The organism is Microbulbifer variabilis, assembly GCF_020524905.1.
In the GTDB taxonomy this organism is placed as follows: domain Bacteria; phylum Pseudomonadota; class Gammaproteobacteria; order Pseudomonadales; family Cellvibrionaceae; genus Microbulbifer; species Microbulbifer variabilis_A.
Genome location: NZ_JAIVKI010000004.1, coordinates 173,015 through 230,685 on the forward strand (window position 1 = coordinate 173,015; position 57,671 = coordinate 230,685).

57 protein-coding genes and 1 tRNA gene (2 of these 58 running past the window's edge) are annotated in these 57,671 nt (G+C 53.8%); 33 read left to right on the forward strand and 25 right to left on the reverse strand.

The features are described from left to right. The 3 genes from rpsI to zapE form a co-directional block, all read right to left on the reverse strand. Nucleotides 1-187, reverse strand: partial view of a 30S ribosomal protein S9 gene (gene rpsI, locus LC073_RS07460; protein ID WP_226645647.1) — the 5' portion only. 206 nt of this gene lie to the left of the window's left edge; the window shows 187 of its 393 coding nt (coding positions 1-187); the start codon lies at nt 185-187; the stop codon falls past the left edge of the window. A gap of 15 nt (nt 188-202) precedes the next feature. Beyond that, complete coding sequence (rplM, locus tag LC073_RS07465; RefSeq protein ID WP_152454552.1) at nt 203-631, reverse strand: 50S ribosomal protein L13; 429 nt, start codon at nt 629-631, stop codon at nt 203-205. A gap of 107 nt (nt 632-738) precedes the next feature. After that, on the reverse strand, nt 739-1,839 hold the full coding sequence (zapE, locus tag LC073_RS07470; RefSeq protein ID WP_319004712.1) for a cell division protein ZapE: 1,101 nt from the start codon (nt 1,837-1,839) through the stop codon (nt 739-741). Between the two features lie 402 nt (nt 1,840-2,241). Here zapE and LC073_RS07475 point away from each other — a divergent pair, with 402 nt between their 5' ends. Continuing rightward, the gene (locus tag LC073_RS07475; RefSeq protein ID WP_226645653.1) at nt 2,242-2,682 is read left to right on the forward strand and encodes a YhcB family protein; all 441 of its coding nucleotides are present in this window, start codon (nt 2,242-2,244) and stop codon (nt 2,680-2,682) included. A gap of 103 nt (nt 2,683-2,785) precedes the next feature. On the opposite strand, the gene sat is transcribed toward LC073_RS07475, so the two are convergent. After that, on the reverse strand, nt 2,786-3,976 hold the full coding sequence (gene sat, locus LC073_RS07480; protein ID WP_226645656.1) for a sulfate adenylyltransferase: 1,191 nt from the start codon (nt 3,974-3,976) through the stop codon (nt 2,786-2,788). A gap of 698 nt (nt 3,977-4,674) precedes the next feature. Here sat and LC073_RS07485 point away from each other — a divergent pair. Further along, entirely contained in the window at nt 4,675-5,817 is a 1,143-nt protein-coding gene (locus tag LC073_RS07485; protein WP_226645659.1) for a S1C family serine protease, read from the forward strand. A gap of 27 nt (nt 5,818-5,844) precedes the next feature. Beyond that, nucleotides 5,845-6,288 (forward strand): nuclear transport factor 2 family protein, encoded by a 444-nt coding sequence (locus LC073_RS07490; protein WP_226645662.1) that lies wholly within the window; start codon nt 5,845-5,847, stop codon nt 6,286-6,288. Nucleotides 6,289-6,306: 18 nt separating this feature from the next. Here the strand turns inward: LC073_RS07490 and LC073_RS07495 are convergent, their stop codons facing one another. The 6 genes from LC073_RS07495 to LC073_RS07520 form a co-directional block, all read right to left on the reverse strand. Beyond that, nucleotides 6,307-7,470, reverse strand: coding sequence for a hypothetical protein (locus LC073_RS07495; protein ID WP_226645664.1), 1,164 nt, complete (start codon nt 7,468-7,470; stop codon nt 6,307-6,309). Nucleotides 7,471-7,512: 42 nt separating this feature from the next. Further along, nucleotides 7,513-8,820 carry a histidinol dehydrogenase gene (gene hisD, locus LC073_RS07500; protein WP_226645667.1) on the reverse strand — a complete coding sequence of 436 codons (1,308 nt, stop codon included), beginning with the start codon at nt 8,818-8,820 and terminating at the stop codon, nt 7,513-7,515. A gap of 14 nt (nt 8,821-8,834) precedes the next feature. After that, entirely contained in the window at nt 8,835-9,470 is a 636-nt protein-coding gene (gene hisG / locus LC073_RS07505; protein ID WP_226645670.1) for an ATP phosphoribosyltransferase, read from the reverse strand. A 59-nt stretch (nt 9,471-9,529) separates the two neighbouring features. Next, nucleotides 9,530-10,792, reverse strand: coding sequence for a UDP-N-acetylglucosamine 1-carboxyvinyltransferase (gene murA / locus LC073_RS07510; RefSeq protein ID WP_226645673.1), 1,263 nt, complete (start codon nt 10,790-10,792; stop codon nt 9,530-9,532). Nucleotides 10,793-10,834: 42 nt separating this feature from the next. Further along, the gene (locus LC073_RS07515) at nt 10,835-11,068 is read right to left on the reverse strand and encodes a BolA family protein (protein WP_226645676.1); all 234 of its coding nucleotides are present in this window, start codon (nt 11,066-11,068) and stop codon (nt 10,835-10,837) included. A gap of 87 nt (nt 11,069-11,155) precedes the next feature. Continuing rightward, nucleotides 11,156-11,809, reverse strand: coding sequence for a phospholipid-binding protein MlaC (locus LC073_RS07520; protein ID WP_226645679.1), 654 nt, complete (start codon nt 11,807-11,809; stop codon nt 11,156-11,158). A gap of 404 nt (nt 11,810-12,213) precedes the next feature. Here LC073_RS07520 and LC073_RS07525 point away from each other — a divergent pair, with 404 nt between their 5' ends. The 12 genes from LC073_RS07525 to yjgA all read left to right on the forward strand — a co-directional run bounded on the left by LC073_RS07525 (nt 12,214) and on the right by yjgA (nt 21,629). Next, nucleotides 12,214-13,185, forward strand: coding sequence for a KpsF/GutQ family sugar-phosphate isomerase (locus LC073_RS07525; RefSeq protein ID WP_226645681.1), 972 nt, complete (start codon nt 12,214-12,216; stop codon nt 13,183-13,185). Between the two features lie 62 nt (nt 13,186-13,247). After that, complete coding sequence (locus LC073_RS07530; RefSeq protein WP_226645684.1) at nt 13,248-13,787, forward strand: KdsC family phosphatase; 540 nt, start codon at nt 13,248-13,250, stop codon at nt 13,785-13,787. Beyond that, nucleotides 13,787-14,353 (forward strand): LPS export ABC transporter periplasmic protein LptC, encoded by a 567-nt coding sequence (lptC, locus tag LC073_RS07535; RefSeq protein ID WP_226645687.1) that lies wholly within the window; start codon nt 13,787-13,789, stop codon nt 14,351-14,353. Before LC073_RS07530 ends, lptC begins: the two co-directional genes overlap by 1 nt. Next, complete coding sequence (gene lptA / locus LC073_RS07540; RefSeq protein ID WP_226645691.1) at nt 14,340-14,897, forward strand: lipopolysaccharide transport periplasmic protein LptA; 558 nt, start codon at nt 14,340-14,342, stop codon at nt 14,895-14,897. The genes lptC and lptA overlap by 14 nt, the downstream gene beginning before the upstream one ends. An 86-nt stretch (nt 14,898-14,983) precedes the next feature. Continuing rightward, nucleotides 14,984-15,709, forward strand: coding sequence for an LPS export ABC transporter ATP-binding protein (gene lptB / locus LC073_RS07545; RefSeq protein WP_226645694.1), 726 nt, complete (start codon nt 14,984-14,986; stop codon nt 15,707-15,709). A gap of 193 nt (nt 15,710-15,902) precedes the next feature. Next, on the forward strand, nt 15,903-17,360 hold the full coding sequence (locus tag LC073_RS07550; RefSeq protein WP_226645697.1) for an RNA polymerase factor sigma-54: 1,458 nt from the start codon (nt 15,903-15,905) through the stop codon (nt 17,358-17,360). 181 nt (nt 17,361-17,541) lie between these two features. Beyond that, a complete protein-coding gene (hpf, locus tag LC073_RS07555; protein WP_226645699.1) occupies nt 17,542-17,832 on the forward strand; it encodes a ribosome hibernation-promoting factor, HPF/YfiA family in 291 nt (96 codons plus the stop codon). A 3-nt stretch (nt 17,833-17,835) separates the two neighbouring features. Further along, complete coding sequence (gene ptsN / locus LC073_RS07560; protein WP_226645701.1) at nt 17,836-18,297, forward strand: PTS IIA-like nitrogen regulatory protein PtsN; 462 nt, start codon at nt 17,836-17,838, stop codon at nt 18,295-18,297. A 133-nt stretch (nt 18,298-18,430) separates the two neighbouring features. Next, on the forward strand, nt 18,431-19,291 hold the full coding sequence (rapZ, locus tag LC073_RS07565; protein ID WP_226645703.1) for an RNase adapter RapZ: 861 nt from the start codon (nt 18,431-18,433) through the stop codon (nt 19,289-19,291). A gap of 20 nt (nt 19,292-19,311) precedes the next feature. Continuing rightward, a complete protein-coding gene (locus LC073_RS07570) occupies nt 19,312-19,581 on the forward strand; it encodes an HPr family phosphocarrier protein (RefSeq protein WP_226645705.1) in 270 nt (89 codons plus the stop codon). Nucleotides 19,582-19,687: 106 nt separating this feature from the next. Further along, complete coding sequence (gene mgtE / locus LC073_RS07575; RefSeq protein WP_413231438.1) at nt 19,688-21,055, forward strand: magnesium transporter; 1,368 nt, start codon at nt 19,688-19,690, stop codon at nt 21,053-21,055. 64 nt (nt 21,056-21,119) lie between these two features. Beyond that, nucleotides 21,120-21,629 (forward strand): ribosome biogenesis factor YjgA, encoded by a 510-nt coding sequence (gene yjgA, locus LC073_RS07580; RefSeq protein ID WP_226645708.1) that lies wholly within the window; start codon nt 21,120-21,122, stop codon nt 21,627-21,629. Between the two features lie 150 nt (nt 21,630-21,779). Here yjgA and msrB read toward each other — a convergent pair whose 3' ends face one another. From msrB to LC073_RS07615, 7 genes are all read right to left on the reverse strand, one after another. Continuing rightward, the gene (msrB, locus tag LC073_RS07585) at nt 21,780-22,313 is read right to left on the reverse strand and encodes a peptide-methionine (R)-S-oxide reductase MsrB (RefSeq protein WP_226645711.1); all 534 of its coding nucleotides are present in this window, start codon (nt 22,311-22,313) and stop codon (nt 21,780-21,782) included. Nucleotides 22,314-22,420: 107 nt separating this feature from the next. Next, nucleotides 22,421-26,680: a YhdP family protein gene (locus LC073_RS07590; RefSeq protein WP_226645713.1), complete on the reverse strand. Its 4,260-nt coding sequence runs from the start codon at nt 26,678-26,680 to the stop codon at nt 22,421-22,423. An 81-nt stretch (nt 26,681-26,761) separates the two neighbouring features. Next, entirely contained in the window at nt 26,762-28,249 is a 1,488-nt protein-coding gene (gene rng / locus LC073_RS07595) for a ribonuclease G (protein ID WP_226645715.1), read from the reverse strand. Then, nucleotides 28,246-28,857 carry a Maf family protein gene (locus LC073_RS07600; protein ID WP_226645717.1) on the reverse strand — a complete coding sequence of 204 codons (612 nt, stop codon included), beginning with the start codon at nt 28,855-28,857 and terminating at the stop codon, nt 28,246-28,248. Before LC073_RS07600 ends, rng begins: the two co-directional genes overlap by 4 nt. 96 nt (nt 28,858-28,953) lie before the next feature. After that, on the reverse strand, nt 28,954-29,433 hold the full coding sequence (gene mreD, locus LC073_RS07605) for a rod shape-determining protein MreD (protein WP_226645719.1): 480 nt from the start codon (nt 29,431-29,433) through the stop codon (nt 28,954-28,956). Continuing rightward, the gene (gene mreC / locus LC073_RS07610; RefSeq protein ID WP_226645721.1) at nt 29,420-30,262 is read right to left on the reverse strand and encodes a rod shape-determining protein MreC; all 843 of its coding nucleotides are present in this window, start codon (nt 30,260-30,262) and stop codon (nt 29,420-29,422) included. Before mreC ends, mreD begins: the two co-directional genes overlap by 14 nt. A 128-nt stretch (nt 30,263-30,390) precedes the next feature. After that, nucleotides 30,391-31,425 (reverse strand): rod shape-determining protein, encoded by a 1,035-nt coding sequence (locus LC073_RS07615; protein ID WP_226645722.1) that lies wholly within the window; start codon nt 31,423-31,425, stop codon nt 30,391-30,393. Between the two features lie 356 nt (nt 31,426-31,781). Here LC073_RS07615 and gatC point away from each other — a divergent pair, with 356 nt between their 5' ends. The 5 genes from gatC to cysZ all read left to right on the forward strand — a co-directional run bounded on the left by gatC (nt 31,782) and on the right by cysZ (nt 36,282). Continuing rightward, nucleotides 31,782-32,069 (forward strand): Asp-tRNA(Asn)/Glu-tRNA(Gln) amidotransferase subunit GatC, encoded by a 288-nt coding sequence (gene gatC / locus LC073_RS07620; RefSeq protein WP_226645724.1) that lies wholly within the window; start codon nt 31,782-31,784, stop codon nt 32,067-32,069. 71 nt (nt 32,070-32,140) lie between these two features. Continuing rightward, nucleotides 32,141-33,586, forward strand: coding sequence for an Asp-tRNA(Asn)/Glu-tRNA(Gln) amidotransferase subunit GatA (gatA, locus tag LC073_RS07625; protein WP_226645726.1), 1,446 nt, complete (start codon nt 32,141-32,143; stop codon nt 33,584-33,586). 11 nt (nt 33,587-33,597) lie between these two features. Then, nucleotides 33,598-35,049, forward strand: a complete 1,452-nt coding sequence (gene gatB / locus LC073_RS07630; protein ID WP_319004711.1) for an Asp-tRNA(Asn)/Glu-tRNA(Gln) amidotransferase subunit GatB — start codon at nt 33,598-33,600, stop codon at nt 35,047-35,049. Between the two features lie 61 nt (nt 35,050-35,110). Next, nucleotides 35,111-35,410 carry a PA4642 family protein gene (locus LC073_RS07635; protein ID WP_226645728.1) on the forward strand — a complete coding sequence of 100 codons (300 nt, stop codon included), beginning with the start codon at nt 35,111-35,113 and terminating at the stop codon, nt 35,408-35,410. Nucleotides 35,411-35,442: 32 nt separating this feature from the next. Next, nucleotides 35,443-36,282: a sulfate transporter CysZ gene (gene cysZ / locus LC073_RS07640; RefSeq protein WP_226645730.1), complete on the forward strand. Its 840-nt coding sequence runs from the start codon at nt 35,443-35,445 to the stop codon at nt 36,280-36,282. Nucleotides 36,283-36,404: 122 nt separating this feature from the next. Here cysZ and LC073_RS07645 read toward each other — a convergent pair whose 3' ends face one another. The 4 genes from LC073_RS07645 to LC073_RS07660 form a co-directional block, all read right to left on the reverse strand. Next, nucleotides 36,405-37,031: a hypothetical protein gene (locus LC073_RS07645; RefSeq protein ID WP_226645732.1), complete on the reverse strand. Its 627-nt coding sequence runs from the start codon at nt 37,029-37,031 to the stop codon at nt 36,405-36,407. A 780-nt stretch (nt 37,032-37,811) separates the two neighbouring features. Next, nucleotides 37,812-38,942: a hypothetical protein gene (locus tag LC073_RS07650; protein WP_226645734.1), complete on the reverse strand. Its 1,131-nt coding sequence runs from the start codon at nt 38,940-38,942 to the stop codon at nt 37,812-37,814. Between the two features lie 258 nt (nt 38,943-39,200). Further along, entirely contained in the window at nt 39,201-40,730 is a 1,530-nt protein-coding gene (rhlB, locus tag LC073_RS07655) for an ATP-dependent RNA helicase RhlB (RefSeq protein WP_226645736.1), read from the reverse strand. A gap of 49 nt (nt 40,731-40,779) precedes the next feature. Continuing rightward, entirely contained in the window at nt 40,780-41,397 is a 618-nt protein-coding gene (locus LC073_RS07660; RefSeq protein ID WP_226645738.1) for a DoxX family protein, read from the reverse strand. 126 nt (nt 41,398-41,523) lie between these two features. Here LC073_RS07660 and LC073_RS07665 point away from each other — a divergent pair, with 126 nt between their 5' ends. The 3 genes from LC073_RS07665 (at nt 41,524) to LC073_RS07675 (ending at nt 45,454) form a co-directional block, all read left to right on the forward strand. Further along, nucleotides 41,524-42,237, forward strand: coding sequence for an alpha/beta hydrolase (locus LC073_RS07665; protein WP_226645741.1), 714 nt, complete (start codon nt 41,524-41,526; stop codon nt 42,235-42,237). A gap of 215 nt (nt 42,238-42,452) precedes the next feature. After that, a complete protein-coding gene (locus LC073_RS07670) occupies nt 42,453-43,844 on the forward strand; it encodes an MATE family efflux transporter (RefSeq protein WP_226645743.1) in 1,392 nt (463 codons plus the stop codon). An 86-nt stretch (nt 43,845-43,930) separates the two neighbouring features. After that, a complete protein-coding gene (locus LC073_RS07675; protein WP_226645746.1) occupies nt 43,931-45,454 on the forward strand; it encodes a succinylglutamate desuccinylase/aspartoacylase family protein in 1,524 nt (507 codons plus the stop codon). Between the two features lie 4 nt (nt 45,455-45,458). Here the strand turns inward: LC073_RS07675 and LC073_RS07680 are convergent, their stop codons facing one another. The 4 genes from LC073_RS07680 to hemA all read right to left on the reverse strand — a co-directional run bounded on the left by LC073_RS07680 (nt 45,459) and on the right by hemA (nt 49,658). After that, nucleotides 45,459-46,364: a cation diffusion facilitator family transporter gene (locus LC073_RS07680; protein WP_226645749.1), complete on the reverse strand. Its 906-nt coding sequence runs from the start codon at nt 46,362-46,364 to the stop codon at nt 45,459-45,461. A 68-nt stretch (nt 46,365-46,432) separates the two neighbouring features. Next, on the reverse strand, nt 46,433-47,263 hold the full coding sequence (gene prmC, locus LC073_RS07685; protein WP_226645752.1) for a peptide chain release factor N(5)-glutamine methyltransferase: 831 nt from the start codon (nt 47,261-47,263) through the stop codon (nt 46,433-46,435). Nucleotides 47,264-47,301: 38 nt separating this feature from the next. After that, nucleotides 47,302-48,384 (reverse strand): peptide chain release factor 1, encoded by a 1,083-nt coding sequence (gene prfA, locus LC073_RS07690; RefSeq protein WP_226645755.1) that lies wholly within the window; start codon nt 48,382-48,384, stop codon nt 47,302-47,304. Further along, nucleotides 48,381-49,658 (reverse strand): glutamyl-tRNA reductase, encoded by a 1,278-nt coding sequence (hemA, locus tag LC073_RS07695; protein WP_226645758.1) that lies wholly within the window; start codon nt 49,656-49,658, stop codon nt 48,381-48,383. The genes prfA and hemA overlap by 4 nt, the downstream gene beginning before the upstream one ends. Nucleotides 49,659-49,892: 234 nt before the next feature. Here hemA and LC073_RS07700 point away from each other — a divergent pair, with 234 nt between their 5' ends. The 10 genes from LC073_RS07700 to LC073_RS07745 form a co-directional block, all read left to right on the forward strand. Next, on the forward strand, nt 49,893-51,704 hold the full coding sequence (locus LC073_RS07700; protein ID WP_226645761.1) for a tetratricopeptide repeat protein: 1,812 nt from the start codon (nt 49,893-49,895) through the stop codon (nt 51,702-51,704). Next, nucleotides 51,688-52,326, forward strand: a complete 639-nt coding sequence (lolB, locus tag LC073_RS07705) for a lipoprotein insertase outer membrane protein LolB (RefSeq protein WP_226645764.1) — start codon at nt 51,688-51,690, stop codon at nt 52,324-52,326. Before LC073_RS07700 ends, lolB begins: the two co-directional genes overlap by 17 nt. Nucleotides 52,327-52,390: 64 nt before the next feature. Beyond that, nucleotides 52,391-53,293 carry a 4-(cytidine 5'-diphospho)-2-C-methyl-D-erythritol kinase gene (gene ispE, locus LC073_RS07710; RefSeq protein WP_226645767.1) on the forward strand — a complete coding sequence of 301 codons (903 nt, stop codon included), beginning with the start codon at nt 52,391-52,393 and terminating at the stop codon, nt 53,291-53,293. Between the two features lie 10 nt (nt 53,294-53,303). Further along, nucleotides 53,304-53,378: transfer RNA gene (locus LC073_RS07715), tRNA-Gln, on the forward strand. Then, nucleotides 53,347-53,580 (forward strand): hypothetical protein, encoded by a 234-nt coding sequence (locus LC073_RS07720; protein WP_226645770.1) that lies wholly within the window; start codon nt 53,347-53,349, stop codon nt 53,578-53,580. Before LC073_RS07715 ends, LC073_RS07720 begins: the two co-directional genes overlap by 32 nt. A gap of 100 nt (nt 53,581-53,680) precedes the next feature. After that, nucleotides 53,681-54,610, forward strand: coding sequence for a ribose-phosphate pyrophosphokinase (locus tag LC073_RS07725; RefSeq protein ID WP_264190462.1), 930 nt, complete (start codon nt 53,681-53,683; stop codon nt 54,608-54,610). A 204-nt stretch (nt 54,611-54,814) separates the two neighbouring features. Next, entirely contained in the window at nt 54,815-55,435 is a 621-nt protein-coding gene (locus LC073_RS07730; RefSeq protein ID WP_226645777.1) for a 50S ribosomal protein L25/general stress protein Ctc, read from the forward strand. A 29-nt stretch (nt 55,436-55,464) separates the two neighbouring features. Next, nucleotides 55,465-56,037 (forward strand): aminoacyl-tRNA hydrolase, encoded by a 573-nt coding sequence (gene pth, locus LC073_RS07735; RefSeq protein ID WP_413231439.1) that lies wholly within the window; start codon nt 55,465-55,467, stop codon nt 56,035-56,037. Between the two features lie 205 nt (nt 56,038-56,242). Continuing rightward, on the forward strand, nt 56,243-57,334 hold the full coding sequence (gene ychF, locus LC073_RS07740) for a redox-regulated ATPase YchF (protein ID WP_226645783.1): 1,092 nt from the start codon (nt 56,243-56,245) through the stop codon (nt 57,332-57,334). A gap of 62 nt (nt 57,335-57,396) precedes the next feature. Next, a protein-coding gene (locus tag LC073_RS07745) for a DMT family transporter (RefSeq protein ID WP_226645785.1) crosses the window boundary here: on the forward strand, nt 57,397-57,671 show its 5' portion. The gene runs 682 nt beyond the window's last position; the window shows 275 of its 957 coding nt (coding positions 1-275); its start codon is at nt 57,397-57,399; the stop codon falls past the right edge of the window.

A 57,671-nucleotide genomic window follows, 5' to 3' on the forward strand; every position in this document is an offset into this window, starting at 1 on the left:
TGTCGAATTTTTCGACCATGTCGACCTTTTCCAGCGGCTGACGCACGATCATGCGAGCCACCTGGCGGCCAAAGTATTCGTCCAGGGTGCGACCATTTACGCTGATTTTGCCTTCACCCGGTACGATAAATACACGAGCGGTGGAGGTCTTGCGGCGGCCGGTACCGTAGTATTGAGTAGTTGCCATCAGATTTCTTCCCGTTTAGATCGCCAGTTCAATCGGCTGTTGCGCCGCGTGAGGATGTTCACTACCGCCGTATACTTTCAGCTTCTTGAACATGGCGCGACCCAGAGGACCCTTCGGCAGCATGCCTTTAACGGCGCTTTGAATGGTGCGCTCGGGCGCTTTCTCGATCAGCTTTTCAAAGCTGATGGACTTGAGACCACCGGGATAGCCGGAGTGGCTGTGGTAGATCTTGTCTTTGGCCTTGTTGCCGGTCACGCGAACCTTCTCGGCATTGATTACGATGATGTAATCGCCAGTGTCCACGTGGGGCGTGTATTCAGGCTTGTGCTTGCCACGCAGGCGGTGGGCGATCTCGGCAGAAATACGGCCGAGGGTCTTGTCCGCAGCGTCAACAATGTACCAGTCGCGTTTTACCGCTTCCGGCTTTGCACTGTATGTCTTCATGTTATAAACACCTGTAATATGACCCCCTGGTATTAGGGGCCGTCCCACAAAAGAGCGCGGATAGTACAAAAGGAGTGCTCGCTTTTCAAGCGGTTTATACGGTGGGGCTATTCCGGGCGGTGCGCCCTTTCCAGGTACTCCCTGGACTGCATTTCCAGTAGCCGACTGACTGTGCGCTCGAACTCAAAACGCAGATGCTGCCCGCCATATAGCGCCTCTGCCGGCACCTCCGCAGAGATCACCAGTTTTACACAGCGGTCGTAAAATTCATCTACCAGATTGATAAAACGGCGTGCCTGGGCATCCATACGCTCGTCAAACTGCGGTACCGCCGCCAGAAGAACTGTCTGAAATTCCCGCGCCAGTTCTATGTAGTCATTTTGTGAACGGGGACCATCGCATAGATCCGTAAAGTTAAACCAGGCTACATCATCCCCTACTTTTAATGCGCGAATGGGGCGCCCCTCAACCTGCAGGTCCACATTACTGCGCACTTCGCAACCATCCACGATCAGGCGATTAAAGCTGCGATACAGATTTTCATCTGCCGCCTTGTCGAGCGGCGCATGATAAAGCTCTAACAACTCCAGAGTACGCAACCGGTAATCTGTACCGCCATCGACATTCACCACCTTGGTGTGGCGCTGCAGAAGATCGATTGCGGGCAGAAAGCGGGCCCGCTGCAAACCATCCTTATAGAGCCCCTCCGGCACAATATTGGATGTGACTACCAGAGTTACCCCGCGACGAAACAAGGCCTCCAAAAGACCCGCCAGTATCATGGCATCGGCGATATCAGAGACAAAGAACTCATCAAAACAGAGCACCCTAGTCCGTCGTGCAATCTTGTCGGCCACCTTTTCCAGTGGGTTTTTCTCCCCCGCATACTCTTTCAGATCCTGATGAACCTGGCGCATAAAGCGATGGAAGTGGGTACGCTGTTTTTGCTCAAACGGCAGGGACTCATAGAAGGCATCCATCAAATAGGTCTTACCCCGCCCTACCCCGCCCCAGAAATAGAGGCCCCGCTCAGGACCCACATCGGCGCCGCGCAAGCGTGAAACCAGACTTGCGAGAAAACCCCGCTTAGCCCTGGCCACCAGGCGCCAATGCAGATTTTGCAGCTCCTGAACCGCCGCCCGTTGGGACAGATCCTCGATAAAATCAGGGCGCTGAAGGTCGTTCTCGTAGCGCTCAAGGGGGGACAGTAAGAGGGGTTTGGCGGGCAACATAGATGAAATTTTCTTCAACAACCGAGTAACAGGCGCGCACTCTATCAAATTCATTACGGAGCCGCCTAGGTGGCAAAGTTGCAATATAGAGGTAGTACCCTTAGACCTTCACCAGTATCCGAAGCCTCCGATCCCTGTCCGATTCGCCAGCTAGTACCGGCAATTCGGAACTGGCGGTACATTGGCTTGTCGCATATAAGCAACAATCTTAATTGTCGGATTAATAATCGCGTATACTGGGCCCGCTAACATGGGGCAACAGCCACTCGCAGATGACTACACAGGGCCCTGTGAATAACATTACCCAGATGACCGCCATCCATCACCATGCACCAGGAATCGCCAGTGCCATATAAGAGCAAGTTCGGGAGGTAGAAAGTGCACTCTACATCGGTATTAATTTTAGTTGGCATCCTCGGCATGACGCTAGGTGCTTTCTTGACCTACCTGGCGATTCGCGGACGTTCCAGTGTTGACCGCACCCAGGAGTTGGAGCAGCGTCTGCGCGAGGCGAATAGCAAGCTCGAGGACTTCCAACTGCAGGTCAATGAACACTTCGACCAAACCTCTCAGTTGGTTCACAATCTGACCGAAAGCTACAAAGAAGTTCACGAATACCTATCCAACAGCGCTTTGAGACTATCCAGTCAGGATATAGGCCGACAAATGCTGGAAGCTGGTAGTGGCAAGCTAAAGGATGATGACAAGCAACTCCAAGAAATGGGGCCACCGAAAGATTGGGCGCCCAAAGAACCCGGAGCCAAAGGTACCCTAGACGAAGACTACGGCCTTGAAAAAGAGGCGCATGTAGGCAACTAACAGTTGCACCTCCAAGATTTTTGATCTCATCCTTTCGATCAGGGAAAGAATAGTGGCAAAGAAAAAGGCGGGGTGGCCCGCCTTTTCCCGTAGACCCTGAAAATTACAGGCTCTGATAATAATCCATCAGGATCTGCGCCACTTCTGGGCGGGAGAATTCCGGCGGCGGGGCAATGCCATCCCCAAGCATCTCACGCACCTTGGTGCCAGATAGCAGAATAAAGTCATCTTTGGTGTGATCCGGCACATCACGCATCATTACCACCTTATTGAGCTTCTTTGAGTAAGCGGTGTGGTCGGCACGGAAGATTTCTATTTCCAAAGCACCCTCAGGAACCTTCTCATCGAAAATAGCCTGCGCATCAAAAGCGCCGTAGTAATCTCCAACACCAGCGTGATCGCGACCTACGATCAGGTGGCTACAACCACAATTCTGGCGGAATACCGCATGCAGCACGGCTTCACGAGGGCCTGCATAGAGCATGTCGAAGCCATAACCAGTCACCATCACGGTATTGGCCGGGAAGTAGAGCTCTACCATCTTACGAATCGAGGCATCGCGCACCGGCGCCGGGATATCACCAGGCTTCAACTGCCCCAGTAACATGTGAATCAGAACACCATCCGCCTCGACAGCCTCTAGGGCCATCTTGCACAGCTCTTCATGGGCGCGGTGCATGGGATTACGGGTTTGGAAGGCTACTACCTTGCTCCAGCCACGCTCGGCAAATTCGTTGCGAATTTCCACTGCTGTGCGAAAGGTATCCGGGAAGTCACTAATAAAGTAACTAAAGTTCAACACCTCAATCGGGCCTGAAATTAGCTTACGACCAGCGGACTTAAAGGTGGCCACACCAGGGTGCTTATCATCCAGGGTACCGAAGACCTGCTCAGCCATGATATCCATCTGCTCATCGGAAACGGTTTCAATCGCCTCCACGTCCATAACTGCCAGTACTGGATTACCCTCAACATTCGGGTCTCGCAAGGCGATTCTAGAGGCGCCCTCAATTGCGCTAGTGTCTTCAACAACATTCAGTACTGGCACTGGCCAAAACAAGCCGTCGGCTGTGCGCAGGGTGGCTGCCACACTCAGGGCATCGGCCAGATTCATGTAACCGTGCAGGGGATTGAAGTAGCCCGCTCCCAGCATTACCGCGTTGGCGGCAGCGGCAGAACTGATCACAATAGAGGGCAACGACTCCGCTTCATGCATCAACTGGTGATGCCGTTCGCTGTCATAAACGAAGCGAGGCTGCAGCTCAACACTGCCATGGGGGCGAACTAAGGACATTTTGGTCTCCAAATACAAAATTTGCCGGTTAGTCAATTATCGACTGGCTATTATACGCATCTGCACAGACTGACCAATGTCAAACCGATACAGAGGGGGGGAGTATAGACCCCAGCTCTCTGGAACCCTGCCAGCAAAAGCCCAACCGGCAATCAAAGGCTTGGCTCAACAAAAAATACCCCACCAAATTTCCACTTCACCAAGGGCACTATCGCAAACAACGACACAGTGCTAAAACTGCAGCCCCAAATGGCAGAGCCGATGGAATACAAGCCTCAAGTCTATTAACAATGATCGTGAGGTGGGGAGTGAGCTTAGAGGAACAAACCCAATCTCTAATTTAGGGACACTCCTGATCAACCCCATAGAACATATAAGAGGTCTTTGTAAGATTAAAAAGTGATCTGAAGGTTACCGAACAAATTATTTGGAGGATTTACCGCAAATAATGATTGATAGGGATACTCTGAGTACTAGCTATCTATAAGAACGGCCCTTTAATAATCAGGGCATCCCAAGATTATACGTTCGATAAGAGTTGGATAGGCCCACCCATAAAAGCCTCGACTGAGCACCCTTTTCTCACTTTTAATAGCTCCCCACCAACTCCCCTCCGGCAACACCAAAACAACTGTAGGCCCCGACTCGGCGAATCCCCAGCAAGACGTGTGTATAATCAGCGCAAAGAGGAGTCTCGAGTGTCCCAAAATCGCTTTTTACAGGATTGGGCCCTGCCTACCCTGATCGGCTTGGCTATGGCCGCCCTGCTATTGCTTATCTTTCCGCAATTGCGCGGAGTAAACCCCACCCCCTCTCAAGGGGACTGGCAGGGGCCGGTATCCTATGCCCCGGCGGTCAATATGGCGGGGCCTGCCGTAGTCAATATTTATACCCGTATGGCGCTGCCACAACGGCAACATCCGTTATTTAATGACCCCCTATTTCGCCGTTTGTTCGACAACATGAACGTTCCGCAGAGGGAGCGCATGCAATCAAACCTGGGCTCCGGGGTTATTGTCAGTGACAATGGCTATATCCTCACCAACCACCATGTGGTCGACCAGGCAGACGCGATTGTTATTCTGCTGGCCGATGGTCGCGAAGCGCAGGCCCGCATGGTCGGCAGTGATGCAGACTTTGACTTGGCTGTTTTGAAAATTGAACTGGACGATCTTACCTCTATCTCGGTAGGTGAGCCCGAAGCCGCGCAGGTAGGCGATGTGGTACTGGCAATCGGCAATCCCTTTGGAGTGGGTCAAACTGTAACCCAAGGCATTATCAGCGCCAAAGGACGACACCTGGAAAACTCCGGCACCGGCAGCCACCTGCAAAACTTCCTGCAAACTGATGCAGCAGTGAACCCCGGCAACTCTGGCGGCGCACTGGTGGATTCCCGAGGGCGCCTGCTCGGTATCAACACATCAATCCTGAACCAGTCTGGATATTCCGGTGGAATCAGCTTCGCTATTCCCGCCAATATCGCCTTCAAAGTGATGCAGGACATCATCGCCTACGGCCGGGTTGTGCCCGGCTGGCTAGGCATTGAAGCCAGCGCGATCAGCCCACAGATGGCTAAGGAGTTCAATCTCGCCTCCACCGGGGGGGTTATGATCACCGCCATCTACAATGAAAGCCCTGCCTACAACGCAGGGCTTAAACCAGGGGACGTAATCACCCATATCGATGGGCTGCCAATTGGCGATGGAAAACAGGGCGAAGCCACTATGGCAACTCTGCGACCAGGAGACACCATTTCCATCACCTTCACTCGCGAAGGCGCATCTCATACCGTAGAGGCGACAGTGTCAGTCAAACCGGATACGACAACCCCCGCAGAGTAATCCTTTAGGAAACAAGGAAGCCAAGTTATGCGCGCAATCATGCTATCCCTTCTCCTAGTATTGGCAGCGGGGCAGTCTAGAGCCGATGACAGGGAAGATCTCCAGAAACTACTGCACCACTTTATCGACAATGCCGCCAGTAGTGCAGAAGCTCATCAACGCTTTTGGGCCGAGGACCTTATTTACACCAGCTCTGCAGGCAAGCGATTTGGCAAAGAGCAAATCATGCAGGGTATGGAAACGGCCGCAGATGAGCCGATGACAGTGAGTTACGCTGCCGAAGATGTCGATATCCGCCTGCTGGGAGATACGGCAGTAGTGGCATTCAAATTGGTAGCCAACGATAGCGACAAAGGGGAGAAAAATTATTACTTCAACACGGGCACCTTTGTAAAACGCCAGGGAGATTGGTATGTACTCGCCTGGCAGGCAACCCAAATTCCCGAAGAAGAGAGCAAGCCAAAAAATTAGTGAACTGCGCGGGCCAGGCTAGTTCCCGGCCTGCCTCTCGCGCCAGCTCTCACGAACATTGGCCATAAAGCGAGACTCACTGGGAACATTCGCCTGGGCAATTAATCCCCGCGCAAAAGCTTCGACTTCTTCCCTACCTCTCCCCTCTCCGGAAAAAGAGGCTCGCACCTTGATAAATTTATCCTGACGGACAAATAAATAGGTGTGGGTATCAAAGCGCTCCCCGTCTGCGGCAAGAAAATAACCTGAAAGCCTGGTTACAGGTAGATCCTGCCCCTGTACACGCCAAATTTCAGAGGCCTCCTCGTTGAGATCCAGCGCCTGCCACTGGGCCTCTTTCTCCACCAAATACAGTTCCTGGCGAACTCTATCCAACTCCCGCACCTGTGCCAGCTGCATATCCCCCCATTCCCAATTTGGGATTGGGTAGACAAACACATCGACCGAGTCGAACTGAAACTGGCGATGCACGTAGCGCGTTTGGGCACCAAATAAAGGATGGCTGGCAAGCACTAACGGATTGCTCACATACTCGCCGACCGACTCAGGCAAATTAAGAGCTGTATGGTAATCACTCGCCCCAATTGACTGATAGAGATATTCCGGCTCCATTGCCCTATCGTTCTGCAACTGGGATATCAACTGGGCTGCCACCACCTTGGCTAAATCTCGCTTCGCGCTGGCAGGAGAGCTAAACAGGCTCACTGTTGTTGTGAACGGAAATTCAAGCTGGTAACGCTTTAAAGGCAGGCCATGCCAAGTCAGGATTGCACTTACCTGGATGTCCCGGGTAGTTCGCACCGGTGCCAGCATCATGGTGGCCCCAGCAATCACCGCTTCTCCGATTTCCTCTATACCTTCTTCGGAATATCCAGCTGAACTTACCAGTAGTTGATAGGGAACATCGTCATTGCCGAAATGCACAGACTGAAAGACGGTGGAGGTCTCCAACTCAGAAAACAATTCCGTGTAATCCACGACATCGTATTGGCAGTGCTTGAGTAGAGAGCTTTCAGAATAGTCATTGCAGCGACGTTCGAAATCCTCTTCGGGCATCTTGGCAAAGAGTGATAAGGAGGGAAGACTTTGCTCCGCCTGCGCATACTCTGTAACGTTATATTGATCAGTGTTCGCACAGCCAACCAACGACAGAGCCGCCAAACACAGAAATAGTTTTCGCATGATGTGCCTTACTGGTGCCTGATACCGCAACAAGATGAACGTTTACTTCCTGATCCGAAAGGCGGCAGAGCGGGCATGGGCTTCCAACCCCTCACCCCGTGCGAGAGTGGCGGCCACACGTCCGAGCTGGTCGGCACCTTGCGGAGAACAAAAAATAATCGAACTGCGCTTCTGAAAATCGTAAACACCCAAGGGCGAAGAGAATCGTGCTGTACCGCTGGTAGGTAATACATGGTTGGGGCCAGCACAATAGTCCCCCAGAGCTTCTGCAGTATAGCGGCCCAGGAAAATCGCACCGGCATGGCGAATTTTCGGCAGTAGAGGCTCCGGATCAGCTACGGAAACCTCCAAATGTTCTGGAGCAATTCGGTTGGAAATTTTCAGCGCCTGCTCAAGGGAATCCACCAGGATCAAAGCACCGCGATCGAGAAGAGACTTGGCCGCTATTGATGCGCGAGGCAATTCAGCCAGCTGACGCTGCAGAGATGACTCAACCGCATCGAGAAATTCAGCATCGGGGCATAACAATATGGATTGTGCCTGTTCATCGTGCTCGGCCTGGGACAACAGATCCATTGCGATCCAGTCTGGATCGGTAGCACCATCACAAATAACCAAAATTTCCGAGGGTCCGGCGATCATATCGATTGCCACATGACCAAAGACCGCACGTTTAGCGCTAGCCACATAAATATTGCCGGGGCCAACTATCTTATCCACCGAGGCAATTGTCTCGGTGCCATAGGCCAGCGCTGCTACCGCTTGTGCGCCACCGATGGTAAGCACTCGATCTACCCCCGCTATAGCCGCTGCGGCCAAAACCAAGTCACTGATTTCCCCCTCGGGAGCCGGGACCACCATGGTCACTGAATCCACGCCGGCAACCTTGGCCGGAATAGCATTCATTAATACCGAAGACGGATAGCTAGCTTTACCGCCAGGCACATAGATGCCAACGCGTTCCATTGGGGTAATCTGTTGACCAAGTACCGTGCCATCTTCCTCGGTATAACGCCAGGACTCCTGTTTTTGATGCTCGTGATATTCACGCACACGCCGGGCGGAGATTTCCAGGGCTTCGCGCTCCTCAGCATCAATTCGGGCGAGGGCCTCATGCAGCACCTGCGGCGATACTAAAAAGTCTTCTGCCCGAATAAGGTTTCGACGGTCAAAGTGATTGGTATATTCGATAACTGCAGCATCACCATGAGTGCGCACCTGCTGCAGGATCTTTGCGACTGTCGCCTCTACCTGCTCATTGGCCACAGTCTCCCAGGCCAGTAACTGCTCTAGATGCCCATCAAAATCTGTGTCAGAGGCATTCAGCCGACGAATAACATTGCCAGTCATAACTTCAAAATCTTCTAGTTTTGCGCGACAGCCGCCGATAATTTTTCGATTAATTCACTAATGGGCTGATATTTCATCTTCATCGCAGCTTTATTGACGATCAAGCGACTACTGATATGTGCAATCATTTCGCGAGCCTCAAGACCATTGGCCTTTAAGGTATTACCGCTATCGACAATATCCACAATCTCATCGGCCAGATCCATCAGCGGTGCTAGCTCCATGGCACCATACAACTTAATAATATCCGCCTGCCGCCCTTGAGCCGCATAATGTCGTTTGGCGCTCTCAACAAATTTCGTCGCCACTTTGATCCGTCCCGCTGGCAGAGCAGCCCCCTTCACTCCCGCGGTCATCAGGCGGCAGCGCGCGATACCCAAGTCCAGCGGCTCATAGATACCATCGGCGCGATGTTCTAGCAGGGTATCCTTGCCGGCAACACCCATATCGGCGGCGCCATGCTGCACATAAGTGGGGACATCAACACCGCGCAGGAGGAGCAATCGCACTCCCTCACAGTTGGTGGGAAAAATGAGTTTGCGACTTTTCCCCAGATCTTCAAGTGGTTCCAGGCCCGCTGCCGCAAGCAAAGGTAGGGTTTCTTGCAGGATGCGCCCTTTAGTCAGGGCGATGGTGATTTGCATAGTCATTATTAAAGCCGGTTTATTTTCGAGGGCCGCCCCGGTAAAGTGACGGCCGCTTCAACTTGCTAACCGGGCACTCGGCGAATATTCGCCCCCAGCTGCTGTAATTTTTCCTCGATACACTCATAACCCCGGTCAATATGGTAAATACGGTCAACAATGGTAGTACCTTCAGCCACCATTCCCGCAATCACCAAACTGGCCGAAGCGCGTAAATCGGAAGCCATCACGGGGGCCCCTTTTAGCTTTTCGACACCGGTGACAAACGCCGTATTGCCCTCAAGGGTGATATCAGCGCCCATACGATTCAACTCGTGTACCTGTATCAGGCGGTTCTCAAAAATGGTCTCCACCACCGCGCCCTTACCTTCTGCGACGGCGTTCATAGCGGTAAACTGCGACTGCATATCAGTGGGAAACGCCGGGTATGGTGCAGTACGGAAGCTGACCGCCTTTGGACGGTTACCCTTCATATCCAACTCAATCCAGTCATCACCACAGCTCAGGTGTGCACCCGCCTCTTCAAACTTCACCAGTACCGCATCGAGGATATCCGCGCGGGTATGCAGAAGGCGGACCTTGCCGCGAGCTGCAGCCGCCGCTGCGAGGAAAGTACCGGTCTCGATACGATCCGGCATAACGGTGAAGGTACATGGAGCCAGCTTGGGAACACCGTGAATACGCATGGTGTCAGTACCAACGCCTTCTATCTGAGCACCCATGGCAATCAGGAATTCCGCCAGATCGACGATTTCGGGTTCACGTGCCGCATTGTGCAGTACTGTAGTGCCCTCCGCTAAAACCGCGGCCATTAGCAGGTTTTCCGTACCGCCAACAGTGACCTTCTCCATAACGATATTGGCGCCTTTTAGACGGCCGTTAGAGCGGGCCCGGATAAAGCCACCATCAATCGTTATTTCGGCGCCCATCGCCTCTAAACCTTTCAAGTGGATATCCACTGGACGGCTGCCAATAGCACAGCCACCGGGGAAAGAGACATTAGCTACACCATGGCGGGCGAGCAAGGGGCCCAACACCAAGATCGAGGCGCGCATGGTTTTTACCAACTCATAGGGCGCCGTCAGATCGTTGACCGAACGGGGGTCTATTTCAACACCCAGCTTCTCATCAACCGTGATATCACACCCCATACAGCGCAGCAGGGTAATCATCGTGGTGATGTCATTAAGGTGTGGCAGATTGTGAATATGTACCGGACCATCGGCCAAAAGCGCTGCGGCCAATATTGGCAGTGCGGAATTCTTTGCACCAGAAATTCGCAAGGTGCCGGAAATTGGGCTACCACCCTCTATTATTAACTTATCCATTCGGTCTCGTATTTCGGGGGTCGCCTGGATACAGGCGACAGATTATCGGCTGGCTTCTTCTGGAGTAAGGGTCTGCATTTGCACGGCATGCAAAGTGCCATCGGCAATTTTGTCATTTAGCGCCGCATAAACCAGCTGTTGCTTTTTTAAGCGGCTCAAACCTTCGAAAGCTCTGCTCACCACTGTTACCAACAGGTGGCTACCTTCAAAGGTGACGTCGACATTACTCTCGGGGATATGACCCTCAATGAGGGCTTTGATTTCATCTGGTTGCATAGGTGGGATTTGCGTTAGTTGAAAAACAGCACGCAAGTGTACTTGAATCGAGGAGGGTGCGCAGCTGCGCACCCTAAAGTTCGCCGACTAGCTCACTTTATCGGCTACATCCTGTCCTGCAGACCAATTGGAGATTACCTTTTCGATATCCCCATAAGACTGCATAGACTGGGAAAACTGACTGCGGAAAGTCTTACCCAGATTGACACCATTTAAGATAACGTTGATCAGTTTCCACTCACCGGCCCGATTGCGCACCAGGGTATAGGAGACTTTGGTGATACCCTCTTTGCTGCGCACTTCCTGCAAAACGTTAACCCGGTTACCGCTGGGCAAAGTCCCAGGGTTTACCACTTTCACATCTAGGTCGCCAAAATTTGCTACACCGCGAGCAAATGTTGCCACTAGGTCCCGGCGGAAAGTGCTGGCAAAACGTGAGCGTTGAGTCGCAGTAGCCTGCTTGGCATAACGCCCCATAACACCGCGTGCAATAAAATCAAAATCCACCACTGGGGTCAGCACACCCTCAACAGCACTGTAATATCTCTGCGGGTCGGAATTGGCATATTGGGCATTTGAGCGAATGACACTCAACAATTCTTGGGAAACCCCCTCAATCATTACATAAGGGTTTTGATCGGCATTCGCAGCGGGGACCACAGCAGATACCAATACTGCGCAAAGTACAAATCTTAGCCATCGGGAAAAACCGTACCGACCAATCCAAAATGATGTATTCACAAATACTCTCCAATTAGCAAATCATTCCTTGGACGCACACAGCGTAAATAAGTGCCATGACGAGACTGCTGGCATCTTCCCCCGGGAGTGGGGATTTGTCGTTCATCCACTGAGTGACATAGCTGACAGCAGCGGCGGCAGACTATACCATGACCGCGCCCGGTGGTGTGGCAATGTACGAGCGTGTCATTTGGCACTTCGGCTAGCGCCCAGAGTTCTTACATGCCCATAAAGGTGTAGGTGTAAGTACCACGTATCGTATACAGATTAGCACGACAACCACAGCAGCTGCCGTGGTAAACAAAAAGCAAGACGCCGGCATTCTGCTGGGCGGAGAAAACCACCAAAGATAGTTTATAAAATCAGAAGTTATTTAATTAGAAGTCAGTTACCAGAGGCACCCAATGAACCAGGATTTAATATTGCAGGCTGGGCGACGTACCGTTCGCATGGAAACGGAAGCTGTCGCCGCACTGGAACAAAGGATCAACGGCAACTTCCATCGCGCCTGTGAGATGATTCTGCAATGCCCCGGTCGCACCATCGTAACAGGCATGGGCAAATCCGGGCATATTGGGAGGAAAATAGCGGCAACCCTCGCCAGTACAGGCACCCCGAGTTTCTTCGTACATCCCGGAGAAGCAAGCCACGGCGATCTGGGAATGATCACTCGCGACGATCTAGTGATCGCCATCTCCAACTCGGGCTCTTCCGCTGAGGTACTGACTTTACTGCCACTGCTAAAGCGCCTGAGCATCCCCATGATCAGCATGACAGGCAAGACTGACTCCCCTTTGGCACAAGCAGCAGAGGTCAATTTGGATATTTCAGTGGAGACTGAGGCCTGCCCTCTCAATCTGGCACCAACCTCCTCAACTACCGTCACCCTGGTCATGGGCGACGCACTGGCAGTAGCCTTGCTTGAAGCAAGGGGATTTACCGCCGAAGACTTTGCCTTCTCCCATCCAGGTGGAGCACTTGGCCGACGCCTACTGCTCAAGGTGGAAGATGTCATGCATGCAGGGGAAGAGCTGCCCCAGGTCCAACCAGACACTCTGCTGTCCAAGGCCTTGCTGGAGATGACCAGCAAAGGATTTGGTATGACCACCATTGTCGACGCCAAGGGAGAACTGCTTGGTGTATTTACCGACGGTGACTTGCGCCGTGTGATCGACCATAAGATTGAGCTGGATAAAGCCACTATGGATCAAGTGATGAGCCGCCGTCCTAAAACGGTATCCGCCGAGACCCTGGCTGCGGAAGCACTGCGTATTATGGAAGATTACAAAATCACCGCCCTTGTCGTAGAGGATGAAGCTCACTTCCCCATCGGCGTTTTACATATGCACGATATACTCCGCGCCGGCGTAATCTGAGATAATCAAACGATTTGCAGGGCAAATTGCCGCCCTGTAGTCAGCAAGTAAGGATAACTCTGGTGGTTTCTGAAAAAGAAATAAGCGCTGCCCTGCAGAAAGTACGCTGGTTGGTGTTGGATGTAGATGGCGTCCTCACCGACGGCAAACTCTATTTCGACAATAATGGCAATGAGCTGAAAACCTTTAATACCCTCGACGGACACGGTATTAAGATGCTGCAAAATTCCGGGGTTCGCGTAGCCATTATTACAGGGCGTCGCAGCTCCGTAGTGGAACGCCGCGCTCACGACTTGGGAATCAGTAAACTGATTCAGGGACGCGAAGACAAATTTACCGCGCTACAGGAACTTTTGGCCGATGAGCCCTGCCGCCTGGAAGATATCGCCTACATCGGTGATGACTATCCAGACCTGCTGGTGATGACCCGTATCGGCTGTCCCATAGCCCCACCCAATGCTGCGATCCCAGTCAGAGAACGCGCTTTGTGGACAACCCAAGCCCGCGGCGGAGAAGGCGCTGTGCGCGAAGTTTGTGATCGAATTATGAAGGCGCAGGGAACATTTGACTCGGCCCTTGCCCCCTATATTGGAGAGCAATAATGCGCACCTGGCTGCCGCTGCTATTAGTTGTATCGCTAATCAGTGTTGGCCTATGGCTATCGGAAAGCCCTCCAAATCAGCTGCTGGGGATATCCCCAACACCCGAGCAGTATGACAAGGCTGCAGAAATGATCATCCGAAATGCCAAGACACGACACTTTAATGAGGAAGGAAACCTAGCCTACCGGGTAGACGCGGATCAGATAACCTACTACCAATTTAAACTTCGCGACCGAGCGGATCTGGCGGAACCCCGCATGCTCTTTTACGAGGATGACCAGCCGAAATGGCGTACTGAGTCCCGCCAGGGAGTCGCTTACAACCGTGGTGAACGATTAGTCCTGAGTGGCGATGTGGTAATTGATGAACTACCCGCCCCTGGCGGTATCAAATTGGAAACATCAAGCATTACGATTCTGCCCGCGAAGGAATTCGCCGAGACAGACAAAGTTGTTACTATTAGCTCTGGCCCTAACCGCACCACGGGGAAGGGTATGCGCGCTTACCTGAATGAAGACCGGATGGAAATCCTATCTGACGTAAAGAGCATCTATGACACTGACTAAATACAGCCAACTGTTCAAAATCTCCGCTATTGCAGCGCTGGCGCTCACAGCCTCAGTGGCTGTTGCACTGCCCGAAGATCGCCAACAGCGGATCAACATCAGTTCTGATGCAATGAATGCAGGCCTCAATAATAACTTAGTGGTATATAACAAAAACGTTGTTATAACCCAGGGCTCTTTGAAAATTCAGGCCGACCGCGTAGAAGTTTACTTCACTCCAGAAAAAGAAATCAGTCGCGTCGTAGCTGTAGGCAAGCCTGCACATTTCCAACAAAAAATTCTTCAAGGCGAGAACCCTGTGAAGGCCAGAGCCCAGCGTATTGTTTACCAGGTGGGCTCTGAAGAGCTGCAACTTACAGGTAAAGCTCATGTTGATCGTGAAGGCAACACACTGGCAGCGGAAAAAATTGATTACGACCTCACTACGGAACAAATGAGTGCCAAAGGCCAAACAGGTAAAGGGCGCGTAGAAATGACATGGAAGCCCGAGAAAAAAGAGAATCCACAAGGCGCCAGTGACAACCAAGAGCAGCAAAACCCCTAACTGCCACTCAGGCATCAAGCAACAGATATTATTTGCACCGGCGGGCATCACTCTGCCCGCGGCATGGATAGATTTCGGTACACAATATGCCAACGCTCAAAGCGTTACACCTCGCGAAACAGTATAAAAAAAGAAAAGTTGTCCAGGATGTCACCGTCAGTGTTTCCAGTGGGCAGGTTGTCGGCCTTCTCGGCCCCAACGGCGCTGGAAAAACCACCTGCTTCTATATGATTGCCGGATTGGTTCAGGCCGATGCAGGAAGGGTGATGATCGACAATGAAGATATTACCCGGCTGTCGATGCACGGGCGCGCACGTAAAGGCATCGGCTACCTGCCCCAAGAGGCTTCCGTATTCCGCCGCCTGAGTGTAAAAGACAATATTCTTGCCATCCTAGAAACCCGCAAAGACCTCTCGCGAGCCGAACGACAGCAACAGGCTCAATCCCTACTCGAAGAATTTAACATTACCCATATTGAACACAGTTTGGGTATGGCACTCTCCGGGGGCGAGCGCCGCAGAGTGGAAATTGCCCGCGCCCTGGCCACCAATCCCAGTTTTGTCTTGCTGGATGAGCCCTTTGCAGGGGTAGATCCCATATCGGTGAACGATATCAAAGAAATCATCCGCCACTTGCGAGATCGAGATATAGGAGTACTCATCACCGACCACAATGTGCGCGAGACTCTCGATATTTGTGAGACCGCTTACATTGTCAGCGAGGGCCACATAATCGCTGCTGGCACGCCGGAAGATGTACTTGCCAATCAGCAGGTCCGGGAAGTTTATTTAGGACATGAGTTTACCATTTAAAATAAAGCGGCAATCTCCATCCTTAATTTTCTCAATAGAAGCTCAATTTCTCACACTTCTGCTGTTGCGACCCCAGCCTTCATCTCGTAGTCGGCACGTTTATTGCTTGTAATAAATTATAGGGAGGGGTAGTCTGCGCCATCTTAGGAAAAATTGATCGAGACACGGTCTTATCGGCCAGCGGCTCTCCACTATGAAGCAGTCACTACAGCTTAAGCTCGGCACACAACTGACCATGACCCCCCAGTTGCAACAGGCGATCCGCCTTCTGCAACTGTCTACCCTCGACCTACAGCAAGAGGTTCAGGCGGCACTGGATAGCAATCCAATGCTGGAGGCGGATAGCGAGGAACAACCCTCAAACATAGAGAGTGGCCAATCTCTGACCGAGCACGAGTCAGAGCAGACGCAGGACAACACATCACAAGCGGCTGAGGAACGAGAGCTTGCGGAGGGAGACTGGGACCAGGCAATTCCCGACGAACTTCCTGTCGACTCCCGATGGGATGACATCTATACCAGTCACAGCGGGAATTCCGAGCTGGAAACCTCCGGCTATGAGCGCAATTCCACCTCTATAGATTTACAAGACCACCTGCGCTGGCAGCTGAATCTCACTCCCTTATCCGAGCAGGATAAGTGGATTGGTGAAAACCTAATTGACGGCATAAGCCCCAGTGGCCTCCTCGGGACTTCGGTAGAGGATGTTGCCTCCTCATTGGCAATAGATGAAGATGAAGTCCTTGCGGTCTTAAAGACCATCCAACAGTTCGAACCCGTCGGCTGTGGGGCTCGAGATTTAAAAGAGTGCCTGCAATTACAACTGCAACAGTTGCCGCCAACTACCCCATGGCTCGACCAAGCGCAAAGCATCATTGAAAAATACTTAGACTTACTCGGCAAAAGAGATTTTCGCCAGTTGAGTCGGCGCACTCGCCTTAACGAGGCCCAGCTCGGCGAGGCCATTCGCTTGATCCAGACGTTAAATCCCAATCCGGGAGAGAGCTTTGGTGGGCAGGAGCCGGACTATGTGATCCCGGACATCATCGTTTCCCGCAAAGCCCTGCGCTGGCAAGTGGAATTGAATGCAGAAATCACTCCCAAGATTCGAATCAATAGCCACTACGCCTCAATGGTTAAGCGCGCGGACAACTCCAGGGATAACAACTTTTTACGAGACCATCTGCAGGAAGCTCGCTGGTTTATGAAAAGCCTGCAGAGTCGCCATGAAACATTATTAAGAGTGGCCAACTGTATTGTCGAAAAGCAGCAAGGCTTTTTTGAAGAAGGGCCCGAAGCCATGCGTCCCATGGTACTGGCGGACGTGGCCGAGTCCATTGGTATGCACGAGTCCACCATCTCCCGTGTAACCACCCAAAAGTACATGCTCACACCCCGTGGGGTCTTTGAACTCAAGTATTTCTTTTCAAGCCACGTGAGCACAGACTCCGGTGAGGATGCCTCCTCAACGGCCATTCGCGCCTTGATCAAAAAGTTGATTGAAGCAGAAACGCCTCGCAAGCCACTATCCGACAATAAAATCACCCAAGAACTGGACAAGCAGGGCATTCAAGTGGCCCGTCGCACAGTAGCTAAGTATCGCGAATCAATGGGTATCCCTTCCTCAAGTGAAAGGAAGCGCCTAGTTTAATTTACTCGTACCAGTCGCGACCAAAGAGGCGAAGTAGGTCATAGTCTGGCGCCAGTTGCTACGTCTTCGCAACCGAACCCCAAACTTTGAGTGTATCCTTCCATTCTGGGCCACTTCCTAGTAGGGTTGCGACCCGAAAGGAGGCTCGCCGTATTGTGATGCACCTGGTAAGGAGAAATCCATGCAGATCAACATTAGTGGTCACCACGTCGATGTTACCTCTCCAATGCGCAACTACTGTGAGAACAAGCTGGAAAAGCTCTCAAGGCATTATGACAACATAACCAACGCGCAAGTTATCCTATCTGTAGATAAGTTGATCCAGAAAGCCGAAGCCCGAGTACATATTAATGGTCACGACCTCTGTGCGGGCTCGGAAGACAAAGATATGTACGCGGCCATCGATGCGCTTACAGACAAGTTGGACCGCCAACTGAAGAAACACAAAGAGAAGTTGCAGAACCACCGCTGAACTATGACACTGGAAGCTTTACTCTCTCCCCGCCTCAGCCTTTGCCACTTGGCGGGGAGCAGCAAAAAGAAATTGCTGCTCAACATCGCCCAGGCCATCGCCGAACAACATCCACAGCATGACTCCGACACCATATTCAACCAATTGATAGCTCGAGAGCGCCTGGGTTCGACCGGCATTGGCGAAGGTGTAGCCATCCCTCACTGCCGCCTTCCTGGCTGTAATCAACCTATAGGCGTGCTTTGCACAATCGAACCTGCCATAGATTTCGACGCTATCGATAGACAACCTGTCGACTTGCTCTTTGTCTTACTAGTCCCTGAAGATTCAGAACAACAACACCTGGATACACTGGCAGAAATTGCAGCGCTCTTTTCCAACAGCCAGGTCCGGGACAAGTTGAGAAAAGCCGAAAGTAGTGACGAGCTCTACGCCCTAGCCATAGATTCTGCCGCAGCGGCCTGATTCAGGTTTTGTACTTTTATTCTGGTAGCAACAGAGACTCTGCTGAGTCCTGTTTTTATAATTACCGACAGGAATAAAAACACCATTTTTTGGACGATTAAATGGTATAAAGAGCTAAAAAGAGGGGGTTCCCATGCGCTTGGTCATTATCAGCGGCCGCTCAGGCTCCGGTAAAAGCTCCGCACTACAATTGCTCGAAGATGTGGGCTTTAACTGTATTGATAACCTACCAATCAGCCTACTACCCGAACTGATTAAACGGGCTGAGCAACAAACCCCAAAAGGGGACACTCCCCTGGCTCTGGGGGTAGACGCACGCAACCTCTGGCAGGATATCAAGCAGGCTCCACGTGTTATTGAAGCCCTGCGCAGTACTGGCGTCCGATGTGACATTATCTACCTGGATGCCCGTGAACCCGTCCTGGTACAGCGTTTTAGTGAGACCCGCCGAAAACACCCCCTCAGCAATGACTGCACCCACTTACTCGAAGCCTTAAAACAAGAAAGGGAATTGCTGACGCCAATCTCAGTCATGGCGGATATGGTGATCGATACCAGCAACCTTAGCCTTCACGAGTTGCGAGAGCTGATTAAAAGCCGAGTGGTGGGTGAACACTCAGAGGGAATGGCGATCCTTTTTCAGTCATTCGGCTTCAAATATGGGGTACCCGTGGATGCCGACCTGATGTTCGACTTGCGCTGTCTGCCTAATCCCTATTGGGAGCCCAGCCTGAGAAAAAAAACCGGGTTGGACCCTGAAGTAGCCGAATTCTTACGCTCCCATCCAAAAACCAACAAGATGGAAGCGGATATCACAGGCTTTTTAGAGAACTGGCTGCCCTCCTTCCAAGAGAGCAACCGCAGCTATACCTGCATTTCCATTGGTTGTACCGGCGGAAGGCACCGATCGGTATATATGGTTGAGCAATTGGCTCGAACTTTCCTCCACAGATTTGGCAATATTCAAGTCCGTCACCGCGAACAACAGAGATAGTCGAAACACCCCAAGCCCCTATGCAAAAGCAGCACCTCACCATCATTAACAAACTCGGGCTACACGCTCGCGCCGCCAGTAAATTTGCCCAGACTTCTGCCCGATTTTCTTCAAATATCAAGGTGAACTGCGGGGACAGATCCGTGGACGGTAAAAGCGTGATGGCGCTCATGCTGCTTGCCGCTGGCCAGGGGACTGAGCTTGAGTTGGAAGTAGAGGGTCGTGATGAAAGCGACGCACTCGATGCCCTCTGCACCCTTGTCTCAGAGCGCTTCGGCGAAGCCGAGTAGTTTGCAAAGGCAACCAGCAGTAGATAGAGTCCGCCATGGTATATAAACGCCACAACCCTTCCGTGGCCTCTGCCCCCTAATCACCGCTGAGCAGTAAGGATTTATCGTGTCCAGCCCACCCCAAGCCGAAATCAAGTTCCGCGCGCAAAACCAGCTCAGTGAGTTGTTCGCTGCTCTCGATAGTGGTACCGGGCAGGAAGTCCGGCGCATGCTCAAAACCCTAACGCCCCAGAGCATTGCGCAACTGCTGGAAAGCTCACCCCCGCGTATCCGCCAGGTTCTGTGGAATCTGATCGACCGGGATGTCGAGGGGGAGGTTCTGCAGGAGCTGACCGACGAAGTGCGCAGCCAGATCCTCGACACCATGGATACCGAGGAGATGGTAGAGATCATGGAGGGGCTGGACGCGGACGATATCGCCGATATCCTCCAGCAACTCCCAGAGCGGGTGGTCTCGGAAGTCCTCTCTGCAATGAGCGAAACCGACCGCCTGCGGGTGGAAAGTGTTCTCGCTTACGATGAGCGTACTGCGGGCGGCCTAATGGACACCGATACTATTTCGGTGCGTCCTAATCTTAGTCTGGATGTGGTGCTGCGCTACCTGCGCCGCCATGAACAGCTGCCGGAGTCCACTGACAGTTTGTTTGTGGTCAATCGTCAGGGCCAATATATCGGGCTACTACCGCTTTCCAAGCTTCTCACCACAGACCCATCTGTCACCGTTCGCGAAGTGGTCAATACCGATGTGGAGCCTATACCCGCAGATATGCGCGATACCGAAGTGGCACGGTTATTTGAAAAGTATGACTGGATCACCGCACCGGTAGTGGATGAGGACAACCGCCTACTGGGTCGAATCACTATCGATGATGTCGTCGACGTCATCCGCGAGGGCGCTGACCACTCCCTGATGAGCATGGCGGGCCTCGATGAAGAAGAGGACACCTTTGCCCCTGTTAGACGCACTGCGCGAAGACGCGCCCTGTGGCTGGGTATCAACCTACTTACTGCCCTGTTAGCTTCCTGGGTCATCAGCCTGTTCCAGAATACGCTGGATAAGGTCGTTGCCCTGGCCGTTTTGATGCCCATTGTCGCGAGTATGGGCGGGGTGGCTGGCAGTCAAACACTCACCGTAGTGATCAGAGGTATGGCGCTGGGGCAGATTGGTAAGAGCAACCTCAGCTGGCTACTCTCGAGGGAACTCGGATCAGCAGCTCTAAACGCCCTGCTATGGTCCCTGGTTATGGGACTGATCGCCGCGCTATGGTTTGACGACATTACCATTGCAGTCATCATTGTTGCCGCAATGGTCATCAATTTGATCGTAGCAGCGATGGCAGGGGCAATTTTACCGGTTGTATTGCGGGCAATGCGAATCGATCCGGCATTGGCCGGTAGCGTCGCACTAACAACCGTTACCGATGTGGTAGGGTTCATGTCCTTCCTGGGCCTTGCCACCTGGCATTTTGGCTGAGAGGCAATACACTGCCTGCTCAAACAGAACCGGGGCAACCCGGAACTTATACACGGAAATCCAGATGTACGAATACGACGACGAAGACCTGCCCAAGAGCAAGACGCAGGTGAAAAAGGAAATGCACGAGTTGCAGGCCCTGGGCAAGCAATTGACCGAGCTATCGAAAGGCCAGCTCGCCGAAGTGCCCATTGACGAGGATATGCGCGAGGCAATCGATACTCTGGGACGAATCAAGTCTAACGAGGCGCGCCGCCGTCAAATACAATATATCGGCAAACTGATGCGCAGTGCCGACCACGAGGCCATTGAAGCCGTACTGGATAAATTCAAAGAACGGGACCAACAGCACCTACGCTTTGACAAAATGGCAGAAGACTGGCGCAGGCGTTTGCTTGAAGAAGGTAACAGTGCCCAGGGTGCCTTGTTTGATCAATATCCCCAGATAGACCACCAACAACTACGTCAACTCGTACGCGACTCCCTGCGCGAAATCAAAAATAGTAAGCCCCCCAGCAATCAACGCAAGCTGTTCCGCTACCTGCGGGATTACTTTATTCAGTCTTCACCGTAATCAAAAATCACCATTACACTACTTGGGCGGCCTAGCACCGCCCAAAAATCTTATTGGCTAATGTTAAAACCAATCTATCCATCGGTAAGCGTTGTTAGAAAAATTCCGTTCTTTTTCACCTCTGCCCAATTTGGCTATAAGTCCAGTCAGTTACTGTTCTAGTCCCGCTGCAGGCTCAAAATCCAGGGCCAGAGAATTCAGGCAATACCTCAAATTTGTCGGGGGGGGACCGTCCTTAAAAACATGTCCCAGGTGCTCACCGCACTTCGATAAAACTTCTGTACGCCTAAGGCCCCAGCTGAAATCGTCTTTTAATACGACATTTTGCGGGTAAGCTACATCCCAAAAACTCGGCCAGCCGGTACCCGATTTAAATTTGTGCTTGGAACTGAATACCGGTAAACGACAACCTGCGGTGATGTAGACCCCCTCTTTTTCGTTGTATAACAGCTCGCCGCTAAAAGCCCGCTCAGTATCCCCCTTCCAAAGAACCTTGAATCGGTCTTCAGGAAGTAACTGTTTCCACAACGACTTGGGAATCTGCTCCAGGCCTTTGCCCTCAGCGATACGCGTCTTGGCTTCCGCCAATGTCATATTTTGAATTCTCTGGTCATCGGCTTCTGAGCAGGCCGATAAAACCAGGATTAACGCCACCAGGGGCCATAGGGCCGAAGACTTCACCATATTGCAAACTCCTGTCCTCAATAGGTCACCACCTTTAAAGGTTAGAAAGCTGCGTTGATAGACTTTAAGTGCCGTACCCAGGCTTACCAGATCCAGCAAAAAGAAAACTAAGAGCCGGTTCCGTCAGCTAACGGAGTGGATGGAGTATGACTGGAATCCGCCACTCCCTGCTCCTGCCTTGCCGGTTTTCCAGATGCCTCAGAGGCCGCTCCCTGGCGCTCAGCGCCATCATCATCAAAGAGCTTTTCAAAGCGCACCTGTGGGTCGGCCCAGTCACCACTGATGCGATAACTGACGCTGGCCATTTTCTTCACCTGCTTTTTAAAGGCTTTACTGATGAGGTAAACACCCGCCGCAGCCGGAAGTCCTCCGGCCAGAGCAGCGACCAAGGCGAGGTTATTACTTACCGGCAGGGTAGCCACAAGGGTCAGATCCAAATCTTCACGCACCAAGTTAACCCGCCCCGCCATCTGCAGCTCACTAGTTGGCCCCTCAACCTGGATAGGGACTGCAATTAACAGTTGCCCGTCTCCTTCGAAAACCACTTCACCGCGCACTCGGTCGAAAGCCATACCACTTTTGTAAAGGTCGGAGAAATCCAGGCGCAGGCGGCGCGCCCAGGTGTCAAAATTAAATAGCGACAATAACCGTAAGACCGTTGAGCCAGCGGTACCGGTTGAGCGAAGGAAGCGGCCATCGCGAATATCTATTTTCAAATCTCCCGAAAACAAGCTGCCCCTGGCCATCGCCGGAGATCCATCCCAACGCAATGCCATATCAAAGGTGGCGGATTTACTCTCAATCAGCGGCTCATGCCCCATATCACGCTGAATATCAGCAAGATCATCAGCTGCCAGACGTCCGATAAATTGGGATGAGTTTTTGCCTTCGGCATCGCGCATCCACATTAACTGCGCCCCCTGGGCTTGCTCACCACCACGCCCTTGTAGCTGAAATCCGCGTACACCGCCGCGAATATCATTCAGTACCAGACGCTCTTTAGAGGGCCGCACTTCAAAGGACCAGCGCCCAAGCTCTTCCTCCCCTAAACGCAGACTTTCCGTACTGAAATCAATGGATGGCAAACTCTGGAAGTTAAAATTGGCCCAAGGGTCCGCCGGCTCTTCTGCAACAGGCAGCTCAGCAGAAGCATCCGCTGTATCAACCTGCTTTTTTTCCGGAGTGGGAAGACGCAGATGTGCCAATTTCATGCGGAGAGGCTTTTTCCCCCCGAGCGTTCCCGAGAGTCTCCCCGTCGCCATTTCACTATCGAAATCCAACTGCCACTTGGAACCTACCCCTCGGCCAGTGACGTGTATGTGTTCAATCTCCAAAGTGCCCAATTGAAGTCGATCGGTACTGAGATCGAGACCCACCGGCAAAGGACTGGATACTTTGGCCTTTGCCTGCACACTTTGGGAAGAAGCGGCTATTTCGCCCTGTCTATCAGATTTCACTTCAGGACTCTGTGACAACATCAGCTCAGATTGAGTAGAGATATCAGATCCTGCCGGTGCACCATCTCGGTATACACTCAACAGTTTTTCCCAGCGGGGCAGATCAACACTTGAGACATCGCCAAGAATATTTAGCCCTCTCTCTTCAGGCAGTTTCGCCTCGGCATTAAGTGCAATCGCTGCGCGCTCAAGAGCCCCATCCACCAACCAAAACTGACCCTGCAGGTGTTCACCGTAATTCAAATAGAACAAGCTACCCTGTTCACCAATTGGGGCGCGCAGTACAAAATTCGTTTTTCTCTCCGCAGCTTTACCAAAGGGTTCTGGAAGATTTACTGCCACACCGGCAAGATTCGAGGTCAACTCGAAAACTGCAGCGTAGGGAGCCTCTTTTGATTTTGCCGGGATTGTTACCAAAGCCCGGTAATCCAGGGCACCATCCAGCCATTTCAACTCAGGGCGCTGACTCCAGTTGTAGATAGACTCGGTAGTGGCATTCCCATCCACTACCACCTGGGTATCTCGAGAATCGCCCTCACCAAAGTGGCGAATACTCGCTTTTATGGGCCGTCCCCAGAGCTCGCCTTTCAGTTGAGTGCCCTCGAGACCAGTATTACTGTCATAGATTACATTGCCAGCCAAAGCCTCAGCATGTAAACGCAGGTTCTTTAGCTGCAAATCTCCCTGCTTAAGCTGCAAATCAACTCTTTGGCTTGGTGATAGCGCTGCGCCGCCGAGGGGCTGGGAGAGTTCCAGGTGCCCACGAATATTCCCTGACAACTGCCATTCATCAAATGCGGTGCCGAGATGTTCACGCAGAGGGGATTCCTTCAATAGACGCAATCCATCCTCAGCGGGCCCCTCTAGCTGTGCAGTCACATCCAGGCGTGACCCTTTCTCAGGCTGAGGGGTTACTTCAACTAAAACCTCATGGGCATCTACCCCCCACACACGGGCCTTATCGGCACTGACGGATACTTTGCCATCATCCAGCGATAGGCGGCCATCCACCGACTGTACCTTGGGCCATTGGTCAGCATACTTGAGGCTGGCATTGGAAAAGTCTGCGGCCAGCTGTACCGTTTGGCGCTGCGCATGGTCCCCCAAGGCACGGAGAGACTCCTCCTTGCCATCTTTTGGATAATTACTACCTCGATAAATAAACGCGGCAGTCTCAACCCGTCCAGGATTCTTGCTGCCCAAGCCGTCTTTCAGCCAATTGCGCAGGTCTTCGCTGACTGTTGTCGGAACCAGTTGTTCCTGGGTCCCCACGTTCGCATCACGTAACGACAGGGACAGGGACAAATCTGCTGCGCGACTCTGCGAGCGAAAAGGCAGGGACAACAAAAACTGCCCCCGAACATCCCCCATCTCACCATCCAACTGCAAGGGGCCTGAGAAGACATTGATTTCATTCGTATCCCTGTCCAGATTCCAAGCCAAAGTGCCGCTGGCCCGCTCAAAAGAAAATGTCTCGGCATACAAATTTGGAAAGCCCGCTTGAAGACTTGAGCCATCAAGCTCCACCCGGCCATCACCTCCGGCAAATTCCAGATAGCCACTTAATCCAGCCACCGAAGGGGCTCCTCGGTAGGCCTGAGTGGCTATATCGTGCAAATTAGCGCTTAAGCTCACGGTGCCTTCAGCGTCTTTTCGAAGCTGTACACGGCGCAGCTGGCCCTCGGGTTCCAGTGACTCTAACCAATCACCCGCAGCTCCCTGTAATACATCCAGCCGCCTGAGAATATCGCTCCATCCCGCCAGGTCGATCACATCCGCAGACAAAGCAATCCCCTGCCGATCACCACTGACTTGCAGGTTTAGCGGTGGCATTTGGAGCCCCTGCCAATCCAATTGAGTACCCTGTAAAGCCAAACGCCATTGATCACCAGGCAACCAGCGTCCGGAGATATCCCCGGAGAGCGCGCGCAGCGGAGCCAATATGTGGTCACCGCTTTCCGCCAACTCTTCAGTTTCCCGCTGGCCTTTCTCCAGTTTCGCCTGTACTTCATCCAGGTCTGCCACCTGAGCGAGCCCCACTCGCCCAACCAAGCGGTAGCCTTTATTGGCATCACTATGCAGCCATAGGCGTCCATCCGCCCACTTGCGCCCCTGCCAGTGGAATCGGTCTGGTAAGGGAGTCAGCTGGTGAAGAAGTGAAACAATATCCTCGTCCAGCAGCAGCTCGTTAAGCTGCATATAACCCCGCAGTGAAAAATCTTTTTTACTGCGCGGATTACCACGTCCCTCCAGTACCAGGCGAAGAGTCTCGGAATTACTTGTAAGCTCTTCGCCCTCACGGGCAATAAAGGCGCGGGCAGTTAAGCGATGAAAATCCCCCCGGTTTTCCAAAGAGATTTCCGGCAGGTTAATCTCAGCGATTTGCTCACCGGGCAGCCTGACGGTGATTGCCGCATCACTAATCCAAACCTTGGGACTGAGTTGGAAGAGTCGTGCCGGATCGGCTGCTTTGGGATTGGAGACAACCCTGCCGTCGGGCTTCAGGGAGATATCAGGGAAGCCATCCAGGCGCCATTCTCCCTGTTCATTTCGACTGAGGCCGGCGGCAAAGGCGTGCATCTGCAGATCTTTCCACACCAGTTCTCGGTTCCACAGGCTGGCGAGTAAGTCTAGCTGGAACAAACCATGCCCCATGCGTAACTCACCTTTCTCCCCCAGGCGCAAGCCGTCGAGCTGTAGCGACACCTGTAGTGCTTCCCAGCGCAGAGAGATTCGGTCCATTTGCACCGGCACCCCCAACTGATCGGTGAGCCAGCGGCTGATCTGCGGGCGATACTCCTCCACTTGGGGAGATAACAAACGTCCAGTTTGCACAAGGATTGCCAGGGCTATCACCAGGCTTACCGATAACAACCAGAACTTTCGCGCGAGCCAACGCAACAGGATCATTACCACCTCCACTCGCTCATAGGTCTGCCGCAGGCATCGCAACGGCCAGCACCGAAAGGCTGTGAGGAGACGATAAATGATTTATACGAGAACAATGTCGTACTGCTCCTGATTGTAGATAGGCTCTACTTGGAACTGTATGGGCCTGCGAATAAATTCCTCCAGATCGGCGACATTCGCCGACTCTTCATCCAGCAGTAGGTCGATTACCACCTGGCTGGCCAGAACCATAATCTTTTCGCTGTCGTAGGCGCGCGCCTCGCGGATAATTTCCCGGAAGATCTCGAAGCAGACAGTTTCTGCGCTCTTTAACGTCCCGCGCCCCTCGCACACCGGGCAAGGCTCACAAAGAATTTGGCCCAATGATTCCCGCGTGCGCTTGCGGGTCATCTCCACCAAACCGAGTTCGGAGACCCCGGTAATGCTGGACTTGGCGTGATCCCGCTCCAAGGCTTTTTCCAAGGTGCGCAATACCTGGCGTTGATGTTCCGGATCCTTCATGTCGATAAAGTCGATGATGATAATTCCCCCCAGATTGCGCAGGCGCAGCTGGCGGGCGATGGCCGTTGCCGCCTCCAAATTCGTCTTGAAGATAGTCTCTTCCAGATTGCGATGGCCCACAAATGCGCCGGTATTGACATCAATGGTACTCATCGCCTCGGTTTGTTCGACGATGAGATAGCCCCCTGACTTCAGCGTTACCTTATGCTGCAGGGCCCGGCGGATCTCCTCTTCAACCCCGTAAAGATCAAACAAGGGGCGCTCACCAGGGTAGTGCTCAAGTCGCCCGGCTATTTCAGGTGCATACTTACCGGCAAACTCCGCAGCACGGCCGTGTGCCTCGCGGGAGTCTATACGAATCTTCTCGGTATAAGGGCGCGCAAGATCACGCAGTGCGCGCATAAATAACGGCAGATCCTCGTAAATTACCGAGGGAACGACCCGTTCTTTGATACGCTGCTCCAATTCCCCCCAAAGTTTGTATAGGAAGGGGATATCCCGCAGTAATTCCTCCTCACTAACGCCCTCCGCCACGGTGCGCAAAATAAAGCCGCCGTCAGCTGAGAGGCCATCTTCGGCGAGACGTGATGAGGCCGCCTCCACCAACTGGCGCAGGCGTTCCCGCTCACCTTCATCCTCTATTCGGTTAGAGATCCCAATATGGCGAGTTTGCGGCATATAAACGAGATAGCGTGCAGATACCGACAAATGGGTGGTTAATCTCGCCCCTTTACTACTAATAGGGTCCTTAACCACTTGTACAACCAGGGGCTGTCCCTCACGCACAAGAGCACGAATGTCTGCCACTTCGACATCCCTGGCCTCCATGCCCTCATCATCCAGGGGCGCGATGTCTGAAGCGTGAATAAAACCGGCGCGTTCCAGGCCAATATCTACAAAGGCCGCCTGCATTCCCGGCAGCACCCGGATCACCTTGCCTTTATAGATATTGCCAACGATGCCCCGGCGCGCACTGCGTTCGAGGTACACTTCCTGTAGCACACCATTTTCTACCAATGCCACCCGGGTCTCAGTGGGCGCAACATTGATCAGTAATTCTTCACTCAAGACTCGGCCTCCTGCCAGTAGGAAATTCCGGCCTGTTCCAGCATCGGAACCAGTGCCTCCAAGGGCAGGCCAACCACATTGGTATAACTACCGCTGATAGATTCCACTAGCGCGGCCCCCATCCCCTGAATACCATACCCCCCAGCTTTATCGGCAGGCTCCCCTGTTTGCCAGTAGGCTTGAATGGTCTGGTGTGAAAAGTGGCGAAACCGCACACGGGTTTCCACCAGGCCGCTGAACTGCCTCTCTTGATTACGCAGGCAAATTGCACTCATCACAGAGTGCTCCCTACCAGACAGAGCCAACATCATGGACTCAAAGTCAGTGAAATCCCGTGGCTTCTCGAGAAGGCGATCACCACAAAGTACAACCGTATCGGCACCAAGAGCCCAGAGGTCAGACTGCTCAGACGCCGTCAATAACCCGGCTGCAGACTTATCCTGAGCCAGGCGCTGAATATATTCTTGGGGGGTCTCGGAAGCCTTTTTCTGTTCAGGTACCGAAGGGGAGCGCTGGGAAAACGCAACGCCTATCTGGGCCAGCAGTTCAGCCCGGCGCGGCGATCCCGAGGCGAGAAGAAGACGGTTTGAAGGAGTGGTATTCGTCACTGTACTACATATTCCCTGTGGGCCAGCGGCTGATTATAGCGAAATTGATCGAAAAATGATCAGTGTTTTACATTGATTTACAGACTGGGGAGACGTTCAGCGAACCTGTAACCGACTACAGAGGCGATGCAACAGCGGCGCAACCCAAGGCCATAGCAGGGCCGTGGTGAGCGCTGGCCACAGAAAGGTCAATCCAGATACGGTTTTTCCCTCCAAACCGTGCACCCAGTTACCCACTACCTGGTGGATACCCACCAACACGAAAACCCACAAGAGCTGCTGGGCTGGATTGAATGCCCTGGTACGCTGGTAGGTTAACAGACTGAAATAGGCCAGAACCGCCAGAGCAAGCGCGTGAGTACCGAGACTGGCCCCACTGATCAGGTCTTCTATGATTCCCACTAGCCAGGCAAAACCAACACCCAGAGCCTGGGGCATACGGGTAACCCAGAAAATAACCAAGAGGGCCGGAAATGCCGGACGAAACCACAGCCACTGCTGTGGTAAGGGCATAACCACAAGTAGCATCGAGAGGAAGAGCGTGAGCGCGATAAACCAGCGACTATTCGCTTGCAAGGCCCTGCCCCCCGTCCCCGATTACCGCCAGAACAAAGCGGCTGCGGCTCATACGTCCGCGCGGAAGTACTTCCGCCTCGGCAAATGGTTGGCCCGGATCTCGGGTGATCGACATAACCTCACCCACCGGATAGCCCGCGGGAAAACGTCCGCCTAGACCGGAACTGAGCAGCAGATCCCCCTCGCGGATATCGCTGGTGTTCGCAAGATGCCTGAGTTTGAGGCGATAGAGGTCACCGGTACCCTCAGCGACGGCCCGCATACTGTTACGCAGTACTTGGACGGGAATTGCATGGCTGGAATCGGTAATCAAGAGAATCCGGCTGAACGTATCCCCAGCCTCAATCACCTGCCCGAGTAGACCACTGGCATCCATCACCGGCGTACCCACATCAATACCGTGATCGCGCCCTTTATCGATCAATAGCACATGCTCAAGAGGGTCCGGCGAGACACCGATTACCTGAGCCACCAGCACCCGGTCATCAACCATTTCCGCCGAATTCATCAGCTCCTTCAAGCGCGTATTTTCCGCTTTTACTGCGGCTAACAATTGGCTGCGCTGCTCCAGCAGCAGTACCTGACGCTTGAGACGGTCATTCTCTTCAAGCAGTTCCTCACGGGAACGAAACTGCTCGCCAGCCCAATCCCCAACACGCTCCGGGGCGCCGGTAATCCAGTAGAGAGGAGCTGTAACACCGGAGAGGCGCTCCCGGGTAGACTGGAACCAGTTGGTGTAGTGATCGGCAACGATCAGAGCGATTGCCAGGGGCACTAATAACAGGAGGCGGAACTCAGGGGAGGGGCCGCGGGTAAAAAGCGGTTTCAAGGGCAGCCCCCTTTGTACAGGTCAGTGATTATTGGTCTCACAATATATCGGATGTCCCTGAAACGTGAAACTAACTGCCGACAGGGCACCGCAATTATCGCTAGGGTAGCCTGCCGGCATCAATCGACTCAGTTGGACATTAGATACAAACGGCTGCGATCCAGCATATCCAGGGCCTTGCCGCCACCGCGGGCAACACAGGTGAGGGGGTCATCGGCAACGATCACCGGAAGGCCTGACTCCTCCATCAGCAAGCGATCCAGGTCCCGCAACAGGGCGCCGCCGCCGGTCAACACCATGCCGCGCTCGGCGATATCCGAAGCCAGTTCGGGAGGAGATTGCTCCAGGGCACTTTTCACCGCCTGAACAATACCGGTCAATGGCTCCTGCAAGGCCTCAAGAATTTCATCGGAATTCAGGGTAAAACTACGGGGCACCCCTTCTGCCAGATTGCGGCCGCGCACATCGATCTCGCGAACCTCACTGCCCGCGTAGGCGCAACCAATTTCTTCTTTAATACGCTCGGCAGTAGCATCACCGATAACACTGCCGTAGTTGCGGCGCACATAGTTGACAATAGCTTCATCAAAGCGACCACCACCAATACGAACGGAGTCGGAGTAAACCACGCCGTTTAGAGAGATAATGGCAATCTCGGTAGTACCACCACCGATATCCACCACCATAGAACCGCTGGCCTCTTCCACGTTCAGGCCGGCACCAATCGCCGCCGCCATCGGCTCTTCGATCAGGGATACTTCGCGGGCGCCTGCACCCAGGGCAGATTCGCGAATCGCACGGCGGTCCACCTCGGTGGACTGACAGGGAACACATACCAGCACACGGGGACTCGGACGCATCCAGCTATTTTCATGCACTTTCTTGATAAAGTGCTGCAACATCTTTTCAGTTACCTGGAAATCGGCAATAACACCGTCCTTCAGCGGGCGAATCGCAGTGATATTGCCAGGGGTACGGCCAAGCATACGTTTGGCTTCCACTCCGACAGCCTCAACGATTTTCTGGCCATTGTAGTGACGGATTGCAACGACAGAGGGCTCGTCGAGTACTACGCCGCGATCGCGAACGTAAATCAGCGTATTGGCGGTTCCCAAGTCGATGGAGAGGTCACTGGAGAACATGCCCCGCAAACGTTTAAACATGGAATTCGATTACCTTGTACTAATTGTCAGCCCCCAGGTCGGGCACTGCGGGCGCGGCTTATTTTATGGATTCAAATCCTAGTTAGTCCGCGCAAATAATTCTGAGTTCCGAGCCGCATTTCGAATCGGAATTTACGCAATACGCCGGAGTCTCTGAGCACCCGGCAGGATTGAGCAAACTCTAACAACGGTGCCGGTTTAGGGCAAGGCTGAAGCCTCGCTAATCGTTTGCTTATTTACCCTCTTAGCCCAGCCGGTGAGAATAGCAGCCTATTGTGCTAAATTTGCCGGTCCTGCCCCGTCTATCATACGGAGCTACCCAGATTCGCAACTCAAGCCGGAGGAGCTCTATCGCCATGGCTGTGGATACGCAAACCGTAGAGAAGCTGGCGGAACTCGCCCGTATCGCCATATCCGAAGAAACTATCGAGGAAGTCAGCGACCGCCTCGGCGATATCCTACAGCTGGTAGACCAGCTGCAGGCCGTCAACACCGACGGGGTTGCCCCCATGTCGCACCCGCTTGATGAAGTGCAGACCCTGCGCTCTGATGCGATAACAGAAACTGACCAGCGCCAAAGCTTCCTGAACTTGGCCCCGCAGTCTGAAGAGGGGCTTTATCTAGTCCCCAAAGTTATCGACTGAACAGGGCCCCAGGCAACACCCAATTAATCGATTTCGCCCTGAGCCCGCCCAGAGCCTTTTAAGGGAATAACATGCACCAGCTTACTATCGCCGAGATGATCCGCGGCCTGCAGAGTAAGGCCTTCTCCAGCGTGGAGTTAACTCGCCATTTACTCGCACGCATCCAACAGCTAGACAGCAACTACAACAGCTTTATTACCGTAACTGAAGAACTCGCCCTGTCTCAGGCCGAAACCGCCGATCAGCGCCTAGCCAAAGGCGAAGCGCCCGCCCTGTGCGGTGTACCCATTGCCCATAAGGACATCATCTGTACCAACGGCATACGCACCAGTTGCGCCTCAAAGATGCTGGATAATTTTATTCCACCCTACGATGCCACCCTAGTGGAGAATCTCAATGCCGCAGGCACTGTGACCCTGGGCAAAACCAATATGGACGAGTTCGCCATGGGCTCTTCCAACGAAAGCAGTTTCTATGGCCCGGTGAGGAACCCCTGGAATACTCTTTGTGTGCCGGGTGGCTCGTCCGGTGGTTCCGCTGCAGCGGTTGCAGCGCTACTGGTGCCTGGTGCCACCGGCACTGATACCGGCGGTTCCATAAGACAACCCGCAGCTTTGACTAATACCACCGGCCTGAAACCCACTTACGGCCGTGTATCCCGCTGGGGCATCGTCGCTTACGCTTCCAGCCTGGATCAGGCCGGCCCTATTGCACGCAATGCGGAAGATGCAGCTTATTTATTATCCGCCATGGCCAGCCACGACCCGAAAGATTCCACCAGCCTGAATCGCTCACAAGAAGACTTCACCGCAGGACTGAACAACTCCGTCGCCGGTCTCAAAATCGGTGTACCAAAAGAATACTTTGGTGAGGGCCTAAATACAGAAACAGCGGCTCGCGTATTAGATGCACTCAAGGAGTTTGAAAAACTCGGGGCCGAACTGGTGGATATCAGCCTACCCCATACAGAGTTGGCTATACCGGCTTACTATGTCATAGCCCCAGCCGAAGCTTCCGCCAACCTGTCCCGCTTCGACGGGGTGCGCTATGGTCACCGCTGTGAGAACCCCAAAGATTTACGAGATTTATATATGCGCTCCCGTGGCGAGGGTTTTGGCGAAGAAGTCCAGCGCCGCATTCTGGTTGGCACTTATGCATTGTCAGCTGGCTATTACGATGCCTATTACAACAAGGCCCAGCAGGTACGCCGCCTGATCAAACAGGATTTTGTACAGGCCTTTGAAAAAGTCGATGTCATTATGGGGCCCACCACCCCTTCTCCCGCTTTCGAACTGGGCGCCAAAGGCACCGATCCGGTAGCCATGTACCTGGAAGATATCTTTACCATCGCCACCAACCTGGCGGGCTTGCCAGGCATGTCTATTCCCTGCGGATTGGTGAGCAATTTACCTGTGGGGCTACAAATTACCGGTAACTACCTGGGTGAATCTCACATGCTCAATGTTGCGCATCAATACCAACAGGTTACCGACTGGCACCAAGCCAGCGCCGTATAAGGAGATCTATAGTGGAATGGGAAATCGTTATCGGGCTGGAAATACACGTGCAGTTATCCACCCAATCCAAACTCTTTTCCGGCGCAAGCACCCGTTTCGGTGCGGCACCCAATACCCAGGCCTGCGCCGTGGACTTGGCTATGCCGGGCACCCTGCCAGTACCCAATGAAGAAGCTTTTCGCTACGCGGTAATGTTTGGCTTGGCGATGAATGCGGAAATTGGCAAGCGCTCTGTTTTTGAGCGTAAAAACTATTTTTACCCAGATCTTCCCAAAGGCTACCAGACAACCCAACTGGAACAACCTATCGTCGGTGCTGGCGAAGTTGAGATTCACCTGGAGGACGGCAGTAGCAAAAGGGTACGCCTACATCATGCCCACCTGGAGGAAGATGCCGGTAAATCCCTGCATGAAGATTTCCACGGCATGTCCGGAATCGATCTGAACCGTGCGGGCACACCGCTGATAGAAATTGTCTCAGAGCCCGATATGCGCAGCGCCGCCGAAGCAGTAGCCTACTTAAAAAAAATCCACAGTGTCGTTACTTATTTGGGCATTTCCGATGGAGACATGTCCCAGGGCTCCTTGCGCTGCGATGCCAACGTCTCTGTGCGATTAAAAGGCGAGGAAAAGCTGGGTACACGCACCGAGCTAAAAAACATCAACTCCTTCCGCTTTGTTGAGCGTGCTATCAAAGTCGAGGCCGAACGCCAAATCGATATTCTCGAAGATGGTGGCTGCATAGTGCAGGAAACCCGATTGTATGATGCAGATAAAAATGAAACCCGCTCCATGCGCAGTAAAGAAGTTGCCAATGACTATCGCTATTTCCCCTGCCCCGATCTATTGCCGGTAGTTATCACCGATAACTACATAGAGGAGCTACGCGAATTGCTGCCTGAGCTGCCCGATGCCAAAGCCGAGCGCTTCCAATCGGAGTACCGCTTATCTGCCTACGACGCCGATCAGTTGACCCAGGAGCGCACCAGTGCGGACTACTTTGAAGAGGTTTGCAAATCCTGTGAAGAGCCAAAGCTGGCCGCAAACTGGATTACCGGTGAGTTAGCCGCTCTGCTGAACCGTCAGGAAATCTCTATACAGGACTCCCCGGTTAGCGCCCAGCAGCTCGGCGGGTTAATCGTGCGTATCAAGGACAACACCATTTCCAGCAAACTCGCCAAGCAGGTGTTTGAGGCAATGGCAGACGGCGAGGGCAGCGCCGATGAGGTGATCGAGAAGCGCGGCCTTAAGCAGGTATCCGATACCGGCGCCATTGAACAGATAGTAGAGTCGGTTATCGCCGCAAGCGGCGCCCAAGTGGATAACTACCGCAAAGCCGACGAATCCAAGCGCCCCAAAATGATGGGCTATTTTGTCGGTCAAATCATGAAAGCCTCCAAGGGCCAAGCAAATCCGCAGATAATCAATAAGATTCTCAAGGAAAAGCTCGACGCTTTGCTTTAAGCCCTTTAAACACAAGGCCAGGTTCGCGTCTGGCTGTTCTCACAGAAGTAAGGAATTGATTTTGAGCCTGAAAAAAGACAAACAAAAAGTCCTCGGCGAAGTGTTTGACGAGGAGCGAATTGCCGGCTTCCTTGTGGGGGAAGCACCCGAAAATACCAACCGGGATTTTCATTTGCTCGAGCGTGCCTACCGCAGTATGAAAGCGGAAAGTTTTGCCACTTTTGTACAACTGTTTCTCGCCGAAGGTCACGACCTCAACAGTACAGATCCCGATGGAAATACCCTACTAACCCGTATCTGCGAACACCGACAGAGCAGTGAATATATAGAAATCCTAAAAGCCGCTGGCGCGAAACACTGATTAACCGCCGCGCTCCAGCGAGAGGTAACTTAATGACTTCAAATCCAGTCCACGGTATTGACGCGCTGGTGCGTGGCGCCCGTCTGTTAACTCGGCGTGAACTGCGCCCATTTATCTTTGTCCCCCTGCTGATCAACCTGGTGTTGTTTATTGTGATCAGCAGTATCATGATTACCCAGCTTGGCGGCCTCAGTGACTATATCAGCAGCCTCCTGTCACACACACCAGTAGACACCACCAATATGTCCTGGTGGGAAGCCGTCATGGCTAAAGGCGCCGCCTGGACCGCCAGCATTTTTCGCTGGCTCGCCTGGATCATTGCCATTCTGGTTTTATTTTTATTCTTCCTCGCTTATGGCTATTTATTTGGGGTAATCACCAATATTATCGCTGCCCCCTTTAATGGTCTCCTCGCAGAAAAAGTCGAAGAACTCCTTACCGGTAAGGCGCCTCCGGCAGAACCAATGATAAAGATGGTTTGGCGCACACTGGGGCGAGAATTACGCAAACTGGGTTACTTTATTTTCTGGGGGCTAATTATTTTACTGATCTCCACAGTAACCAGCTGGACCATCATTATCCCCGCCGTCCTGGCTGCAGTTTGGGGTGCTTGGTGTATGGCGATACAGTACGTTGACTACCCTCTCGATAACCACCAGCGTCCTTTTGGCGAATTAAAGAGCGTACTACGCCGACGCAAGCTAACCAGCCTCACCTTTGGCGGAACGGTGATGCTGGCTAAGATGGTACCGTTCTTAAATATCTTTGTGATGCCCGCCGCAGTAGCTGGGGGTACCGCACTCTGGGTAGAGCGATTGCGGAGAGAGGGGGATCCGGGGACAAAAACCCATACAGCAACATTACCCAATTGAGCATAAACGATTCCAGCGGAATGACTTTCACAAGACTGAAGGGAATGCCATTAAACAAAAGCCATTCCCTTGGTGCAGTTCAAAGTTGAATTCTAGAATCGATATTGCGTCACCAATTACACTTACAGGCCTAAGCAGTTTTCTGGGCGATAAAACAAGGTCGTGCGATGTAAGCCTGTTGATGCAGGCTTCATTCCTTCAAAGTGCAGCACCTTAAATCCGGCAGCTTTACCAACCTCTATGGCGGAGGCATATTTTTTGCGAGCCGAATCATCCAGAATTATGACCCCATCATTCGTTAAGCATGACAAGCTCTGTTGAAAACAGTTGATTCGATCGCGACCATCGACAATGACTACCTGAAAGTGATTTTCAAATTTATTAATTGAGCGACAATACTCACCATCATCATCGGCAGCCTGCAAGATTACTTCAGCATTCCCTGGCAATTGCTGAGTTACTATTTCAAACCACTTTGGATTATCTTCTACGCTTCTTACAAAAGCCACTCTCTTCGCATAAAATCGAGTTGAAAAACCACTTCCATATTCAAACACAGCCATTTCTTTATTCAAACGTTCTTCAAGGAAACGTATGACTGGATAATTCATCCAAGGCAGCTCATTACCTTCAGCATCACAGGGATAACCTCGCTTGAACGACTCAAGCCACCCAGTAACACGAAGATAGGAAGATTTGCGAAACACAGTCCTGCGGGCAGCAACAAATTGCCAAAAAGGATTTACCATGAGTTAAAAACACCAGCTTATATCATTATTCCATATAGTTTGCACAAGCGACGTATAAAATACAACTCTACCACGTAAAGCTTGCAAGCCATGGCAGCCTGATCCAACAATATCTACTGCGCAAGAAAGGAAAACAGACTACTTAACACCTAATTGAGCCCCTTGAGCCTACCCACACAAATAGACTTACCTGTAACTGATGAATATTTTATAAATTTACTCTACCCAAATCGTCAACATTAATCACACATCCACCAATCACCCCAGGAACCCCCTCAATATCGATGCGTCTTAAGCTAAGCTTTGAGCCTACGCACCAGCGATAGGGACTGTATTTACAAAATAGAAGTAGTCACCAGCTGAGATGTGGTATCCAACAGCGAATGGTTGAACGACTAAATTTTTGCCGAGTTGCTAAAAGCTTCTGCGCTCAACAATCTATCAGGAAGGCACATTGTCAATGGATAGCCAATTTACACATTTATATCGAAATCAAGCTTAGGTTGTTTGCATTTTCAGAGTCATAACTGAAACGCCCAGCGATAAGCCCTTTCTGCGCCACTAGGGGTGAAGATTTACCAGTTATCAATCAGCCAGACTTTCGATACAGGATTCCACGTTAAAGCCCGACGGTAATAGGCATTAAATTACTGAAACTGGTTAAGATTTTAGCGAAATGAAGTATGCCAGCCGTGCTGGCTACCCAGGGACCACGGCAAGCAACTAAAAAGTAATAAGATCATTAGCTACACAAACTCAGAAAAGAGCTTGCCAAGAGAATCAGCCCCGGACAAGCCCAAACCAGGACGTATCAACTTGCTTTATGTTGACTGCGGGAGATAAGCATTTTACTGCACCCTCCAACTCACGAAGCAATCGAGGGTTTTCAGTATTGCTTATCAGTAAACTTTGTAGACGCTCTCTCAACAAGGAATCCCTCACCTGTTGAGGGTGCCTTATACCACTAGCCAATATTTGTGGTAACCAGCCTGACAAGTCTTGCAAGGTCAAGCAATCATTCCCCTCTTTTGGATAGTTTGATAAATCATTATTAAACGCCAAGCCAGAGGAGTGCTGTAGGAAATGATCATTCAGTGGCTTATTACAGTACTCAAACAGCCTATAGAAACGCTCTGCTTCAATTTTTGAAGGGGAAAATTCAGAAACCTCCAACCTCATCATTGATTTGAGTTTTTTGATCTCCGACTCAGCAATTCCAAGCTCTATCAACTTGTTTGTTAACAAAAATTCCTTTCGGCCAACCCCCTCATTAACGCGAACAGAGGGAATATCCACACCCTTCCCAAGCAACGAACAAAAATCACTGATCACATCGCCTTTATGCAAAGACTCCATAGAAAATTCTCGAACATTCAGAGCTGTATCCCCAAATACCGAAGCCCATATTTTTAATTTTGAAAAATAGTCAAAATACACCATTAAATCATCATTGAGACGAGGAAAAGCCCCATCGCAATGACCAAACAACTGGCTAGAGGGACTAATATTGGGCGCTGCGGCCCTTGCAGCCTGTCTTTTAAATGAGAATGCTTGTAAATCTTGCCTTCGCAAATAAACAATGATCCGGCATCGATCAAAAAACCTTCGACAAATTCGGTAGAGATTATCAATATCCTCAAAAGTATGGAGAAAGCATAGGTGCTCAGCAGATATAACGACATTATCTCCGCGGCTTATTGCCAGTAAATCTCCAATACGCCAATTCAGGCGATAGGACATTCGGCCATTTTTTTTCTGGATATCTATAGTACGGGAGGAGCTGCCTTTTTTTCCAAGGGAAAGAAACTCTATCCCTCTCGAACTTAATAACTTGGTGGATTGTTTTAAAGCAAGCTGCAGTGCGCTAGAGCCAGTTTTATGGAAACCGATATGAAGGAAGAGAGTTCGCATTCGAGTCTTTTTGATTTTACATAGGTAAAAACATCCGAACGCAAGGCCAATTCAAGCAACAAAACAATCTGATAGCCTACAGAATGGAGGTCCCAACAACAGAAAAAATCTATTCAAGTGTAGTTCAAAGAAAGAGATGGGAAGAAAGAAGAGAGAAAAGGAGATAAAATTGGTACATTTGTCACGATTCTGGTTGATATAGCAGCCTAAAACCTGAAGGCGCCAATAAGCCATAATGGCCTATTGGCATAATTGTGATCAGTAACGAGAGCGCCCGCGACCACCGCTGCGGCGATTATCGTGGCCCCCACGGCGATCCCTGTCGCCGCCACTGTGGCGCACTTCAACTCTCGGAGGCTCTTGTAGTAGCTCTTCCGGTGGCACTTCGCATTTGAGCTTCTGCCCCAGTAGCTGTTCGATTGGCTCCAATCGCATGGCATCATCTTCACAGGCGAAGCTGATGGAAGTACCCGTCTTACCGGCTCGTCCTGTGCGGCCGATGCGATGCACGTAATCCTCCGGCTCTTCCGGAAGGGTGAAGTTCACGACATGACTAATGCCGTCGATATGGATACCACGGCCGGCCACATCCGTGGCTACCAATACCTTGGTTTTACCGGACTTGAAGTCATCGAGAGTACGCACGCGCTTGTTCTGTGCCACTTCGCCCGAGAGTAGGCCGGCGGAAATGCCGTGGGCGAGCAGGTGTTCATGCAAGCGGCGACACTGATCCCGACGGTTGGCGAAGACAATCAGGCTGTCCACCTCATCCCGCTGCAAGATATTGTAGAGAAGTGCGTACTTCTCCTCACTAGCTGCCAGATAGACATGCTGCTCGACGGAATCGGTGGCAACCCGCTCCGGTTCGATTTCTACCACTACCGGCTCTTCGGTCCACTGCTCCACCAGGTCATCGACCTCTGGGGTGAAAGTAGCGGAGAAAAACATGGTCTGGCGATGGGTCTTGCGAGGTGTCTGACGAACGATTCGGCGCACCTGGGGAATGAAGCCCATATCCAGCATGCGGTCAGCTTCATCAATCACCAACACCTCTACCTGATCCAGGAAGCAATCGCGGTTGCCGACAAAGTCCAACAGCCGACCCGGTGTCGCCACCAAAATATCCACTAAACGCTCATTGAGATTACGCTGCTGCTTCTCGTAATCCATCCCTCCAACCAGGGTATGAATCTCCAGACCCGTGTATTTGCACAGCGCCTTGGCATCATCGGCGATCTGCATCACCAACTCGCGGGTAGGCGCGATAATCAGGGAGCGGGCCTCGCCGGCGTAGCGCTCCCCATCAAAGGGGTGACGCAACAGATCATCAATAACGGTTATCAGGAAGGCTGCGGTCTTGCCGGTGCCTGTCTGGGCCTTACCCACCAGGTCGTGGCCATTCAGGGTATGAGGGAGAGAACGGCCCTGGATCGGTGAGCAGTACTGGAAGCCCAGGTCGTGAATACCACGCATTAATTCCGCTGGTAGGCCCAGATCATGGAAACGGACCTTGCCCTCTTGTTCTGGAATCTGGAAGTCGTCCAGAGACCAGGGCGTTGCTGCTTCCGCCTTGGGAGTATGGGTGCGTTGGCGCCCCCTATGGGGACCTTTGCCGCTGCCCCGGCGTGAGCTCCCCTCACCTTGACCAGATTTCGCCTCGGCTTTTTGGCCCTTATGGGGCTTATTGGAGGGATTCTGGCCACTTTTACGCTGCTGGGAGCGTTCATCTCCCTGGCGGGGGCTCTTCTCCTCAGTAGAGGAGGATCGGCGGAACAACTTTCCTATCAAGTGAAATACTCGCTCAAATGTTCAAATAATCGGCGAGTATACCACCACTCTATGTGGATTCTCGCCCACTACAGTGGCGGCACAGCCAATAATCAATACTGAAGAAACGCCCGGCTCCACTGCATAACAGTACCAACAACATAATGAAGTAAGTCGCCGAAAACTCAATACCATTCTTCAGGACTGTGAAGCCGCCGGTCTCTGACAACCACTCATAGTTACCATGCTCTTTTAATAGCTCTACGGCTTTCTCTTTCCGGGTAATGGCCTCATCGATCATGTCCTCACGCCACTCCCAGGGGGCAATTAGGGTTTTATCCGGTAAAGCGGACCAACCATTCTCCCAGTGTGCCGTGACCGCAGCCACGGCCATCACAAACATTAAGGGTATCGCCACCAGCCGGGTGGCGATACCCAGGAGTAGGGCAATGCCGCCAAAAAACTCCGTCAGTGCCGCCGCCCAGGCCATGAACATCGGGGCTGGTAGGCCCAGCCCCCAGTCCGGATTGCCAAACCAGGCGGCCACACTGTTGATGTTCGCCATCTTGTTGAGCCCGGCCAAAATAAAAATCGGCGCCAGATAAATCCGCAACGCCAGAGGTCCCAGCCAGTCGATTTTCTGCACCCAGTGCACAAAGCAACCATACCAGCGACCCAGTGCATTCATAACAGAACCATCCTTATTACCCTTCTTTCAGTATATGTGTTCACTTTAGTCGAGCGACCCAGGCATCTCTTACACTGCCTCAGACTAAGCTTGTTCTTCCAAGTGGCATGATGGGGTGAGGACAAAGTGAATACCTATCTATTGGTGCACGGTTTATTTCTCGGGGGATGGTGTTGGGCTCCCGTGGCCAAGCTGCTGATTGCCGGCGGACATCGTGTGTTCACCCCCACCCAGACAGGCCTGGGGGAAAGGCATCATTTACTCTCCCCCTCAATTGGTATGGATACCTTTATCCAGGACCTGGTGAATGTGATCGAGTTTGAGGAACTAGAACAGGTCATTTTAGTGGGACACAGTTTTGGGGGCATGGCGGCCGCCGGTACCGCTGACACACTCCCCGAACGCATTCGCCATCTCGTTTATCTTGATGGAGCTATTCCCAAACCCGGCCACGCTTTTATCGAACAATTGCCTGAAAATATCCGAGAGAAACGCCTGGCAGAGGCAAAAGAGATTTGCGGTACCCGCTGCTTTTTACCCATGGACCCGGCTCAGTTGGGAATTAGGGACCAGGAAATATTAAATTGGCTGCGCCGTCATATGACCCCACACCCGGTGAAGACTTATTTGGATCCCATCCAAATGAAATTGCCCCCTGAGCAGGGGCCGGCCTGCACCTATATTCGCTGTACCAAACCCCACTATTCCCCGTCCAATAAGAGCGGGGAGCGCGCAAAAAAAAATCCGGGGTGGCACTACCGGGAAATTGACGTTAGCCATGGATGTATCTTTCTCACACCGCACAAAATTGCCAGATTATTAGAGGATATTTCTCGGTAGCGGCTGGGAGAAAAAGCGAATTGGCCGTAGAATAATCTGCCTTTTTTGTAGCGAAATATTCGTGCTGTATAGCTCCTTACAGCCCCTCGCTCTGCTTGAAAGGTCATTTGGCACAACTGACGGCCCGAATAGTTTTTTCTGCCCAACCCCGGCTGAACTTGGCTGATATACCAAAATCATCGACAGGCTCCGCCTTAATTAATCTGGTTTTTCCCTTGCTCAAGATTTACCGACGCGCCATCTCCACCGAACTCTCCCACCTCACCACATTGGGAGGCCCCCTGGTTGTCAGTAACCTGGCCGTGGTGAGCATGGGGGTTGTGGACACGATTGTTGCCGGCAACGCCGGGGAGGTGAACCTGGCCGGACTGGCATTGGGCTCCAGTATCTGGGCTGTGTGCGCGGTCACCCTAATCGGTCTACTCGCCGCGGTTTCCCCGGTTGTCGCCCACCTGCGCGGCGGTCGCGATGAAGGGGGCTGTGCCGCCCAGCTACACCAAGCGCTTTGGATCGGCTTGGTCGGCGGCATACTGGTGCTGTTCGCCTTACTCGCTGTTCCGGTATGGAGCCAGTGGATCGACACTGAAGAGCCAGTCCGGCAAGTATTGCAGGGTTATATCCTGGCACTCACGGTGGGCACTCTGCCCTTTGCCTTGGGAACCGCCCTGCGCGGCTATTGCGAGGGCATGGGGCAGGTTCGCCCGGTCATGCGTATTTACCTGGCCGCCGCCCTACTCAATATTCCCTTGGATATTCTCTTTGTATTTGGTGCCGGCCCCATACCCGCCATGGGAGGTGCCGGCTGTGGCTGGGCAACCGCTGCGGTCAGTACTCTGATCGCCATCGCCTTGTTCTGGCACGCCGCCACAGATCCGGTATATCACCAGCTCAAGCTTAAACTGATACCGCCCAAACCCAATTGGCCTATCTTGAGGCACCTCTTAGCGGTCGGGCTGCCAGTGTGTGTCGGCGCCGCCAGTGAAGTGACATTTTTTGCCAGCCTGACAATCCTACTCGCTCCCTATGGCGCAGCCATTGTGGCGGCACACCAGATTGGCATGAGTATCGGTTCAATTTTTTACCTGGTAGCGCTGGCACTGGCACAGGCTCTGAGTATTCGCACGGCACACCTGCTCGGCCAGAGCCGCCCAAAAAGAGCGCTATTTGCCGGCAAAGTGGGAATTGGCAGCGGTGTGGTATATGCGCTCGGTACCGGGGTATTGCTGATCACCTTTCGCCACCTGTTTGTACACGCTTATACCAACAATACGGAAATTATTGCAGTGGCGACCAACCTGCTGCTGCTCTGCGCTGCCTATCAGCTGGTGGACGCAGCCCAGGCTATGGCCTGGGGCGCGTTGCGAGGCTACAAGGACACCCGCGTGCCCATGTATATCCAGCTGTTCTCATACTGGCTGGTGGGGCTCTCCAGTGCCTATTGGCTCGGCGAAAACTTCTGGGGTGTATATGGCTACTGGACCGGCGTCTGTATCGGCCTGGGCACCGCTTCAATCCTTTTGGCGCTACGCCTGCGCCGCACTAGCCGCAAGGCTATCGTCAAAACCTGGGGAGTAGGGGCTAGATCACATTCCCAGGGAACGCTTTGACTATACTGGCGCTCCAAGTCCCCAAGCGTGCCGGGCAACAACAATAACCGGCACTGCCCGCACATGTTGTTAACCGGAGTTACCGAATGATCCCGCGCCTTTTTCCCAACAGGCCCCGGCGCCTGTTGAGCCTCGCCCTACTATTGACCTCAGTCCAAACCTGGGCCCTGAGTGACTCCAGCGGCGCGCAAGAAAAACCCCAAGAGAAAGCGCAGGAAAAAGTACAGGAAGAAAATCAGAAGGAAGCGGTTTCAAAGGCAGAAAACTTGAAGCTGGACCAACCGGTAATCACCGAGCTGGGCCCACCCACCGGCGTCGCTGAACAAAATGAAAATCCACAGGCAAGTGCAAAAGAGCCTCCCCAGGAGCCCCTACCGCAGGCAGAAAACCTGCAATTAGACCAGCCCATCGGCGAGCTTGAAGCGGCACCAACAAGCTCCACAAATAAAGAGGCGCAAGACAAACCCGCAGAAAAACCGGCAACTCCGCCAGAAGCTCCCCCTGCCGGCAATGTTTCCCTGGAAGTGGAAAAGGCCAAGCCCCTGCGCCTGCTCGGCGCCGAAGTTGCCCCGGCAACCTCCACCCGCTTGGCCTGGTCCCCCAGCCAGCACTTTGAAGGCGTCTACAGTCCCACCGCCGTATTGGTTGTCAATGGCGCCAATCCTGGGCCAGTACTCTGCCTGACCGCCGCCGTTCATGGAGATGAATTAAATGGCGTGGAGACAGTGCGTAGGGTCATGTACAACCTGGACGCGGAGCAGTTGAGCGGCGCCGTGATTGGCGTACCCATCGTCAACCTGCAGGGCTTCCACCGCAGCTCCCGCTACCTCACAGATCGCCGCGACCTAAACCGGCACTTCCCCGGAGACCCCAACGGCTCATCCGCCTCACGGATCGCCAATTCTTTTTTCCACGAGATCATCAGCCACTGCAATGCCGTGGTTGACCTGCACACCGGCTCTTTTTACCGCACTAACCTGCCCCAGTTACGCGGTGACCTGACCAACCCGAGAATCGTGAAAATGACCAAGGGATTCGGCTCCACGGTGGTATTGCACAGCGCCGGGGCCAAGGGCACCTTACGCCGCGCCGCTGTGGAGGCGGGTATTCCCACAGTAACCTTGGAAGCTGGCGCCCCGATGGTGCTGGACGAGCGCTCGGTGAGCCACAGCGTGAAAGGGATTCGCACACTGCTCAACCAGCTGGGCATGGTGAATAAATTCCGTCTGTGGGGGGATCCAGAGCCCGTGTACTACAACTCCACCTGGCAGCGCTCTTCCACCGGCGGCATTATTTTTAGCGAGGTAGAGCTGGGAGAATTTGTACGCAAGGGGGACTTGTTGGGCACCGTAACCAATCCTATCACCAATGTGCGCACGGAAATTCGCTCACAGCACAATGGACGTATCCTCGGTATGGCCCTAGATCAGGTGGTACAACCGGGCTTCGCCGCTTACCACATCGGCATCCAAGCTCCGCAGGAGCAAATCAGCCCACCGGAGGAGGTGGTCGCAGAAGAACCGCCGGTGCAAAAGCCCCAGTCCCAGGCAACGAATGCTGCAAGCGAACCTGGCGATGGCACCGCCGAATTACGGGGTGACGAGGATTAGCCCACTACTGTGGGTTACTCACCTTGTCGATGATCCTGGGCTGGAGTTGTTCGAGAGGCTCCGGCTGCAGGGTGATGTGATCAATATCAAAGCGCTTGATCAGAGTCTCCCGCAAGCGCTCCAACACCGCCGGCCAGGCGGTTAGATCATCCACGACGATATGTGCCGACAGGGAAATGGTGCTGGAGTCCAGGCGCCAAATATGCAAGTCGTGCACCGAACGCACACCGACCACAGCCGCCAGGGTCTCCCCCACCACTGGCAGGCTCAATTCCCGCGGCACTCGCTCCATCAGCACATCCACCGAGTCTCGCAGCAGGCGTACGCAAGAAATCAAAATCAGCAGACAGATCAACAGGGACAACAGCGGGTCAATTGGCACCCAGCCGGTAAAATATATCACCGCACCGGAAATTAACGCCGCCACAGAGCCCAACATATCCCCCATCACATGCAGGAGGGCGCCGCGAATATTAAGTGTGCGCTCACCCCGGTAGAGCACCCAAGCCGCAAGGATATTGATCAACAACCCGATAAAGGCAATCACCATCACCGTACTGCCGTGAACTGGCTCGGGATTACGCAGGCGATCAATCGCCGCAAAGGCAATGCCAGCGACAATCAACAACATGATCAGTCCGTTGGTGACCGCCGCCAGCACCTCAGCGCGGCCCCAGCCAAATGACAATTCCCGGTCCGCTGGTTTTTTGGCCAGTATTGCCGCCACAGCGCCTAGTGCCAGGGCGAAGGAGTCAGTGAGCATATGCCCGGCATCACTGAGCAGCGCCAGGGAACCGGATAACCAACCGCCGATGGCCTCCACAAAGGAAAACCCCAGTGTGAGGACCAGGGCAATAACTAATGGACGCAGGGCGCCGTTGCCCGTGCGGTGGTGGACGTGATCGTGCATAGATTCCCTCCCTATCAATCCTTCGGGATTCTTAATATTTTTTTGCGGCATCTACCCAGAAGTAGGGCTTAGTTTTTACGCCCCAGAGTAATGCGCTCCCAGCCGGAATAATCTTTGCGGCTCTCTACCGCGCAGTAACCCGCGGCGCTAAAAATTTCCCGTACAGACTCGGCCTGCTGCCAACCGTGTTCCACCATCAACCAGCCACCGCCTTGCAGAAAGTCTGCAGCGCCTCTGGCGATCCTTTCTATATCCGCCAGTCCCTCATGCGGAGCAACCAGCGCAGAGTGCGGCTCGAAGCGCACATCACCCTGGGCCAAATGTGGATCAGCCGCATCGATATAAGGGGGGTTACTGACGATCAGGCCAAACTGCTGTGGCGGCAACTGTGCAAACCAATCGCTTTCAAGGATCTGAACATTGGTAAAGCCAAGACGCCTGCGGTTTTCCTCCGCCAGTGCCAGGGCAGCCGGGGATTTCTCCGCGGCGACTATCTGCCAACCAGGCTTTTCCGAGGCCAGCGCCAGGGCAATAGCACCGGTGCCAGTGCCCAAGTCGAGTGCGCGCAATTTCTCTTGACGGCAGAGTTCCAGAGCGGTCTCCACCAACAACTCCGTATCCGGACGGGGAATCAATGTGGAGGCATTGACCTTCAAAGTAAGCGACCAAAATTCCCGCTCGCCGGTCAAGTGGGCCACAGGCTCACCGTTTTTGCGTCGCGCCAGCAGAGCATCAAACTCATCCTGCTCACTCGGACTCAGCTCGTATTCCGGCCAGGTATAGAGCCAGGAGCGCTCACGACCGAGAATATGCGCGAGCAGCACTTCCAAATCGAGTCGCGCTGACTCGCTGTCGATAAGCTCAACGCTGCGGGCGAGATTATCCTTCACACTACTCATAGGAATGTTCTACCCGATAGCAGCAAATAAAACGTCAACTACTGTCCCATTGCCGCCAGCTGATCCGCCTGGTGCTCGGTACGCAGTGGTTCAATCACTTCGTTCAAAGCACCCTGCATCACCTCATCGAGCTTGTACAAGGTCAGGCCGATTCGGTGGTCAGTCACCCGACCCTGGGGGTAGTTGTAGGTACGAATGCGCTCGGAGCGATCACCACTGCCCACCAGAATCCGGCGCGCATCAGAAATTTCCCGCGCGGCGGCCGCTTCCTGTTCGCTGGAGAGCTTAGCCTGCAGCAGCGCCATCGCCTTAGCCCTGTTTTTGTGCTGGGAGCGCTCATCCTGACACTCCACCACAATACCGGTGGGAAGGTGGGTCAGGCGCACGGCAGAATCGGTTTTATTGACGTGCTGACCACCGGCACCAGAGGCGCGATAGGTATCCACACGCAGATCGGCTTTGCTGATCTCGATCGCGTCGCGCTCGTCCGGCTCCGGCATCACCGCCACGGTACAGGCGGAAGTATGAATACGCCCCTGGGACTCGGTTTCCGGCACCCGCTGCACGCGGTGTGCACCGGATTCAAATTTCAGTTTGGCGTAGACATCCTCGCCGGCCACACGGGTGATAATCTCTTTGTAGCCACCGTGTTCCCCAGCATTCTCGCTGACGATCTCGATGCGCCAGCCCTGCTTTTCCGCATAGCGGGAATACATGCGGAACAGATCACCGGAAAATATCGCCGCCTCATCGCCGCCGGTACCGGCGCGAATTTCCAGGAAGACGTTCTTGCGATCGTTGGGGTCGCGGGGCAGCAGCAGGGTCTGCAGCTCGCGCTCCATGGGTTCTACCTGAACCTCTGCCTCGCGCAATTCCTCCAGGGCCATTTCGCGCATTTCAGGGTCGCTTTCGCCGAGCATTTCCCGCGCCGCCGCCATATCCTCCTGCAGCTGCTTATAGCGACCGTAGCACTTGACCACCTCTTCCAGCTCCGAGTATTCCCGCGACAGCTCGCGGAACTGATCCTGGTCGGAAATTACACTGGCATCGCCGAGCAGCGCAGAAACCTCTTCGTGGCGCTCCTGAAGGTTCTCCAGCTTGTTCAGTAGGGATTCTTTCATTTCTGTTTTTTCTCTAATTCGGTATCGGCGAGGTCATCGAGCCCCACCACTTCGCGGGCGATACGCAACCGCTCCAGGTCGCCATCCGCAGTCGCTTTTCTCAAGCTGATCGTGGGAGCATGAATCAATTTATTGGTCAGTGAGCGGGCCAGCTGCTCCATAAGGCGCCTGGGGTCTTCGCCCTTATCGAGCTGTAACAGTACTCGCTCAAGCTCGGTTCCACTGATTTGTTGAGCGCGCTGGCGGTAGCTGCGGATCGTGTCCACAGCGCCGAGGGCGCGCCCCTCTTTGGTAAATTCCGCCGCAGCGCTATCTACGATCTCCCCGGCGGCCTCGGCAGCGCGTTCGCGAGAGCGCATCCCCTCATCAATCACACCGCGCAGATCGTCAACGCTGTACAGGTAAACATCGTCGAGCTCGCCGACCTCGGTTTCGATATCCCGCGGCACCGCGATATCCACCATAAACATGGGGCTGTGGCGGCGCTTGCGCAGGGCGGACTCTACCGCGCCCTTACCCAAGATCGGCAGCTGACTGGCGGTGGAACTGATCACGATATCCGCGCGAGCCAGGTGCTCAGGGATATCCGCCAGCAGTATTGCCTCGGCTCCAAAGTTTTCCGCCAATAACTGTGCGCGACTCAAGGTGCGGTTGGCCACAATCAACTGCTTGATACCCTGGTCCAGCAGGTGGCGCGCCACCAACTCCACCGTCTCACCGGCACCGATCAACAGTGCGGTCTGCTTCTTCAGGTCGGTAAAAATACGCGAGGCCAGAGATACCGCCGCATAGGCGACAGAGACCGGATTTTCACCAATTGCCGTCTCGGTGCGCACCTTTTTTGCCACGGTAAACACCCGCTGGAAGACCCGGTGTAACTCACTGCCGACACTGCCACACTCCCGCGCCACGGCGTAGGCTGACTTGATCTGCCCCAGAATCTGCGGCTCCCCGAGGACCAGTGAATCAAGACCGCAGGCCACACGCATCATATGGCGCACCGCTTTCTCACCAGTGTGGATATAGCTGCAACCACGCAGCTGCTCCAGTGGTACCTGATGGTATTGCGCCAGCCACTGCAGCAGCGGCTCCGCCTCCACATTCCCATAGATCTCGGTGCGGTTGCAGGTAGAGAGAATCGCGAGCTCCCGGCAGTCGAGCGCCTTGCGCGCATCCCCCAGGGCACCGGGCATCACCTCGGGTGCGAAGGCGACCCTCTCGCGCACCTCGATAGGCGCACTGTCGTGGTTGATCCCCAGGGTAACAATTGGCATAGAGTTCCGTCGGCTAAATCTAGAGGCGCGTCATTCGCATTGGGGGCGCATTTTCACGGGCCGTCGCTTCGCTTGCAAGCTGGTGAGGCCGTTTAATTGTGCGCTGATTTGTGCAACCGGCCCAGGGGCCACACTCCAGAAGCCGATTCATGGCTAGAATTATATGGCGATAAACGTTTAAAACACGCCACTCTTACACCGCTTCTCCGCAGCAGCCATGTATGGATACGATCTATGCGCCCATCCCGCCACCCACACAATCCATGTAAAACCAAAGCTCCAGCGCTCTGTGCATTCTGTATGTCATTCGCCTACCTGCTGGGTGCCTGTGCTCAAGCACCGTCTCAACCGGCAATTGGCGAGGAACCCCAGCTCCAGACACAGGAACAGCGCAGCAATAAGAAGACAGCTGTCGCCGCAGAGGAAAGCGAAGCCCGCAGCTTTCCCATAGATACCTTTTACACACTGCTAGTGGCCGAAGTCGCCGGTATCCGCGAGCAGTACGATGTGGCTCTCGCCAACTACTACCACCAGGCTGAGGTCACCAAAGATGCCGGCGTCGCTGCGCGTGCGACCCGTATTGCACGCTTCCTCAATGCCCGCCAAGCCGCACTTCGCTCAGCGCAGCTATGGGCCGAACTGGAACCGGATAATGCAGATGCCCAGCTAGCCCTGGCTGCAGAGCTCACCCTGGCGGGTGAATATTTAGAAGCCTTGAAACACGCGGAAAAGGCGCTCTCCCTCGGCGGCAAGGCACCGATGCAATCCCTCGCCGCCACTGCCATCGGCCACGAACAACTCGACGATCCACTCCGCGCGGAATTCGCCCGGCTAGCCGAGATTTACCCTTACAACGATGAAGTGGTCATGGCCTACGCCATGGTGCTACGCGATGCCAAGCAGTACCAGCGGGCACTCGCTCTTGTACGCCGTGTCCAGGAACAGCACCCAGACCAGCTGGATGCGCCACTTCTGCAGAGCCACTTACTGGTGGACTTGGATAGGCGCAATGAAGCCATTCAACTGCTGGAAAATTTAGTCAAAATTTACCCGGAAGAAACCCGTTTACGTTTGCAATACGCACGCCTGCTAATCCGCGAAGACCTAGCCCTCGCCCGCCAACAATTCGCCGAATTGGTCAAGCAGCGCCCGGAAGACGGTAATCTGATCTTATCCCTGGCGCTGATCCACTATGAAACCAACCAGCTCGCTGAAGCCAAACCTTTACTCGACCGGCTACTAGAACTAGAGCAGCACGAATCGGCGGCACACTTTTACCTCGGTGGGCTCGCGGAGAAACAGGGCGACAACGACACTGCCGCCGCGCATCTCAAACAAGTACAACCCGGAACCGATTATGTGGAAGCCATCACCAAGGGCACCAAGCTGCTCGCGGCCAGTGGTAAACACCGCGAAAACAGCCAGTGGTTTGCCGAGTTGCGCGAGCGACACCCCGGCCAGGCAGAACATTTTTACCTGATGGAGGTCGAATTGCTGCGCAAGAGTGGTGAACCGCAAATGGCTCTGGAGTTGGCTGATCACGCCGTAGCCTCTCAAAGCAACAGCGGCCGCCTGATTTATATCCGTGCCCTGCTCAACGACCAGCTCGGCAATACTGCGGATTTTGAACGGGACTTACGCAAATTGCTGGAACGCGATCCGGACAACGCCACGGTTTTGAACGCACTCGGCTACAAGTTGATTGATGACGAACCCCGCCGCCCGGAGGCCCTGCAACTGATTAGCCGGGCCCTGGAACTCGAGCCCGAGGACCCGGCCATCATCGACAGTATGGGCTGGGTGCAGTACCGTTTGGGGAATTATCGCGCCGCGGAAAAATATTTGCGCCAGGCCCTGGAGAAACTGCCAGATCACGAAATCTCCGCCCACCTGGGAGAAGTACTCTGGGTACAGGGGAATCGCGATGCTGCACTTAAAGTCTGGAAAGACGGGTTGACCGCCAACCCTGAGAGCAAGATCATCCCGGCAGCGATGAAACGTCTGCAAATCAAAGAAACACTGGAACAACATGCATCTGACAACTGACGCCGCCAACCATAAGTTTTCCTTTCTACTGGTAACAGCCCTGACCCTGTTGATCTCCGCCTGTGCCGGCCAGAAAACCAAAGAACCCGCTGCGGCGGAAGGTCCCAGTGAAACTGCGGCCCCCACTTCGGTAGTTCAACTCAAGCAGTGGAGTATTAAAGGTAAGCTTGGTGTGCGCTCTCCCGCTGATAACGGCAGTGCCAACCTGACCTGGCAACAAAGCGGCCCACAAAATTTTCGTATTCACCTGAGCGGCCCTCTCGGTGCCGGCACTACGGTGATATCCGGTTCCGCCGGTGGTGTTAGCCTGGTGCGCGGCAATGAAGCCCCTGTGGTAGCGCGCGACGCCGCCCAACTCACCCAACAAACTCTGGGTTGGCCTCTGCCCGCCAGGGAAATGTTCTACTGGGTGCGAGGCCTCCCCGCTCCCGGGCCCAGAGGTGCCGAAAAACATAACGGCCAGGGTGAGCTACAGAGCCTGCAGCAATCCGGCTGGTCCCTGCATTTTAGCGATTACCAGCAAAACGGCCCCTACCTCCTTCCCACTCGCATTAAAGCCCAAACCAACGGTGTCACCGGACCGGTGCAGGTGACCCTGGTCATCAAGGAGTGGGGTTTTTAAATGCTGAACCCCTTGCATGCGGGTATTATGGTGCCACCAGAATTAACCGGCCCAACCATCCCGCATGCTGACCTTACCCGCTCCTGCAAAACTTAATCTGATCCTTCGCATACTCGGCCGTCGCCCCGATGGCTACCACGAACTGCAAACCCTTTTCCAAATTCTCGATTATGGAGACACCCTTGAGTTCTCCTTGCGGAACGATGGTGTTATCAGCGTGGACGCAGGCAGCCTGGATGTTCTCGAACAGGACAACCTGGTCTATCGCGCGGCCCTACTGCTGCGCAAAAGTGTACAGAAGCAAAACGTCGCTCTTCCCGGTGCCCATATCCACCTGAGTAAAAAACTGCCACATGGCGGAGGTATTGGCGGCGGCAGCAGCGACGCAGCCACTACCCTGCTCGGTCTTAATTATCTTTGGCAATGTCATTTATCGATCGAAAACCTCGCTGAACTCGGTCGACAGCTGGGCGCGGATATACCGGTATTTGTACGCGGGCACACTGCTTGGGCAGAGGGTGTCGGGGAAAAGCTCACACCACTTTGCACAGAAAAACGTCACTATTTAATCGTGGCTCCCGGCTGCCAGGTGAGCACTGCAAAAATTTTTTCCCATTCCCGTTTGACAAGAGATTCCACCGCAATTACATTAGCGGCCCTTCGCGAGGGGCAGCTCAATGAAAGGCCACTCAGCAGTGAAAAACTGGAATTATTTTCCGGCAACGACTGCCAGGCGCTCGTTGAGAGTCTCTACCCTGAAGTTCGCGATGCCCGAGAGTGGCTGCAGCAATTCGCTCCAGCACAACTCACCGGCACAGGAGCTTGCGTTTTTGCAGCCTTCGAAACTGAGCAAGCGGCCCGAGCGGTGCTTGCCAAGCTACCGCGAAAATGGCAGGGTTTTGTTGCAAGCGGTGTACAGGTTTCACCAGTACACCAACGACTCGCGAAATTAACCTCAAGCGATTGAGGAAAGATGCTGGGGCGTAGCCAAGCGGTAAGGCAGCGGGTTTTGATCCCGTCATGCGAAGGTTCGAATCCTTCCGCCCCAGCCATTTTCTTTTTATGCAGTGGCACCAGCAAAAACCCGGTCCCGACATGCTCCAGTCGACACTAACCCAACCGGCCAAAGCCACTCGTAACGGGCTGCAGAAAGCCTATCCCCGAATTCAAAGAAACAATATCGAAGGCAGTCTTGAGCGCAAACCCCTGCCTGCGAACCGGAGGCACTCCGAACGTCAAAGCAACCACCTGTAAAAGTGGTGCTATCACATCCTAACCGCTAGCAAATAATGCCGGCATCTACACTTCAACTCACTTCAAGACAGAATTAAAGGAACTCGCAGTGGCTGACTTAATGGTCTTTACCGGCAACGCAAACCCGGAACTGGCACAAAAGGTTGTCGACCATATGGCGATCCCCTTGGGCGAAGCTACCGTCAAGCGCTTCTCCGATGGCGAGATCGCTGTTGAAATTACCGATAACGTGCGCGGCCGCGATGTTTTCGTGGTGCAGTCCACCTGCCAGCCCACCAATCGCAACCTGATGGAGCTGATCCTGTTGGTAGATGCACTGCGCCGCGCATCCGCTGGCCGCGTTACCGCAGTGGTACCCTACTTCGGCTACGCCCGCCAGGATCGCCGCGTGCGCTCCCAGCGAGTACCGATTTCTGCAAAAGTGGTTGCCGACATGATGGTGAGCGTGGGTATCGACCGCGTACTGACCGTCGATCTACACGCCGAGCAGATCCAGGGCTTCTTCGATGTCCCTGTGGATAATGTTTACGGCTCCTCCGTACTGCTCGACGATATTGAACGCCAGAAGTACCAGAACCTGGTAGTGGTTTCCCCGGACATCGGCGGTGTTGTACGCGCCCGCGCCGTGGCTAAGAGCCTCGACTGCGACCTGGCTATCATCGACAAACGCCGCCCCGCCGCCAACGTTGCCGAAGTGATGAACATCATCGGTGAAGTCAGCGGCCGCACCTGCCTGCTGGTAGATGACATGGTCGACACCGCCGGCACCCTGTGCAATGCCGCCAACGCCCTGAAAGAGCACGGCGCCGAGAAAGTCGTGGCCTACTGTACCCACCCGGTACTATCCGGCAACGCCATCAGCAACCTGAACAATTCTGTTCTGGACGAGCTGGTCGTCACCGACTCTATCCCGCTGGGCGACAAGATAGAAAAAGCCCCGAAAATTCGCCAGCTGACTCTGGCTGCGATGCTGGCTGAATCCATGCGCCGCATCAGCAACGAGGAATCCCTCTCCGCGATGTTCCGCTAAGAGCGCCCGCGAAGGATCTCTTGCCAGCAAATAGTTAAAGTGCCCCGCTCCGCCGGGGCACTTTGCGTTTGGGCCCGATTCCCGTAGAATACGCGCCCGCCCGGCATAGCCGGGCAATTACTTTTGGGCAAACGCCCAATTTACACAAACTCCAGAGCGGTCCGGTCGCAGGTCTCTCTGGACAGACAACCCGAGGTTTAACCCATGTCTGATATCAAACTGAACGCCATTGCCCGCAGCGATGAAGGGAAAGGTGCGAGCCGCCGCCTGCGTCGCCTGGAAGGCCGTGTACCCGGCATCGTTTACGGTGGCGAAGCTGAGCCGCAATCCGTATCTCTGCTGCAAAAGGACCTGTTCAAGGCCCTGGAAAACGAAGCTTTCTTCTCCTCCATGCTGACCGTTGATGTCGACGGCAAAGAAGAGAAAGTTATCCTGCGCGATCTGCAGCGTCACCCTGCCAAGGCACTGCTGCTGCACGTTGACTTCCAGCGCGTTTCCGCCAGCACCAAAGTACACGTGAAAGTGCCTCTGCACTTCCTCAACGAAGACACCTGCAAAGGCGTTAAAGCTGGTGGTATCGTTTCCCACACCCTGACCGAGCTGGAAGTAAATGCACCTGCCGGCAAACTGCCTGAGTTCATCGAAGTGGACCTGGCGGACCTGGAACTGGATGGCATTCTGCACATCTCCGACCTGAAACTGCCGGAAGGTGTTGAGTCTGTGGACCTGAGCCACGGCGAAGACCACAACCTGGTTGTAGCTTCTATTCACAAGCCTCGCGGCGCTGTTGAAGCTGAAGCCGAAGCTGCCGAAGGCGAAGAGTAATCACCTTGGCTGCGGCACCGGATTCTCCGATCCAGTTGATTGTCGGCCTGGGTAACCCCGGGCCGGAATACGACCGGACACGGCATAACGCCGGTGCCGACTTTGTTGTCGAGCTCGCCCGCCGCTACGGCGCCCAGCTCAGCTCCGACAGCAAATACCACGGCCTCACCGGCCGTGTGCGAATCGGCAACCGGGAAATCCGGCTGCTGATTCCCACCACCTATATGAATCGCAGTGGCCAGGCTGTAGCCCCACTGGCGAACTTCTTCAAGTTTTCCCCGGAATCCATACTGGTCGCTCATGATGAGCTGGATCTCGCCCCCGGTATCGCGCGCCTGAAAGCTGGCGGCGGTCACGGCGGACACAACGGCTTGCGGGACATTATTGCCGCACTGGGCAACGACCGGGACTTTATGCGCCTGCGACTCGGCATCGGCCACCCCGGAAGCGCCAGTGAAGTGGCGCGCTTTGTCCTCCAGCGCGCACCCAGGGCGGAACAGGAAACTCTGGCTGACGCCATCGATCGCGCGATCGACGTGCTACCCACCGCCGCCAGCGGCGATTGGGGTGCAGCCATGAAAACGCTGCACACCGCCAAATAGATCCCCGCGGGCGGCTTGCCTTTTGCCCCGGAAATCTCGATAGTGTGCTGCGCCAAATTGCCGGTGTTTTCCCGGCTGGCCCGGATCATTCGAAGGCCGCGCTAACCAGCCCGCCCAGACTCCCGCCAGCGCAATCACTACCGGACTTCTAACGCAATTAGCAGAGCGCGCGGTACGCGCCTCAGGCAAACGGAAAAATATCACCATGGGTTTTACTTGCGGTATTGTCGGCCTGCCTAACGTGGGCAAATCCACCCTCTTCAACGCACTGACCAAAGCGGGAATCGACGCAGAGAACTTCCCCTTCTGCACCATCGAGCCCAATGCCGGCGTAGTGCCAGTGCCGGACCCCCGCCTCGACAAACTGGCGGAGATCGTCAAACCTCAGAAGGTGATTCCAACCACCATGGAGTTCACTGATATCGCCGGACTGGTTGCAGGTGCCTCCAAAGGTGAAGGCCTGGGTAACAAATTCCTCGCCAATATCCGCGAGACCGACGCCATCGCCCACGTTGTGCGCTGCTTCGAAGACGACAACGTCATCCATGTGGCCAATCAGGTGCATCCGGTATCCGATATCGAGGTGATCAACACCGAGCTGGCCCTCGCCGACCTGGACACCGTGGAAAAGGCCCTGCAGCGCTTTACCCGCGCCGCCAAGGGGCAGGACAAGCACGCCATCAAAATGAAAGCGCTGCTGGAAAAAGTTCTGCCGCACCTGAATGAAGCCAAACCGCTGCGCTCCTTCGGCCTGTCCGAAGATGAATTATTGGATCTGCGCGAATTGAGCCTGCTCACCGTGAAACCCACCATGTACATCGCCAATGTGCATGAGGATGGCTTCGAAAATAATCCGCACCTGGACGCCGTAGCCGCCATTGCCGCCGAGGAAAATGCGGTGCTGGTGCCCATCTGTAACAAGCTTGAAGCGGAAATCGCCGAGCTGGAAGACGACGAAAAACAGGAATTCTTGGAAGAACTGGGTATGGAAGAGCCTGGCCTCAACCGGGTGATCCGCGCTGGTTACCAGCTGCTGGGACTACACACCTACTTCACCGCCGGTGTGAAGGAGGTGCGCGCCTGGACCATCCCACTGGGTGCCACCGCTCCGAATGCCGCTGGTAAAATCCACACGGATTTCGAAAAAGGCTTTATCCGCGCCGAAGTAATTAGCTACAGCGACTTTGTCGATTACAAGGGAGAGGCCGGAGCCAAAGATGCGGGCAAATGGCGCCTGGAAGGCAAGGACTACATTGTTGCCGATGGCGACGTGATTCACTTCCGCTTCAACGTCTAATACCCACCTATCTATCTTTCGCCTCCCCATTCCGGGGAGGCGATCCTTGCGGCGTAAAATCCATGGCGCAATCAAACTGGAAGGTCGGCCTGCCCCTGGCGCTGATTACAGTCTTTATGTGGGCAGCCCTGCCCATCGCCCTCAAAGGCCTTCTTGAGCACATCAGCCCTGAAACCGCTACTTGGTATCGCTTTGCCGGCGCGGCGCTGCTGGCAGGACTCTACTATGGCCGTGCACGGCAGTTGAAACTGAAGGCTCTATTCAGCCGTGGCCTGCTGTTATTCACCCTGCTCGCAGTGGCCGGACTGTTGCTCAACTATCTCACCTATGCCAGCGG

What these genes read in the sequence shown, in the direction of transcription:
- rplM (WP_152454552.1), bottom strand. Translation starts at nt 631, where the DNA reads ATGAAGACATACAGTGCAAAGCCGGAAGCGGTAAAACGCGACTGGTAC.
- sat (WP_226645656.1), bottom strand. Translation starts at nt 3,976, where the DNA reads ATGTCCTTAGTTCGCCCCCATGGCAGTGTTGAGCTGCAGCCTCGCTTC.
- LC073_RS07490 (WP_226645662.1), top strand. Translation starts at nt 5,845, where the DNA reads ATGCGCGCAATCATGCTATCCCTTCTCCTAGTATTGGCAGCGGGGCAG.
- LC073_RS07495 (WP_226645664.1), bottom strand. Translation starts at nt 7,470, where the DNA reads ATGCGAAAACTATTTCTGTGTTTGGCGGCTCTGTCGTTGGTTGGCTGT.
- hisD (WP_226645667.1), bottom strand. Translation starts at nt 8,820, where the DNA reads ATGACTGGCAATGTTATTCGTCGGCTGAATGCCTCTGACACAGATTTT.
- hisG (WP_226645670.1), bottom strand. Translation starts at nt 9,470, where the DNA reads ATGACTATGCAAATCACCATCGCCCTGACTAAAGGGCGCATCCTGCAA.
- murA (WP_226645673.1), bottom strand. Translation starts at nt 10,792, where the DNA reads ATGGATAAGTTAATAATAGAGGGTGGTAGCCCAATTTCCGGCACCTTG.
- LC073_RS07515 (WP_226645676.1), bottom strand. Translation starts at nt 11,068, where the DNA reads ATGCAACCAGATGAAATCAAAGCCCTCATTGAGGGTCATATCCCCGAG.
- LC073_RS07525 (WP_226645681.1), top strand. Translation starts at nt 12,214, where the DNA reads ATGAACCAGGATTTAATATTGCAGGCTGGGCGACGTACCGTTCGCATG.
- lptC (WP_226645687.1), top strand. Translation starts at nt 13,787, where the DNA reads ATGCGCACCTGGCTGCCGCTGCTATTAGTTGTATCGCTAATCAGTGTT.
- lptA (WP_226645691.1), top strand. Translation starts at nt 14,340, where the DNA reads ATGACACTGACTAAATACAGCCAACTGTTCAAAATCTCCGCTATTGCA.
- lptB (WP_226645694.1), top strand. Translation starts at nt 14,984, where the DNA reads ATGCCAACGCTCAAAGCGTTACACCTCGCGAAACAGTATAAAAAAAGA.
- LC073_RS07550 (WP_226645697.1), top strand. Translation starts at nt 15,903, where the DNA reads ATGAAGCAGTCACTACAGCTTAAGCTCGGCACACAACTGACCATGACC.
- hpf (WP_226645699.1), top strand. Translation starts at nt 17,542, where the DNA reads ATGCAGATCAACATTAGTGGTCACCACGTCGATGTTACCTCTCCAATG.
- ptsN (WP_226645701.1), top strand. Translation starts at nt 17,836, where the DNA reads ATGACACTGGAAGCTTTACTCTCTCCCCGCCTCAGCCTTTGCCACTTG.
- rapZ (WP_226645703.1), top strand. Translation starts at nt 18,431, where the DNA reads ATGCGCTTGGTCATTATCAGCGGCCGCTCAGGCTCCGGTAAAAGCTCC.
- LC073_RS07570 (WP_226645705.1), top strand. Translation starts at nt 19,312, where the DNA reads ATGCAAAAGCAGCACCTCACCATCATTAACAAACTCGGGCTACACGCT.
- yjgA (WP_226645708.1), top strand. Translation starts at nt 21,120, where the DNA reads ATGTACGAATACGACGACGAAGACCTGCCCAAGAGCAAGACGCAGGTG.
- msrB (WP_226645711.1), bottom strand. Translation starts at nt 22,313, where the DNA reads ATGGTGAAGTCTTCGGCCCTATGGCCCCTGGTGGCGTTAATCCTGGTT.
- LC073_RS07590 (WP_226645713.1), bottom strand. Translation starts at nt 26,680, where the DNA reads ATGATCCTGTTGCGTTGGCTCGCGCGAAAGTTCTGGTTGTTATCGGTA.
- LC073_RS07615 (WP_226645722.1), bottom strand. Translation starts at nt 31,425, where the DNA reads ATGTTTAAACGTTTGCGGGGCATGTTCTCCAGTGACCTCTCCATCGAC.
- gatC (WP_226645724.1), top strand. Translation starts at nt 31,782, where the DNA reads ATGGCTGTGGATACGCAAACCGTAGAGAAGCTGGCGGAACTCGCCCGT.
- gatA (WP_226645726.1), top strand. Translation starts at nt 32,141, where the DNA reads ATGCACCAGCTTACTATCGCCGAGATGATCCGCGGCCTGCAGAGTAAG.
- cysZ (WP_226645730.1), top strand. Translation starts at nt 35,443, where the DNA reads ATGACTTCAAATCCAGTCCACGGTATTGACGCGCTGGTGCGTGGCGCC.
- LC073_RS07645 (WP_226645732.1), bottom strand. Translation starts at nt 37,031, where the DNA reads ATGGTAAATCCTTTTTGGCAATTTGTTGCTGCCCGCAGGACTGTGTTT.
- LC073_RS07650 (WP_226645734.1), bottom strand. Translation starts at nt 38,942, where the DNA reads ATGCGAACTCTCTTCCTTCATATCGGTTTCCATAAAACTGGCTCTAGC.
- LC073_RS07660 (WP_226645738.1), bottom strand. Translation starts at nt 41,397, where the DNA reads ATGAATGCACTGGGTCGCTGGTATGGTTGCTTTGTGCACTGGGTGCAG.
- LC073_RS07675 (WP_226645746.1), top strand. Translation starts at nt 43,931, where the DNA reads ATGATCCCGCGCCTTTTTCCCAACAGGCCCCGGCGCCTGTTGAGCCTC.
- LC073_RS07680 (WP_226645749.1), bottom strand. Translation starts at nt 46,364, where the DNA reads ATGCACGATCACGTCCACCACCGCACGGGCAACGGCGCCCTGCGTCCA.
- prmC (WP_226645752.1), bottom strand. Translation starts at nt 47,263, where the DNA reads ATGAGTAGTGTGAAGGATAATCTCGCCCGCAGCGTTGAGCTTATCGAC.
- prfA (WP_226645755.1), bottom strand. Translation starts at nt 48,384, where the DNA reads ATGAAAGAATCCCTACTGAACAAGCTGGAGAACCTTCAGGAGCGCCAC.
- hemA (WP_226645758.1), bottom strand. Translation starts at nt 49,658, where the DNA reads ATGCCAATTGTTACCCTGGGGATCAACCACGACAGTGCGCCTATCGAG.
- LC073_RS07700 (WP_226645761.1), top strand. Translation starts at nt 49,893, where the DNA reads ATGCGCCCATCCCGCCACCCACACAATCCATGTAAAACCAAAGCTCCA.
- lolB (WP_226645764.1), top strand. Translation starts at nt 51,688, where the DNA reads ATGCATCTGACAACTGACGCCGCCAACCATAAGTTTTCCTTTCTACTG.
- ispE (WP_226645767.1), top strand. Translation starts at nt 52,391, where the DNA reads ATGCTGACCTTACCCGCTCCTGCAAAACTTAATCTGATCCTTCGCATA.
- LC073_RS07720 (WP_226645770.1), top strand. Translation starts at nt 53,347, where the DNA reads ATGCGAAGGTTCGAATCCTTCCGCCCCAGCCATTTTCTTTTTATGCAG.
- LC073_RS07725 (WP_264190462.1), top strand. Translation starts at nt 53,681, where the DNA reads ATGGTCTTTACCGGCAACGCAAACCCGGAACTGGCACAAAAGGTTGTC.
- LC073_RS07730 (WP_226645777.1), top strand. Translation starts at nt 54,815, where the DNA reads ATGTCTGATATCAAACTGAACGCCATTGCCCGCAGCGATGAAGGGAAA.
- ychF (WP_226645783.1), top strand. Translation starts at nt 56,243, where the DNA reads ATGGGTTTTACTTGCGGTATTGTCGGCCTGCCTAACGTGGGCAAATCC.